Here is a 57671-nt window from a genome sequence, read left to right as displayed (position 1 = left end):
GGATCTCCTTGCGAGGGTCCTGGAGGAACGCGGCAACCACGATTCCCAGCGCTCGACCTTTGGTGAGTATTCGCGACAACGAGGCGGCGGCTTCTTTACGAAGGGTCGGGTCGCTCATGTACGCGGTCACTCCAGCCAGCTCGTCGATGAGCAGCACCACAAGGGGTGACGCCTTGGTCGGACGGTGATCACGCGAGTGGCCTGCCATCGCTTGGCCGCGTTTATTCATCAGCTTTTCGAGCCCAGCAAGGGTTTCCACGGCGTCGGCCTCTGTGGTGGCGATCTTGGTGAACAATCGGGCGCCTACGGACAACTCAATGCCGTACTTCAGGTCGATTCCGATCAGGTGAACCACACCGGCGGCTACAGCAGGAGCGAGCCCACCGGCGATTCCCCAGAAGATGGAACCTTTGCCTGCGTCCGAGCATCCGACGGTGAGAGTGTGTCGTCCGCGCAAGGGGAGGATCCAAGCGGAACCGTCCTCCCGCCGCCCGAGCGTGACTCTTGTTGTTGCGACTGCTGTTGGTGGTGTTGCGTGACCTATCGTCGACAACTGCTCCCGCATGACCAACTCGATGCGCAGCGTTCCGGGCGAGACGACAACCGCCCGCGCCGAGTGTGCACCAGCAGCATCGCGGATCGCCGGGACCGCACGCTCCAAGTCTTCGACGGTCTGTCCCATCCGTGCTCGTACTGTGAGGTGCAAAGTGGTATGAGACACGTCTGTTCCCAACAGCTTTGGATAAAGCCAGCGGGTGGAGGTGACCTGCTGGCCTTCTTTGTTACGGCGAGTGACCTGCTCGGAGGCAGCCAAGCCGCAGCGCTTGCAGAGCCTGTGCCAAGAGGCGTAAGCCCACAGTCGCCAGCGCAGAAGTCGGGCCGGCGCCGCGAAACGTTCCTCGTAGGTCTCGGGTGAATGCAGTCGCCAAAAGAAGAGGGCGACGCCGATGACTCCCACGACGATCATCACCCACAGGCCAAGAGTCGTGAAGAAATTCAAGACGTGGTCGATTCGGAACGGGGTATCGGGATCGAGCGATGCGCTCGGATCGGGACTCATGCTGATTCCCGGGTGGCCGCTGCGCCGGCGGAGGGCTTGCCCGGTGCTCTCATGTCGGAGGCTCGAAACGACCAGGCGATCCGGGAGAAGTCGCCGGACTTCTCGACGTACGGCAGTGCCATTAGCCCGTCGAAAACCACTGGTGTAAAGGGTGTCCCGCTGGAATTGGCGGGTGCAGTGGGCTGCGTCGGTGAGGCGAACTTGACCGTCACCGTTCGGCTGCGCTTCGGTGCGGCCGGATCACCGTCAAGCACTTCAACCTGCCACATCGGCAAACCAGTGTCGCGGTCCCTCGCTTGGACGCGGTTCTCGCCGGAGGACTTGTCGAAGTCGATCATGGGCGTTACTTCGGATACCAGGAACGCGCCGAGGGCGAACACCTGGTCGTGACCGAGATGGAGCCATTTTGGGATGGACATTGCGAAACCTTTCAACGGGTGTACTGGATATTTAGCAACCTAGTCGTCTAGAGGAGTTGCCAGCAACGCCCGTAGAAAATTTTTTTGGGGAGGCTTCAGCGGGCGGGAAAGTCGTATTCGAGCAGGTAGGCAGACGCCACCTTTACGGTGTCGCACACTTCGACTGCTACGTCTTTCTTGTCATACGCCGTGCGAACTACGGTCAGGACCGGAGTGCCTGCTGAAAGCAGGAGAGCGCGGCGTTCCTCTGGAGTAGGCATCCGTGCGCCGACTTCTTCGGAGAACCGGGCGAGGGTGTGGCCGGCCTCTTCAAGGCGAGCGTAGATGCCCCCTGGCCCGCTGTCAGGTTGTTCGATCTTCGTACCCTTCGCGAACGCGGCGGGAATGTACGAAGTTGCGATCTCAACCGGCCGCCCATCGGCGAGGTAGCGGCGCGACCGCACAATGACGTGGTCCTTTGGCGTTAGCCGAAGTCGTTTGGCAACAGCAGAATTCGCTCTCTCGCGGGTGACTTTGATGTTATCGACTTGAGGTATGTAGCCAGCTTGCTCAGCCTCGACGGTGAACGCCGCCTTGCCTTGAGCGCGATGTCGCCGGGCGAATCGGTCGGATGCGAGTCGCCGAATTGGAGGTGCGGGACGCACGAACACCCCGCGACCGTGCTCGGAGATGACCAGGCCTTCGGCCCTCAGTTCCTGTACTGCCTGGCGGACTGTCATCCGCGCGACCCCGAAATGGTGGATCAACTCGGCCTCGGAGGGCAGACGTTCACCAGATTCGAGCTGGCCCCGACGAATGGCTTCGCGCAACATGCTGGATATCTGCCGGTATGGCGGCTTATCGTCCGCCCGGTCGATGTGGCCCAGTTGCAGCACCGATGTACCTTCCGCTACATGCCTAGACGACTAGTCTAGGAAACCCAGCAGACTGATGTCACTTATCAGCCCAAGAACGGAGTCTTGCATGGCAGCCACACCGAAGCACTCCGTCAGCGTGTCGGGCATCGTGATCCGCGACGACGGCCGCGTCCTAGTGATCAAGCGAGACGACAATGGTCACTGGGAGGCTCCAGGCGGCGTGCTCGAACTCGATGAATCGTTCGAAGCCGGCGTACAGCGCGAGGTCTTGGAGGAGACAGGCATTGAGGTCACCGTCGAGCGGCTCACCGGCGTCTATAAGAACCTGACTCACGGAATCGTCGCGCTGGTATATCGCTGTCGGCCAGCGGGGGGCGAGCCGAAAGCGACCGACGAGGCACGTGAAATTCTTTGGATGACAAGAGAAGAAGTGCAGGCGGCGATGGTGCCAGCCTTCGGGGTGCGTGTGCTGGATGCGTTCGAGGAAGTGCCTCAGTCGCGGGCGCATGACGGCGTCAATCTCGTGCTCGATTAAGTGTCATCACCGGGACGATTTTCGTGGCGACCGTTCTTTAGGCCTACGCGTGCATGCTGAGCAATTCTGTTAGTGGTCGACTTCCCGCCCGCAGTTCGTTCTGCGCCCGATCAACGTCTCGCTCGGTAATTGCGCCGTCGAGCACCAGCCGCGCTTTGAATCCGACTTCCGCACCGGCGAGCGCAAGAGCACGGTTTAGGTTGGTAATTCCTGCATCTCGAATCGAAATCTTAAAACGTTGAAATTCGAGGTGTCGCCATACGATGTAGGGCGAGGTCATTTGCTCGTCGAAAAGCCACCGTGCGTGCCATCCTAGATCTCTTGTGGCGGACAGAACCTCACGCGCCTGTTTGTTCTTGAACTGAGTCAGGTTGAACTCTTGCACTCTTGCGCGAAGCATGACAGAGGGTGTGGATTGTTGGGCGCTTGCCTCCGCGAGCGTTGAAGCTGCTCGGCGCAATGTGCTGCGCATCGAGCGCGGCAGCCGCGGCCAGATGAGCATATTTTCGTTTAACTCAACGTAGTAGCAGCCCTTGTGCTTTCGCCCATCCCCAAGTTCCTCGGGCACGTATTGGATATATCGTCCTTTGCGTTTGTCGATGGTGCCCTGGGGGATCCAGCCGGTCCGGAAGGCTACTTTCTTGCCGTCAGCATCGGAGAGTAGGTCGATTTCGTAGACTGCCTGACCGCGCAACATCATGTCCGCGACCCAGCTCAGGTGATACCGAAGGGCGGTCTCAAGTGTTGACGATGGGCCGGTCGGTGAAATCAGTCCATCTGTGATTAGCTCCTCGACGTCGCTGTTGTAGGGCTCTATCGCAACGGAGAAACCACTATCAGGGTCGTCCCCCCAGGGCAGAATCTGCTCAGCGTCTTCAGTGAACATGTGGCCATAGAAGTTGCCCCATCGGAGCTGATCGCGTTGGAGACGATTGAGCCGGTCGACGAGGTTAGCGTCGTTTTCGGCCGCCTCCCGGATGTAAAACTGCGTGCGGCGGTGGCTGCGAAGACCTTGATGGGGATCACGCATTTGCATCAGTCTCTATCGGCATCGTCGGCGGATGGAACGGTGTCGTCCGGCTGGGCTACTTGTTCGGCAGCAGCTGTTTGGTCTTCCTCGAATTGCGCGAGCGTTTGTATCAGTGCGCTGAGGTTAGGAGGAACTTTGGTCTCGTCGCCGAGTTGGGGCAAGACGTAGTGAACGAGGAACAAATCGGTTGGCTTCCAAGTGATTCCGAAGGCACCAGGCGCGAAGGCGGCAACGATCGACGAAAGCTGGGTGGTCGGCCGGGCACCGGGATTGTCGAAGTCGAACGAGTCGAAGGGATCGGTGATGCCACGCTCTTCAAGGAACCGGACCAGCTTCTGTTCGCGGGTACTGCGCAGAACGTAGAGGTCGTTGAGGGAGAACGCAGAGTCGACACCCGCCATGATCTCGAGCAGGTTCGGTAGGAATCCCTCGCCGAGCTGGTCACGCCGAGAATCCCACATCGGCCGGATCGAGTCCCAGATCCCTTCGCCGTTGAGCTCCTGAAGAAGGATGGCGTAGCCGCTGAGCTCCATTAGCGCCACCAGGGGCTCTGCGGTGTAAATGAATTGGAGGAGGGGCAACTGTCCCGCTACATCCGCGGCCATTCGTCGGCCCGCGGATTGGCCCTGATTGAAGAGGGTCGTGAACCAGGCTGCGGCCCGTTCGTGATCGCCATCGAGGATTGCGTCGAATGTTGCGTTGAAGACGAAGACGTACGCTTGTCCGTAGAGATCTGGTTGTCGAAGATCGTGTGGGCCGGGAGGCAGATTTGGTAAGCAGTCGGCGATGTAGCCGAGCACCTGTCGACGCAGGCCACTGTCGAGCGGTGACGACTGAGGAGGGCTGGGCCAGTTGGGATCGTCCAGTGCCGCACTCCTCCAGCGGCGCAGAGCTTGGTGGGCGCCCGAAATGAGCTCCTGGTGGGTGTCGACCTTATCGATCATTTCCAGTGCTGAAAAGGCAACCATGGCAGCCAGTTTCCAATCCTTAACAGCTATCGCCGACTTCACCTCGTTGATGGTGCGGCTGGTGAATCGCTGCACAATTGCGTGCTGGGCTGCCTCCAGGCGTTGAGCCAAGATCCGGGCCACCTGGTGGTGTACGAACCACGTCGGGGTGACCTGTCTGCCTTCGACGCCATTTTCGAATGCGATCCGCTCGTTGAGCTGTTCGAGTATTTCAACAGCCGGGCGGGGGAAGTTCAATTCGTACAGGACGTTCCGGTCGGCGATGACACGATCGACTTCTGCGCTGAGGCGCCGATTGGTCAGGTGCTCAGCAGCGTCTACCAGACCTAACCACGCATTCATCAGCAGCACCACTGATCGCTGGGCCGCAATCACCCGATCGCGTTCGTGCTCGTCAGTGAGGTAAGCCGTCGGAGCGGCATCGTCCGCAGCGGGCTCCACGGCTTCCCAAATGGCGGCAACGATGTGATCGTCAAGCAGCAGTGCCTCATCGAACAGCAATCGACCGCTCAGTGCTCGGATGTGGGCGGAAGTTTGGTCCAGGAAACTCGTGAAGGAATCCAGCTGGCCGCGACCGACGATTACTATGAGCTTGGCGATGTCGGCGGCGCACTGTCGTTCTACCCACAGTAAATCCGGTCCTGTTGGGGTGTGCACGCCTGTGGATATCGCTAAGGCGAGGTTGGTCTGGTCGGCGCTGAGAGTAAACCAGTTGGGGTATCTGGCAATCGGCGTCCACCACGCACTGCCGGAGGGGATGCAATTCTTGCGTGATGCGTATACAGCAATGAGGAAAAGTAGTTGGCGGGCAACGTCCAAGGGCGCTGCGGAGTTTCGGATTGGTCGGCTGGCGACGAGATCAGTGATCTGCCGGTAGTACTCAAGCGTTTCCCGCGCATCGTTGTGTGCCTGTTCTTGGCTGCCTTCGTCGAGAGCGGTTGGCAGTGTGGTGGCGCGCGACAGTGCGCGCCCGAACCGCGGCGGGAGATCGCGCGCCAATGAAGCTGGATCGAAGAAGCCGAATGGGGCAATGCCGACGACGGCGAGTCGCAGAACCGCCAGCACAGCCAACGCAATGGCGACGACGACACTGACAACCCGCACGTGGTATCCCAACGAACCGAGCCCGAACAGGACTGTGGTGAATACCAGCGCTCGTACGATTCCGCGCGTGTATACATTGCTAATCCGCTGCTGTACGAACAGCTTCCGGATGTCACCGGGAACGGAGCTGTAGGCCGTCGAAGCCACGACACCGACGGTGGCGTAGTACAACGCCAGGAGCGTCGCCTCGGCACCGATAAGAACTCCGACTAGCGATTCGTAGTCCGTGGACTCTCGGATGCCGGTTATGTGTTGCAGCGGGCTCCACTCAATATGGGACAGCAGTACGCCGAAGACCTCTGTGGCCAACAACAACACGGTGGCAGTGAGTGCAATCCCCGCTGATTTGGTTGCTAACTGCGCAGCAACGGCGAGATTCTTGCGGTGCCCTTCGAACCGACTCGATCTTGCCTGCAACGAGCGGGACCGCCTTACGTTCCATCGGTGCCACCGCGCGCGCCAGCGCCACCATCGCGGCTCAGCGAGCAAGCGAAGCCGCAGGCGTGCCGTCACGGCCAGCCAGAACAACCGAACCACGGCGCTTCCGCAGGGTTGCAAGGGGTTTGGTAGACGAGCTGTACTTCCAGATTGCGTAGCCGACAGCTGCAGAACCGTGCGTTCCCAACCACCGTCTCAGATTTCTGTGCCAGTGCACGCTCCACAGCTCGGCTTTCCGCTACCCCAGCCGCGACTGCCGCGCTTCGTAACTCGTCACTATGCGGACCGGGGGCGACTCCGAGAGCACGGTGGAGTTGCGTGAAGCTCATGTCTCTTCAAACCCAGACTGATCAAACTTCAGCGTCTGCGCATTCTCCGAGACTGTCCGGATCTTGCCCTCGTCGAAACCATCCGTGTCAATGGCTTCGATCTCGACCTTCACGACGAGTGTTGCGCCCGAGTCACGAAGATGGGCAAGGACTTCTTCGGCGATGTTTTTGAAGTCCAGGGCGATCTTGTCGGAGCTGAGAGTCTTGACTCCGTAGAAGCGAGTTTTCGTTGGGGGAAACGCGATGTCGACCGCTGTCTTCGTCGTCTTGTCCGCTACGGCCGGCGTGGTCTCGTCATCCGCATCTGGCGCCGGCTTCACCTCGGTTTCGCGCTGCTTCACCGCGACATCGGGGCGAACCAGCAGCAGTGAATCAGTTGCCACCGGGGCGACGCTGTCGTCGTCGGGTGTCCACAGGCCAATGTAGCGATCGGCCGCCTCGTCGAAGCCGGTGGCCAGTGCGAACGCATCTGTCTGCCAGATCATTGGCATGTCGACGATGCCTTCGTCGAGCACTCGGCGGTCGCGCAACCGAGGCATGTACGGGTACTGGCTGTATAGCTGCCACAACGCTCCGAGGGAGACGTGACCGTCCTTCCAGATCTGGGGAACCTTGCCGATCGCCAGTCGGATGGTGGCCGCAGCTTGGCGGATCGATAGGTCTCCGTCGTTGCCGAGCCGACGCGACACCCGCTCAGCCAACGACTCCGATTGTCCTTCGACTTTCGTCTCACGCACGATGAACGGCGCCCCAGCATCGGGTTGCGACGGCACCAGTGCCCACGTAAACGTCTGTAGCAGACGGGAATTCACTGTCGCATCGGCCTGGGACTGTCGCTGGGTCGCCTGGTTCCTTTGGTTCTGGGTCAGGTCAAGGTCGACTTCGTTATCCAGTACATGTGCCCACCCCAGGTACTCGCGCACGGCGGAGTCGAGCTCGTCTAGGCGCGCCTCGTCGGCGGCGAGATAGACGAGCATGTTGCGATCGGCCCGATGGGACGTTCCGCGATGCTCGGTCGCCTGCTTGGCAAATTCTTTTGCGGGCGAATCAGATCCTCGCTTGTGCGCGACCTTGGGATGCAGTATCACCAGGCGTGCCTCATCAGTGTCAGGGATATCGGCGTTGGATTCCGGGCATACGTGCACCCCGGCGAAATCACCTCGGGTCTTGGCCTGACTTTGCAAGCGACGTGCGATCTCTGCCCACACGTCCTCTTTGTGGAGTCGTTCGGCCTGGTCTTTGGCGGTACGGGTGATGTTGGCGTGAAGGTCATACCAGTACTTGCCGGAACCGGAGTAGAAGTATGTTGCACGATCGCCGAGCTGCGTGAGAGCGGAGTGGAAGTTGCCCGGCACATCACCGGGCATCGCGGTGCCAAGGAAGACCCGCTGTGTCTCCAGGCCTTTGTGGGCTGAGCCGATTGTGGGTGCGGCACCAAAGAACACCGTGCGGGCCAGGCGTTTGGTCAGCGACCGCTGGCCGAACAGTGGTTTATCCTTGTCGATGCGCGCCGGTTCGGAGTTTGGTCCGTCGACGTCAGCGTCGATGATTGCCTTCCATGAATCTTGGAGATACTGCGTGAGTTCTGCGTTCACATTCGCTGTTGCCAGGGGAATTGATCCGGGCATGATCAACGGAGAAGCATCCTCGCCGGTCCACAGTGCGTGGATCACTGTGCTCATCAGCCGCAGGACGCCACGAGTGCGCTGGAAGCGCTCTAGGGATGACCATTCCTCGTAGAGCCGGTCGAACAACTCAGGGTGAATCGGGTAGGTGAGTTTGATCCGGTCCTCATATGCAGCGTCTCGGGAGTCCCGGGGGAAGTCATCGGCGTACTTACGGTACATGTCGACGTAGGCTCGCGCGGTGGCACCGATGGAGGCAAGCGCTGCCGCATCGGGTTGTTTGAATAATCGTTGCCGCACAATCTGATACGCCTCTGCAGACGAGGCGGGGCGCCACTGTTCGGCAACTCGGCGCACTACATTCTGCAGTCGTTTCAGCGCTTCCAAACCGTTAGCGCCGCCGACCTCTTCGGCGTTGCCTGCCACGACGTCGGAATCGTCGCCGGACTCGGATGCTGGAATAGAGATCACCAACAAGACCCCAGATGTGCCTTTTGTGGCCTCGGTCAGCGATTGAGCGAAGGTGAACTGATCGTCGAAAGTGCCGCCGGCGAGGTCGTCACGGCCGAGCAATGACCTTGCATACGCCACCCATTCGTCAACGAGGATGACGGCGGGCGCGTACTTGGCGAGCAGATCGTGCAATGCCTCACCCGGTGTGGTGCGGTCGGCGTCGGCCTTGGCCACGAGCGCGAACGCTTCGGGACCGCCGAGCTGCCAAGCTAGTTCGCCCCAGATGGTGTTGATCTGGGTGCCGTCGTCTTTGGTCACCCCGGCAGGGCTGAAGTGGTTGCCGACGATCGCAACGCGATTGACCTTGCTGCCGGTGTAGCCGTTCTTGGTAAGCAGCTCCTGGGTTTCCTGTGGGAACTCTCCGACCGGCAGCCCGGCTGCGACGTGCCACAGCGCGAGCATCGAGTGCGTCTTGCCCCCACCAAAATTGGTTTGCAGGTTGATGACTGGGGGAGCATTATCGTCGCCCGAGAGGCGGCGTACCGCCCGCCCGACCAGATCGGTCAAGCCCTCGGTAAGGTAGGTGCGGCGGAAAAATTCGACGGCGTCGGCATAGTCGACGTCGTGCTCGCCTCCGAAGGCCACCTTGTAGAGGTCGGCAGCGAATTCGGATGCGGCGAAGTTTCCGGTGGCGACATCATCGTGTGGCGGCAGAACTTCGCGCCACGGTTTGAGTCCGGTGGACTCGGGATTGTCGACAGCGGCTTTGAGGACCTTCTTGTCGTCCTTGTCGGCGGTGACGCGGCGTAGGTTGAGTCGGATGGCCTGCAACTCGGTTGCCTCGTCGGTTGCATTGATCAGTTTGAGCAGCCGCTCGCCGGTGTCGAGGGCTCGGTAAGCATCGTCGTCGGTGAACGTTCCGTTGTGCGCCCAATTGTTTCGGACTTCGCGCAGTTCAATTGCGAACGATTCACCCGCCTTACCCAGCGTCTTGCTGAAGGGATACCAGCCCTTCTTGAACCCCGAAGTGATGTTCGACTCGGTGAGGATGCGAAACTGCAGCTGTGGGTCGTGAGCGCTGTAGGTCTTCGTACTAGACGCGCCGTCTTTCGCCTGCACGAGTTTCGGCCAAGCTGCGCCGACTGCTGGATCGCCCTGGCCAATCACCAAGGAGATGAAGTCGTCGAGCGGTGGGGCGATGATCTCGAACATCTTGTTGATGCGGTCACGGTTACTGAGTGCCATGTCAGTTGAGCTCCCATTCGTCGATAAGGCGCTTCATCAGTAGCTCTTGCCGCTCGTCCAGGACGGCTGGCGTCCACGAGCGATGTGCGAGCACCTGGCTCGTCAATGCGAACGTGGCAACACCGTTTGCGCCAGAGAAGTATCTGCGCTTCTTCTCATCGAAGTCGAAGCGTTGCGCAGCGCTGTTCTTACGACGGTTCAACAGCACCAGATTCGCTAACCGATGGGTCCAGTAGGCCCGCTCGTCATCACTGAAATGTTCGACCCACTTACTGTCGTCCTTCGGTGTTTGGGGCAGCACATGCTCGACGGTTATCAGCTTGTGCTGGTAGCTGACGCCAGGCTGATTGGCGAGCAGTTCGTCGAGGCGCAACAAGACGTAGTTACGCACTGCGCCAACTAGATACAGCTCACCTCCCAACCGCTCTCGGGTCAATTTCCGCTCGGCGTCGTCCAGAACAAACGCGGTGGCACCCAGTCCGTGGCCCGCCTCTAGACCCTTCAATAGGTTGGCGTATCGCTGCGCGCGGGGTGTCGCGTATTGGCGACGGAGTAACATGCTCGCGGCCAACCGTTCTAGCTTGCTAAGGAAGGCTGCGAGGAAAGCCGGGTCGCCGTCGTGGTTGCGTAGAGCCCACAATGCAGGCGGTCGCCAGTCGCTGTTGTCGAGTTGGACGAGTCGGGCCAGCCAAGCATTGACTTGCTGCCATTCCTGGCCGCCGGCGTAATCCTGATTGACGAGACGTTCGTAGGCATCCCCGTAAGGCAGTAGGACATCATCGACGAACTCTGCGGCTCGCGTGGGTAGATAGGGCTTAAGGACCTGATCGGGGAATTCCAGTAACAACTCGCGCCGGGCACGTTCCTTGGCGAATACCATGCGGATGTGCAGGAATAGTTCGGCGAACCGGTCTCTACCCAGGTCTTCCTCGGCGTCCTCCCATTTGTCGGCGTACGCCGATTGCTTACTGTCCTGGATGGTGCCAATGACCTGCGCCTTAAAAATGTCGGGTGGTGTTAGGTCTAAACCGCGCGCGTTCATCACGCTGAAGATCCGGTGCGCACTTACGAGGTCCGGCGTGCTCACGATCACGAGGAAGATGCGCGTGCCAGCCATGGCCGCCAACGCCCGCAGCCTCGCCTCGGTCCACCGCTTCAGTCGAGCGCGAATTACCTTTGCATTGTCGCGAATTGCGCGTTGAGAATCGTTACTCACGGAGTTGTCGTCGAGATCGACGAGCAGCTCTGTTTTGCTAGGTTCCTGGACGTAGGACTGGAAGAACGCCGCGTCCCGAGATCGCAGTGTGAGCCGCGGCTTCGGTTCGGTTCCAGCCATGATCTGCCCAGGCTCCATAACGAGATTGCCGAGTTCTCCGGCCAGCTGAGCGTCGGTCGTGAGATCACGCATGGTGGCGAACAGAATGCTGAGAGTGGTCAAACGCTGCTGGCCGTCGTTGACATCTGCATGGCTGCTGGCGTCGCCACGTACGAGAACGACAGAACCAAGGAAGTAAGGTTCGTCAGAACCTCGATCAAGTGCGCCCTCAAGGTCGTCCAATAGCTGCAGTGCTTGCTCCGTACCCCATGAGTAGGGACGCTGATAGTCCGGAATCGCAAACTCATAATCGCTGGAAAACACCTTCCGCAGCGCCAACTCGGACGCCTCAAGCTTCTTCATCAGTCCACCTCATCGTCAAAGTCGAACGTGCGCTGCGCGACTGAGCGCGGGCCGTCAGCCCGTGCCGCGTCCAAGATTTCTGGCCAGCTGGTGACGAGGCTGTTGAAGTTCAGTGCATCCTGGGTCCAGCCGTTGGCCTCAGCGACCCGGAATAGCAAGTGTGCGAGTTCCTTCACCAGGTCGGTATCGATTGCACCGTCTGGCCGGGAGAGCGCGGTGCGCAAGAAGTCACCGGCCGGAGTGATGCCACCACCTTCAAGAAGCTTGATGAGGTGGTGCAGTGCTTCCCAGTTGCTGGTATGAGGATCGGCGAGGACGTCGTAATCCGCTTCCAGATCCGACGGCTTGATCAAGTGAACCTTGCCGGCTCGGCTGGAGAGAATTCCGCCGCGATCCATCGCATCGACCGTGGTGTTGCGCGCGTTGGCAAGATTGTTTGCGTCTCCGAAAGTGCCAGTGCCATAACCATGTTGGCGATACCAGGCAATCGCGAACCGACTCGTGGCGTCGAAGTCACCTTCCTGCTCGTTGAGCACTTGGTCAAGGATTTCGTTGATCCGCGCCAACGCCGATCGAACCGACATCTTCGATCCGTCCGGTTCCAGCACACCTGAATAGCGCGAGAACACAGCCATACCTGGGCCAATTGCGGCCTGCGGCAGGTCGACTGGCGCGATCGCTCCCTGTTGCAGATCCTTCAGCGCGGCAGGAAGTTCAGCCTTGAGCGCCTCGACGAACTCGCGGCGGTCAGTTTGCGGCGCCCCTGCAGGTCTGGGGCGTAGTGCCAACACGATCGACGACGCGAGTGCATTTTTTCCTGCGCCGATCATTCGATTACCTAACTCGCTCCGAACCGGCCACGTAGCCGTGACCTCCCAGCCAGAGCGGATCATGCCTTCCAACAGTGTTTCCCAGCCGGTAGATGCTTCGCCCGATTCGGTGGTCTCCGACTGCTTGAACGCGTAGTAGACAGTGATTGGGAAATCAGGCAACGCAGACTCGCGTGCGCGGCCGAATACCTCTCGGAATCCTTGTTCGAAGAACTGATGCGCACCCTCTTTGCCGCCGTGGCGATATGGGTTGGCGACAAGCTCCTCTGCCTTCGGCACGAGCATGGTACTCAGTAGCTTTTGGTGCACCGACCGCAGCGAACGGCGCAGCCACACGTAGAAGTAGTCCGACAGGTCTGAGTAGCCGATGTTGTCGTAGTAGGGTGGATCGGTTGAGATCAATAACCCCGACAATCGAGAGTCGTTTGCCGATGCCTGCCGTGCAATGCCGGGTAGGCCGCATGTGCACTTATCCAGCACGCGGCTAACCCACTGAAGATCCTCTGTGAAATCGCCGCCGGAACCACCCCAAGGATTCGACTCGGCGTAGTCCCAAGTCATTGGAAGCGCCTGGCGCGCAAAGACGCTACGAACCGCCTCCATCTTGGTACTCGAATCCCAAGAGCAGATAGTGCTCGACTTATTGGTCATACGACTGATGGCAAAACCCAAGTAGGTCGCAACAGCATCTGCGTAGGCGGCGGCACCGGTTCCTCCGCCTTCGAGGCGGTTCCCTCCGGGTATCCCTGCGGCGACAGCGTCGGCAAGCACGTGTTCGCGCGCTTCGTCTACAAGGTCGCTGAACGTGGTGAGCGCGGTGAGCTGCCGCGCTGTAAAAAGGTCGGCAAATGTTGTCATGCCGTAATTCGGCGTCTTGAAATCGCGTGGATTGTTCGGCAAGTCGCCACCCGGAACGCTATCAGGGCGCGGAACCTTGCCGGCTGCAACGTGTTCGGGCGTTGGTTCGAGATAGATGCGGGCGCGGTTGCCTTCGGCCACGGTGGTCATGAGTTGCGAGCCCATGCGCCCTGCCCGGCCCTCAGTCCGGATATATTTCAGCTCGACTGCTGATCCGCAGCCGATGCAAGTAGCGCCTGTGCGGCCCACGGTGCCGTCGGTCTCATCCGTTGGTACGCGCCCGGGGTCGTGTCGGATTGCGAAGTGTACTTCGCCATCAACGACGGACGGCACGACATAGGCCTCTTTGCCCTTCTTCTTGCCGAGCCACCAGGAGCGCACCAGAGGCATGGCTATGCCGCAGGCTGGGTTGGGGCAGATGACGGTGCGTGCCCAGATCCAGGCGATCACAGTGGCCTGCGACCCGTCGGACAGAATGGCCTTGGGGTAGAGATGCCCGATGCGTTTCTCGGCTTCGTCGCGCATCCATTGTCCGTAGCGGCGGACATCTTCAGCCAGACCGGTAGCGTGCGGCCACGGGTGGGTGAGCTGATCCTTGGCGACATCCGGGAACACAGGGGACTGCCCGGAGAACTTCGGCGGGATCTCGATCAATGCTTTGTTGATGAGCACGGCAACCGGATTCAGGTCTGACGCGTGTGCTTCGAGCCCGAGGCGCTGGGCTTCGAGCGGGATAGTGCCGCCGCCGGCGAAAGGGTCGAGGATAGGTGGGGGATTGCCATTGGTGGACTTCAGTATTTCGGTGTGCGCCTCTGCGAGTAGCTTCTCGTCCTGAACGTTTTCCCAGACGACGAGGCCTTCGATCAGTTTGTGCAAGCGTTCGCGTTCTTTGCGTTGAAGCTCCTCTGTTGGGAACTCTTCGGGATGTGACGACGGATCATCGACGAGCTGGGCGAACAGCACTGCGCGGGCCGCAGCGAGTGGCCGTCGCGCCCACCATAGGTGCAGTGTGGACGGGTGGCCGTGGCGGATCGACTTCTCGCGGGCAGACTCCCGGTTGATCGCCTCCAAGGGTAGGGCTACTTCGATCAACTTGCGCTTTTGAACCACATCGACCCCTCTGCCCAGGTCTCGGGCATGACTATGCGGCGCCGCGGCGCCACTTCCTGCTGAGCAAACTTATCGGCACCGTGGAACGAAACCTGGCTCATCGCGCAGGTTCGCGCTGTTGCGCATGCGAATATCTGCACGTGGCGGCGGTCGAGAAGGCGTTCAGGCGGGCTCGGGTGCATTCCGTGCAACACATGGGGGCGTGCGAGCGAGCACAGCTGCGGTGGGGCGAAACAGCGGTCACCGAGATCGTGATGTCCCGGGCCGCCGCAGCGGTGAGCGTTGTGCCGTTTACCCAGCACGCCGAAGCTGTTAGTGGTGCTGATTGGGTTTGGTGGTGGGTGGACTCCACGTCGGCTTACGGCATGCTTGTGCAAGCGAAGCGGCTGACCATGAACCAGGGCCGGTGGCGCTTCGATTTCGGATACCCCAGCGGGACGGGCAGTCAGCGGGCGAATCTGAGGTCGACGGCAGCAAGCCTCGATCTGATACCGGTCTACGCGCTCTACCTGGGCACTGGCGAATACCGTAATTGGGAGCCGTGCCCTGACGATCATCGAGGCAGACGATGTCCATCGTGTGCGAAACGGTCCATATCCCTGATGCCGGCGCTGTTGGCTGACCCGGCGATCGTCCACGACTCCGCCACCACTTACGAACGTTCGGTTGCGCTTGAAGATTTGTGGACCCCAACTCCGAGGCGGGCGTTGCTCATACCGACGCTGCTGGAGCAGATGGACCCGGACCTCGTGAGTTTTCTCCTGAGCCCACAGAAAGGTGCTCGGGCAGTAGCAAAGTCGGTGATCGACCGAGTCCTCAGAGTACGTGCGGGACAGTTCAGCGCAGTTTCGCCTTCCGCTTCGAGCATGATGGACGAAGGCGGCCATGACCAACTTGGCCCGGTCTTCCCCGAGGTGCCCTCCGACGCCGGCCACTGGGGTGTTCCCTACTTCAAGCACGTTCTCGATCCTCTGCGCCACGTCCCACCCGACTATGTGCTCGAAATCGAGGCGCTGGAGCTCGACGCCAATGATTTGGCGTCGAACATGCCCGACGATGTGGCAGGGGTCGTCATTGTGCGGCTGTCTCAGAATGGTTGAGTCCCCTTCGCCCACATTTTCGCCCAATCGCCGCGGATACCGGTCGAGTCAAAGTCGCCGAGTTCGGTTGTCGCGAATGGATTGTCGAGGTACCGCACCTCGTCGTGCTGCGTCCCACGCGGATCGACCGTCACTAGGGCGAGCCGGTAGTGCGGTACCGCGTTCTTACCGACCATCACCTCGTTGTGGGTGACGAAGAAGTCTTTTGCGCCGTCGATACGTGCCTTGACTTCGATGCGGTAGGTGCCTCCATTTGGCGCGTACGAAAGGACGTCAAATCCCTTGTTGTTGAAGGCCTGTTCCACGGGGGCGCGGCCGAGCTGGCGTTCGTGGGCCAGCACAAGGTCCACTCCGCGGCGTTCGACTTCTTTGGTTTCCTTCGCGTGGATCGGCGCGGTCGCCGGCAGATCTGCTTCGAGCATCCTGACCGGCAGAACGAGCGCTGCGGTGAGGATGCGTGGCGGCTTCGTCGACATCAGCGCCTGCTGATCTACGGTCGCCAACCGCCTGCGCAACCGGGCGTCCAGCTCGACGGCTTTGCGGTTTAGGCTCTCTGCGGACTCCTTGGCCTTCTCACCGGCCTGTTCCCTCTCGGCGGCAACCGTCGCATCAAGTAGCAGTCGATCCCGTTCGTGTTCAAGGCGTTTCGTGACTAGCTCGCGAGTTTTGTCCAATTCGGCGGCACGCCGGGGCTGCACCTCGGTCAGGTATTCCGGGAGCTGGTTGGCGATGATCCAGCTAATTGCCCGGTCTTCTGCTTCGGCTAGCCACGGGAGCTGTCGCGCGGCCATCACCACCGACACGTCGGGGGCGGCTACGCAGTCAAGATAGGGCGCTGGGCCGGCGGGACTCACCGTGCCCATCCTGTCGACATAGGCGTATCCGAACCGTCGCGACACTGTCGCCCCAGTCGCGTCGACGACCTCCTCGACCACACCAACTAGCAGGTGCGGTTCCTCCAGCGTGGAGGACACCAACACGGTGCCGCTGTTCAAGACAGCCCCGTGACGGCGGATCGCCTCATCCATCACCGCGTCGTGCAGCGGGTGACCGGGCGAAAGCAGGTCAGCGCGGACCAGGCCGTCGGGTTGGACTTGCCCGAGGTCGAAGGTGACTCGGTCGTACCTGGTGGCGATCGGCCCGAACTTGCCGGACCGGATCTGTGCAGGGACGTTCGCGATCTCGTAGCGACCCTGCTCACGCTTGGCGATGCGGCCGCCCAGCCGAGTAAACGCCGCCTTGAATGCTAACTCGATGTAGTGCGGCTGCAGCCTGCGTGCCCGGGCCTCATCCATCGCCGCGCGCAACTTCTCCAGGTCGGCCTCGGCTAGATGCTCAGAAGCCAGGGAACGTTCTTCGAGAAGTTCTTTCAACCCTTCGGACACCTGCTCGTCGATCACCTCATGCATCTTGGCCTTAACCTCGGGCTGATCGCCGTAGCGGATCGCTTGCAGCAGCAGATCTCGTAACGAAGTTTCGGCGAACGCCTCACCCAGTACGTCGAACACCTTGCCGCCGTATGCTTTTCGCTGTTCTTCGATCTTCACCAGCAACCGCACAAACACGTCACCTTCGCGGGTGTTGCTCGCGACCAGGTTCCACAGTCGGCACACTTCCTCTTGGCCGATTCGGTGGATGCGGCCGAAGCGCTGCTCGATGCGATTCGGATTCCACGGCAGGTCGTAGTTGACCATCAGGTGCGCTGCCTGCAGGTTGAGACCCTCTCCTGCTGCGTCTGTGGCGAGCAGGATTTGGCAGTCGCGATTCTTGGTGAATTCCTCGGTGATCACGCGCCGTTCCAGACGGCGCACGCCGCCGTGAATTGCTTGTACGGCGTCGGGTTTGCCTAGTAGTGATCGAATCCTTGTTGCCAGATAGTCCAGAGTGTCGCGGTGCTCGGTAAAGATGATGAACTTGCGAGGCACGCCGTTCTTGTCGGTGGTCAGCGCGTTGTCCTGCAGAATCGTGCTCAGCTCGGTCCATTTGCGGTCTGTGCCCGCGTCGCGGACTTGCTTGGCGACCTCGGTCAGGTCGGCAAGTTCGAGTAGCTCGGCGTCGAGTTCTTCGACGGTCTGGGCGGCGGTGGCGGCGTCGAGCAGCTCCTCCTCTATGGTCTCGATTTCCTCGGCGTTGTAGTCCTCAACATCCAGTCCGCTGACGTCGATGCCGGGCTCTTTCTCTACGTAGGTGCCGTTAAGGATCGCTTGCTTCTTGCGTTCCAGCCGCTCGCTGCGGCGGACCAGGCTGCGGTAGATGGCCTCTGGGCTCGACGCCAAGCGTCGTTGCAGCACGGTCAGGGCGAACCCGACGGTGTTCTTGCGTTTGCCGCCGATCTTGTCGGCGCGGTTCATGCCCTCACGCACGTAGGCGGTTACCTGCTCGTATAGGTCGTACTCCAGCGCCGTCAGCTCGTAGGGCACGGTCTCGGCGATCCGCTCCGGGAACAGTTTCTTGCCCTCGAAGGTGAGCAAGTCTTCCTTGACCATGCGGCGCATGATGTCTTTGGTGTAGGCCGTCGTCTTCTGCTTGCCCTCGAAGCGGTCGCGATCGAGCAGGGTCAGGAATAGTTGGAAGTCTTCTTCCTTGCCGGAGTGCGGCGTGGCCGTCATCAACAGCAGGTGGCGGGTGATGGAACCGAGTAATTCGCCGAGCAGAAAGCGCTTCGTCTTTTCCAATTTGGCGCCGAAGTAATGCGCGCCCATGCGGTGCGCCTCGTCCACGATCACCAGGTCCCATTCGGTTTCCTTGAGCTGCTTCTGCAGCTCCTCGTTGCGGGACAGCTGGTCCATGCGGGCGATCAGCAGCGGGCTGGTCTCGAAGACGTTGAGGTTCACGTTGGTGTCGATGAGCTGATTAGTCAGCAGGTCGAAGCGCAGTCCGAATTTGAAGAAGAGTTCGTCCTGCCACTGCTCGACCAGTCCCCCCGGGGCGACGATGAGGCACTGCTTGACGTCGTCGCGGAGAATCAGCTCCTTGATATAGAGACCGGCCATGATGGTCTTGCCCGCACCTGGGTCGTCGGCCAGCAGGAACCGCAGTGGCGTCCGGGGGAGTAGCTCGCCGTACACCGCGCGAATCTGGTGAGGGAGCGGGCGCACGTCGCTAGTGGCCACGGCGAGCATCGGGTCGAATAGGCCCGCCAGCTGGATCCGCTGGGCCTCCGCGACGAGTTTGAAGTCAGTTGCCGGAGCATCGAAGGCTCGACTGCCTGTCGCGGCGACGCTCAATTGGTCTTGATCTCTGCGGAACACGACCTGCTGGCCGAGGTGACCCGCCGATGTCTTGTAGGTCAGCTCAAGGGCATCGGAGCCGTGCCATTGCGCGGCTACTACCGTGATCACTGCGGAGGGGATCAACCCGTCGACACGCAACCCTGGCTTCAGGTCCTCAAGCAGCACATTTTCCTCCCCTCTCGACAGCCAAATTACGTTAGTCGAGGTGGCCGACAAGTGGGATGACGTCGCTGGGATTGCGCACGCCGTCTCATCGGCCGCAGTTAGGGCTGGTCAATCATCGACCGCAAAATGATTGCTGAGCGCTTACCTCGCTTGGTCAGGTGGGTCGCCGGTATCCGTCAGCAGCGGCACCAGGATCTCGGCGACCTCGGTCATGTTGTGCCGTCTCACTAGCAGCTCAAGGATCTGTTCCGGCGTCTGCGGCGGGTTGGTTCGGCGATTCGACATCTCTCGAAGCGCGCGGATTCCCGCATGCGGGTGCGCCGACACTGTGTTGGCTGCGAACTGATGTGGGTGCACGGTCTCGATATCGGCCTCCACGAGAACACGTGCTGAGCTGAACCCGGCACGTCGATCGTCGGTGACGATGGCGTCGGCTTTGCCGATGATCGCGGCATGGGCGACGTGGCCGTCATTGGGATCATCAAGTCCGTAGCTGTATTCGCGATTTTTCGGTGCGTGAACCTCCGAGCCTGGAAACGCCTGCGTCAGTTGATCGAAAAGGTGCTGTCGGCGACCGGCGCTATCGCTGATCCTGCGCTTGTCGTGCAGGCCGGCCAGTACGTAGTCCAGCTCGAAGAGAATCCCAGACCCCCACAACGGCGCGTACGCCTCCTCAGTGGCCAGCTGCAACAGGAAGTCGCGCTGAAGGCTCGGGACAAGGGCGCAGGTGTCGAGGACAGCGCGATACACGCGGGCGAGTCTTTAGACGCCGCGGACGGTTAACGCTTGCGCTTCGCCGCGGCGAGCAGCTCCGCGACCTCGTCGGCGTCAGCGTCCGCGAACTCCGCCGAGCTCTCGGCGATGAACCGGTTGCGCCGAGAGTGAAGCTCCTCGCGGTAGGCAAGGACATCGGCAAGCCGCAGCTTGCGTCGGACCGCGCCGGGCACGTGCGCGTCTAACTCGCCGTCCTGAATGAGGCGAACCACTGTGGGGCGGCTCAGACCGAGGATCTCGGCGGCCTGCTGGGTGGAGATTTCCTGGTCGCGGGTCAGGATGCTGATCGACTGGCCGTGGCTGAGGGCGTGGGCGGCACGCTTAAGGACTTCGTGAAGCTGTTCGGTCAGTTCGACGCGGTCGTGTTCGCTCGCACCGGACAAGAAGAAGGCAGGCTCAGGAGAGGTCCCGTGCCGGGCCTCGTGCGCCTCGATGAAACTGAGGACATCGGCAAGCCCATCGGCATCGGCCGGAACCGGGTTAACAATCTCCGCAGAGGCGCTGCTCATGGGTCTCACTTCTTTTCATCTCACCGCTGGAGGCTCGACCAAGATTAGCATAGTTACGAAAGTTACGAAAACGGGTGAAGGGGGCCACGCGCATCTGATGCCGCAGACGTCATCAAAGACCACTCGCTTTAGCCTCGTCCAGCAGGCACGTCATCACGGTGCGAATCTGCTTCGCCACACACGGACAGTTGCCCACCGTCAGTCGTAAGTAACGCGGTCGGAGCCAGCGGCTTTGAGCAGCTCGTCGCGTGCTTCATGAAGCCTGTCGAGAGCGGACCTCAAGTCAAGAGCGGCATCGGCCAGTTGGTAGCGAGCCGCAGGATTCCCTTGTGCGGCAAGGATTGCGGTCGCACGCCTGAGACTCTGCGCGTAGCGCAGTGTGTCGACGGTATAGCGAGCAGTCTGCATTGGGGTAGCGCCTCCGGATCGTTCGAGGTGGGCTGTCATCACCGCCGTCCAGTCGTCGATCGTGTGTAAGTCGAAATTGTGCAGCGCGTTGAGCACCCATCGCTGCCACGCCGGCGGCCGTCGTGCCGGTGAACGAAATTGCGCGGAGGGAATAGTCATGTTCGGGACCTTAGAACCCGGATCCGTTGAGTAGCGACGCCCCAACGGATCAAGGTTTTGCGGCGCTGTGCTGATACCGGGCTCGGCGAGTTGTACCCCTTGATCGCGAATGCTGTACAGCGACGACGGGCCAGCTTCAATCGTTCGCGTGGTGTCGGTGCCCACGGGTAGCGTTTGGCCTCGGGGCAAACCTAGAGACCAGCCAATGGCTTCCACTCAGGGGAGAGAGATGAGTAACGAGATCGAACTGGTCACCGACGGCGACTGTTTGGCCGTGATCGGTGACTCATCCGATGTCGAGCGCTTCCTACTCGACCAAGGCCTCAGCACGGCGCCCTCGAAGGAGCTGGATGTCCGCCGCCTTTCGTCATTCGCCGGTACCGGCGGGACGGCATTACGCGTCGGCTCGGAGGTTGCCGCGAACTCGGGCCGCTGGGTCAAGCTGACGGCGGAGTCTGCCCAGGCCGTCAAGCAGTACGGCCTGATGGCGACCAAAACCCCGGGCGTTAGTCACGCGATGATCGGGAAGCCTGGTGAGGTCAAGCAGTGGCTTCAGATCGCTCAGGCGCCGACGGCACTGCTTAGCGGACCCATGGCGCTGTGCGCTCTGTCGACGATGATGCAGCAGCAGGCGATGCAGCAGCAGATGGACCAAATCGTGGAGTATCTCCAGGAGATCAACGAGAAGGTCGATGAAATTCTGCGCGCCCAGAAGGATGCGGTGCTCGCGGACATGATCGGCGTCGACCTGGCTGTCGAGGACGCGCTAACAGTCCGCGATCAGGTTGGGCGGGTCTCCGACATCACCTGGTCCAAGATTCAGTCGAGTTCCTTGGTGCTCGCACAGACACAGGCGTACGCAATACGTCAACTTGAGGCCATCGCCGAGAACTTGGAGAAGAAGGCTGACCTGGGCAAGATCGCCAAGGCTTGTAAGGGCGCCGAGCCCAAGGTGCGAGAGTGGCTAGCGGTGCTGGCGCGCTGTTTTCAACTTCAGGACGGGGTAGCCATTCTGGAACTCGACCGTGTGCTCGACTCCGCTCCCGAGGATCTCGACAACCACCGACTGGGCTTGCTCAACGCCCGGCGGAAACGGCTGGACCTCATCTCGACCATCACCGCCCGGTTGGTGGCCCAGATGAACGAGACGGTTTGCAACGCGAATTCCAGAGTGTTGTTCAATCCGTACGACGCCCCGGCGGCCGTTCGGTCGAGCAACGAGATCAGGACAGATGTGGTGGCTTTTCGCGACCGCCTGGGTATCGAGTCCGGCGACGCACCCAGCGATGCGAAGCGATGGCGCCAGGCTGCGGGCGAGGCGGTGGACAAAGCGCTGGCAGCTGGGTCAGATGGTGCGACCGTGGCCAAAGATAAGGCCACGGATCTTGCCGACGTGGCCAAGGCCAGAGCAATTGGTTTGACCGATGTAGCCAAGGACAAGACGGCCGACCTTCGAGAGTCTGCCCGAACACTGTTGCGGCGCAAGTAAATCAGTTCAAGCGCAACGCGCGCAGACTGCTCGAAGATCGAACTTCGTCAAACTGTGAAGGCCACAGTCAAAGGCGGCAACTCACTGCTTCTGAGAGTCGCGTATCGCGCGTGCAAGTTGGACGGCGAACGCTGGACCGTCATTCACCAACGCGTAGCCGCCGGCCAGACCGCCTTGGTTGCAGATGGTTCGTCGTCGCCGAACCCGCCGATTCGCCACGACGCCGGTATCGCGGTCGATGCGAGTGACGAGGCGCGTGGCCGTGCGCGGCACCACGGCAGTGGGGAAGCGGTTGCCCGAATCGCCGTACACCGCTTGGCTCCGCGACCACCGCCGCACGATCCGGCGAGCTGCCAGATACGTATCCTGAGCAACCTCCACCACGGCATTGGCCTTCTCGAGTCCGTACACGCCCCAGAACCGACCAGGTCCACGGCCAGGCTGCCGCCACAGCTCGGGAACCACGTGCTGATACTCCTTGTCGCCATGCAGGTTCGGCGACGAGTGCTTGGTGAAGTAGATGGCCAACCTCTTGGGGTCGCAGGCCTTCAGCCCGTTCCGCACATCGATGGCTGTGCCGGCGAGCCGGTGCCGCGCCTTCTGCGCGGGGTCAGGATGGTCGACAACCTGGGCCCAGGTCTCGGACAACCACTGAGCGAAGCCGCGACCTGACCGACCCGGCGAGATTGGGGGCGCCATCCACAGGTGAATATGCGGTGCACCGCGCCGTTGAAATTCGAGTTTCCAGATGTACCGAGCCGGTTCGCAGTACTCGCGGTGAAAGCGCTTGCGCCACAACGCCATATGCCGCTTCACGCTGGCACCGTCGGGAGCGACCGCTTCCCAGTCGCCTGGGTAGGTGAGTGTGACCATCGCCGGGACGCGACCGGATTCCACCAGGGGGCTGTAGTCGAGCTCGGCGAAGGTGCGGCACATCGACGACCGTGACTTTCGGGACCATTCGGTGATGACACCGCCGGTACCAGACTGGTCATTTCCCGTAAGACTCCGTCGTGTCGAAGACACGACGGCCCGATCACCGTGCCCGGCCTCGCCGCCGAGGTCATTTCGGACGTGGAACTTCGCGTCGTCAACATCCCGTTGGTGATGGCTGACCGACCGCTCGGCGGTCTTTTCTGCCCGGACAGGATTCGTCCAACCGAGCCGTACGACACCGGGGCCGATCGAGATGCGGAACCGCCCGGATTCCGGTTCGACTCCGCGACGATCCGGACCAGATGCCCACGGTGGTGCCGGTTCGAATAGTGCCGCGGCTGCGGTGACCATCTCGGGGCTCGGGAACCGCAGCCCCAATGCGTCGATCGCCCGCAGCTCGCCGGTCGAGATCCCGTCGCGAACCGACCCGCGGACATTTTCGGCACATATAACAAGCCCGCCGGCCGCGGCCAGATCGAGGCCTGGTCGCGAGGTCGACGTCCGGCCGACCGCTGTCGCTCTCCCGCCCTGCGGCCTGGCGGCCTCGGGCGCTCGCGACCTCCCGTCAACCGAGGCGCCCGCAGAACCGGGACCGAATGGCGGTCCATCAGGTGCCGATGAGCCGCCCGCCGATGGTGTCCTGATTGCGGCTGATGATTCGATACTGGGCATCGGGGTGCCTGCTCCCCGGAACCCCGACGCTGCTCACCGGGCAAGTGGCAGCACGAAGCCCCTGGTCGGGAGTGCAAGCACCGTGTCCGGTTTATGTCCGTTCGCCGGACAGCCTGAATACGTCAGCGCAGCTCAATGCGGCGCATACGACGCACAGACGCAGATAAACCGCAGGTCAGTGGCTATCTAATCCGCCTGAAAAGCGGAAGGTCGCCGGTTCGATCCCGGCCCTGGCCACTTCAGTATCAGTCGGCGGGCGGCCCGATGGCTTTTCAGCCTCGGGTATTCCAGACCAGCGGTGCCTGGTGGATCCAGCTGCCGTTCTCGACGGTATCGACGAGGAAAGCAGCTAAGTCGGCGCGGTTGATCCGCGAGCCTGGCTTTTCGGTGCCGGCCTCCTCGGCCCGTACAGGACCGCCGGCCGGCTTGTCGGTGAGCGCGACTGCCCTGGCGAGAGTCCAGTCGGTATCGGAGGCGCGCACGATCTCGTCGACGCCGTTGTGGTCGACGAAGCCGGCCTTGATGTTGGAAATATTGATGAACCACCGGGCCACCCGGCTGATACGAGCCCAGTCGTCGCCCGCGCCCATGGTGGAATTGACGACGATCCGGCGGATGTCCCGCTCGCCCATCACGGTCAGGACGTTGCGGATCGCGTCGGTCATGAACATCGGCGGGCTGACGGGTCTGGCCCAAGGATTGTCCGAGGCGCGCGAGTTGTTGAGCGTGCTGATCACCGCCTCGACACCCTGGGCGGCCTCGCGGATGTCGTCGATATTGGACGGCGTACCCGCGACGAGTTCCACGCCGGGCGGGGCCTGGACGACGTCAGGGTTGCGTACCAGAGCACGGACGCGGTGACCCCGTGTGGCGGCGTGCGCAAGTACGTGGACCCCGGTGCGACCGCTGCCTCCGAGGACAAGCAGATTGGTCATTGTGTCTCCTTCAGAGGATGCGCGCCGGTGGTTGCCTGCGCCAGCAGTGCGGCGTTCGCATTGAGTCGTTGGATGATCGGCCCGGCGACGTGCATGGCAAGCCGTAGCGCCTCTTGATCGCTTGCCGAGAGCGTCGCCAGGAGGGCGGCAAGCTTCTCGTTGTCGTCATTGCGCAGGCGGTGCAACAGGTCTCGGGCATTTTCAGTGAGGCTGACGATGGTCGCGCGGCCGTCTTCTGGATCGGCCACGCGAGCCACCAACGTGCGGCGCTCTAGGCGCTGGATCAACTGGGTCATCGCCGGCTGGCTCACGTGAATGGCCTCGCAAAGGGTGGTGATCCGAGTTGGGCCTTCGACGCTCAATGTGTGCAACACCTCCATCGCGGACACGCTGAGCTCTTCGCGATTGAGCAGGCTACGCATGGCCAGGAGCGCAGCCTGTCGGATGGCTTCGGCAATCCCGCCCATGTTGTCTTCCGACTTGGCCATGACCGCAATATACATCATGTGGCTATGTAGTTTCTTCGGACGGATATGGCGGCCGTTTCGTCGTCGGGTAAGTCCTAGCGGCTCCTCGACGAAGACGACGAAGGTCAATAGCGGCTTTTTAGCGTGAAATTGGAGCATTAGCCAAGACGTCGCCTGTTTCAGGGCTGAGGGGGGATAGCATCGTGGGCGACCCTCTGGGGACCTAACTACTTCCAGTAGTTATATATTGTGGACGGCTTCGATATCCGTGCCACGGCGGCCTGCTCGAATCCCCCGGTAGCCCGGCCTACCACGGGCCTTGCCGTATGACTTACAGTAGACGCGACTTGAGCGGACCTGCGCGAGCGTTCACAGGAGGCGGTATGTCGGGGAAAGCAGCGCAGCGAGCCGTTGTTATCGGTGGCGCGTCGGGGATCGGCTGGGCGGTGGCACAGGGATTGGCCGCCCGTGGACGGCAGGTCACCATCGCCGACCGCAACGCCGACGGTGCCGCCGAGCGGGCCGCCGACTTGGGTGCACCGTACGACGCGGCCGGCGTGGACGTCACCGACGAAGCCAGTGTCGCAGCACTGTTCGACGCCGTCGGAGACGTCGACATCGTGGTGAACACCGCCGGCTTCGGCGGCTTCGGCCGCATCACCGAGCTTGCGGTCGAGGACTTCCGGGCGATCGTCGACTGCTGCCTCACCGGCGGATTCATCGTGATGAAGCACGCCGGGCGCCATCTGCGCGACGGCGGCTCGCTCGTCTCGATCACCTCGCTCAACGCCCGCCTCGCCGCACCCGGCATGAGTGCCTACTGCTCGGCGAAGGCGGGGCTGGCGATGCTGACCCAGGTCGCCGCACTTGAGCTCGGCCCGCGCGGCATCCGGGTCAACGCCGTCTCGCCCGGCTTCGTCCACACCCCGCTGACCGAACTGGTCACCATGGCCGACGGTGTCCTCGAGGACTACATCGAGAACACACCCCTCGGCCGGGTCGGCGTGCCCGAGGACGTCGCCGAGGCGGTGCTGTTCCTCTGTTCCGACGAAGCATCCTGGCTCACCGGCGAGGTCCTCGACCTCAACGGCGGCGCGCACCTCAAGCGCTATCCCGACGTGCTCGCCCACGTCGACCGGATGGCCTCGGCGTGACACGGTTCGCCGGACGGCACGCCCTCGTCACCGGGGCGGGTTCGCGAATCGGTGCGGCGCTGTGCCGGGCGCTGGCCGACGCCGGGGCCGACGTGTTGTGCACCGACATCGACGGCGCGGCCGCCGAACGCACCGCAGCCTCGTTGGGTAAGCGGGGCAGGGCGCTGCAACTCGACGTCACCGACGCCACCGCCGTCCAGCTCGCCGTCGACGGTGTCGTGGAGCGGGCCGGCCGCATCGATCTGTTGTTCAACAACGCCGGGATCACCTGGGGCGGTGACACCGAACTCCTCACCCTCGATCAGTGGAACAGCATCATCGACGTGAACATCCGTGGTGTCGTGCACGGCGTGCATGCCGCCTACCCGCACATGGTTCGGCAGGGTAGCGGCCACATCGTCAACACCGCATCGATGGCCGGTCTCGCGGCCGCCGGCCGGATCACCAGCTATGTCATGACCAAGCACGCCGTCGTCGGTCTGTCGCTGGCGTTGCGCACCGAGGCCCTCGGCCATGGCGTCGGCGTGCTGGCCATCTGTCCCACCGCGGTGGACACCCCGATCCTGGACAAGGGCTGGCTGGGCGACTTCAACGGCCGCGAGTTCTACCAAATGGGCCAGCGTAATGAGACTTTCTATAGCCCCGACCGGTTGGCCGCCGATACGCTGCGGGCCATCGAACGCAACAAGGCCCTCCTGGTCGCACCTCGTCAGGCCCGCGCGGCATGGCTTTTCGCGCGTCTGGCACCTGGCTTGCTCAACCGGATGGCTGTGCGGTTCGTCGACCGACAACGCTCCGACAGAAGGCAACCGACAGCATGAGCGCCGCCACCGCGATCCCTCGCTATCCCTCGGACGTCACCGGCACCTGGTTGGCCGGGGTCCTCAGCGCCGCCGGTGCGCCGGTCGAGGTCGAGAGCGTCGAGGTGACGCCGGTGGGCACCGGCCAGACCGGCGCCACCTTCCGGGTCGCCGCCACTTACGCGGGCAACCCTGACAACCTGCCCGCCAGCTTCATCCTCAAACTGCCCGCCGGTGACGACGCGGTGCGGGACCGGGTGACGCTGGGCTATCGCAGCGAGTGCGCGTTCTATCAGTCCGTCGCCGACCTGGTGACGATCCCGATCCCGCAGTGCTACCACGTCGAAATCGCCGATGAGGGAGCCAGTTACGCACTGCTGCTAGCCGACCAGGCGCCGGCCGTCCAAGGCGATCAGATCGCCGGGTGTGATCTCCCCGAGGCGCGCTTGGCGGTGCGCGCCCTGGCCGGCCTGCACGGGCCGACCTGGTGTGACGAGCGATGGCAGACCTTCCCCGGCCTGGCCATGTCGGTCGTCGGCGAAGACGCGATCCGCGGTCTCGGTGACATCTCGAAGATGGCCGCGGGTATCACGATCGAGAAGCTCGGGACCCGGCTCGGCGCCGAGGATGCCGAAACCCTGGTGGCGGCAATGGATCTGGTGACACCGTGGCTACTGAATGCGCCACCTCGCTTCGCCCTGCTGCACGGTGACTACCGGCTGGACAATCTGCTCTTCGACGGCGAGCGAGTCAGCGTGGTCGACTGGCAGACCCTCGGCGTTGGCTTGGCGGGCCGCGACCTGGCCTACTTCACCGGCACCAGCCTGGAACCCGCGCTGCGGGCCGAGGCGGAGAAGGACCTGGTCGCGGAATACCATCGGGCCCTGCTCGATACCGGCGTGAACGACTACGACGACGCGGCCTGCTGGTACGACTATGTGCTGGGAATGGTTCAGGTGCCGCTGATCTCCGCACTGGGCTGCGCGTTCGCGGTGGAGACCGAACGCGGCGACGACATGATGGCCGCCATGCTGCGCCGGGGATGTGCGGCCATCCGCGATCTCGGCACCCTCGAGTTGATCACGAGCTAGGAGCACACGTGGGCCAATCCTTGCCGCGCACCGCCATCATCGGCGCGGGCATCAGCGGGCTGACATCGGGCAAGATGCTCAAGGACTACGGCGTGCCCTACACCACGTTCGAGTTGTCCGACCGCATCGGTGGCAACTGGGCCTTCGCGAACCCAAACGGGTTGAGTAGCGCCTACCGGTCCTTACACATCGACACCTCGAAACAACGGTTGTCGTTCAAGGACTTTCCGATCCCGGAACACTTCCCGTCGTTCCCGCACCACAGTGACATCAAGGCCTACCTGGACTCCTATGCGGAGACCTTCGGACTGCTGGAGAACATCGAGTTCAACAACGGCGTCCAGCACGCCGCGCTGAACGCCGACGGCAACTGGGACATCACCGACCAGAACGGGTCCACCCGCGAATTCGATCTGCTGGTTGTGGGCAATGGCCACCACTGGGATGCCCGCTACCCGGACTTCCCGGGTGAATTCACCGGCGAGACAATTCATTCGCATCACTACATCGATCCCCAGACCCCGCTGAACCTCACCGGCAAGCGGATCCTGGTGGCCGGCATCGGTAACAGTGCCGCCGACATCACCGTCGAGCTGTCGTCGCGTACCCTGCAGAACAGGGTGACCCTGTCGACGCGCTCGAGCGCCTGGATCGTGCCCAAGTACATCGCCGGCCGCCCCGGCGACAGCGTGTGGCAGACGTCGCCGCACATCCCACTGTCCTGGCAGCGCAAGGCAGTTCAGCTGTTGGCGCCCGCGATGGGTATCAATCCGCAGCTGTACGGGCTGCCGGCGCCCAATCACAAGCTCTTCGAGGCGCATCCGACCCAGTCGGTGGAGCTTCCGCTGCGGCTGGGTTCGGGTGACGTCATCCCCAAGCCGAACGTGAGTCGCCTCGATGGCCGCACCGTCCACTTCGACGACGGCACCAGCGACGAATTCGACGCCATTGTCTATGCCACCGGCTACAACATCACGTTCCCGTTCTTCGACCCCGACTTCATCAATGCCCCCGACAACGCCATCCGGCTGTACAAGCGAATGTTCAAGCCGGGCACGGACAATCTGGTGTTCATCGGCTTCGCGCAGGCCGTGCCGACACTGTTCCCGTTCATCGAATGCCAGGCCAAACTGCTCGCAGCGTATGCAGTCGGTCGGTACGCGCTGCCGCCGTCCGCGGAGATGGAACGAATCATCGATGCCGACCAGCGGCTCTATGTCGGGCACTGCACCGACCGGCCGCGGCACACCCAGCAGGTCGACTACTTCCACTACGACCACGACATCCGCACCCGCGAATTGCCTGCCGGAATGAAGCGGGCCGAGCTGCGCCGCCGGAGGGTCGCCGTATGAGCCGCACCGATCTCACGTTCGACTCCGGCGGAGTACGGTGCAGCGCTTGGCATTTCCCCGGCGCGGGTGACGCCTTCGCCGGACCGGAAGGACGGCCGGTCGTGGTGATGGGCCACGGCTTCGGCGGCACCAAGGACTCCGGTTTGGAGCCATTCGCCGAGCGGATCAGCGCGGCCGGGGTCGACGTGCTGGCCTTCGACTACCGCGGCTTCGGCGCATCGGAAGGCGCGCCGCGGCAGACGGTTTCGGTGGCCGGCCAGATCGCCGACTTCGAGGCCGCGATCGCGGCGGCGAGACGGCTTCCCGGTGTCGACCCGAATCGCATTGTGCTGTGGGGATCGTCGATGTCCGGTGGCCATGTCATCCGGGTGGCCGCTGACCATCCCGACGTCGCCGGTGTCATCGCGATGACTCCGCTGACCAGCGGGGTGGCCGTGAGCCGCGCGGCCGTCGAGCACCGGGATGTCGGGCAGGCGCTGAAGTGGACGTTGGTCGGGCTCAAGAGCCGTGTCGACGTAGCCCGCGGTGGCAACCCGACGCTGATGCCGCTGGTCGCCCGTCCCGGTGAGCCCGGAGCACTGGCGCTGGACGGCGCCTACGAGAGCTACACGGCGATGGCCGGACCGACCTGGCGCAACGAGGTCGACTCCGCGGTCGGTCTGCAGATCGCCTCGATCCGAACGGCGGACGCCGCCAAGCGGTTACGGTGCGCGCTGCTGGTCCAGATCGCCGACTTCGACCGTTACGTGCCGGCCGAGTCGGTGGTCAAGACGGCGGTGCTGGGCAGGGGAGTGGTGCACCACTACCCGTGTGACCACTTCGACGTCTGGCCGGGCCACGACTGGTTCGAGCGGGCCGCCGCGGACCAGGTCGCCTTCCTGGCCCGGACGTTCAGTACTTCGTCGAGCCCTGATCGACTGAAATCGCCTCAGCGGTAATCAGTTTCGCGTCATCGCTGGCCAGGAAGCACACGGTGTCGGCGACATCCTCCGGCTCGGCGATGTAGATCGGCAGGAACGGCAGCATCATGTTCTGCAGCGCCGGGTTGGTCTCCATCGCCTTACCCAGTTCGGCCACCATGTCACCGGTACCCATGTCGGTGTTCACCGGCCCGGGGTGAACGCTGTTCACCCGGATGTTGTGCTTGCCGAGTTCCGCCGCGAACGCCCTGGCCATGCCGGTGACCGCGTGCTTGCTCGCGGTGTAGTGCACCATGAACGGTTGCAGCTTGATCCCGGCCGCCGAGCTGATCAGGATCACCGACCCACCGCGGCCGGCCTCGACCATGATCGGCGCACCGGCCATCACGGTGTTCCAGGTCCCGGTTACGTTGACGTCCATGACATCCCGGAATGCCTCGGGCGTGATCTGATCCCACGCCGCCGGTGAGGTGATGCCCGCGTTCGCGACGATGATGTCGAGACGACCCAGCGTGGTCACGCCGTCCTGCACCGCCTCCTTGAGCCCCTCGAAGTCGCGGGTGTCGACGATCGTGGACACGATCCGTCGGCCCGTCGCCTCGACCAAGCGCACGGTCTCGGCCAGATCCTCCGGCGAAGCCGGGTTGTAGGGAACGCATTCCGGCAACTTGCCTGCGATGTCGACGGCGATGATGTCGGCGCCTTCGCCGGCCGTCTTCACCGCGTGTGCGCGGCCCTGCCCGCGTGCGGCTCCGGTGATGAATGCGACCTTGCCGCTGAGCTTTCCTGTCATGCCTTGCGCTGCGCTTCCTTGACTAGTCCGCCGCCCACGATGAGGCGCTGAATTTCACTGGTGCCTTCGTACAGGCGTAACAGCCGGACCTCGCGATAGATTCGCTCGACCGGCACACCGCGCATGTACCCGGCGCCGCCGTGCACCTGAACCGCGAGATCGGCGACGTTGCCTGCCATTTCGGTGCAGAACAGCTTGGCCACCGACGGCGCGATCCTGCGGTCTTCGTCGTCCACCCACTTGCGAGCGGCGTCGCGCACCAGCGCGCGCCCGGCCATCACCCTGGTCTGCTGATCGGCCAGCATCGCCTGCACCAGTTGGAAATTGCCGATCGGTGTGCCGCCCTGCGTCGCCGTTGCCGCATAGGCGACCGACTCGTCGAGCGCCCGTTGAGCGGAGCCGACGGCCAGTGCGGCGATGTGAATACGGCCGCGGGCCAACGAGGTCATCGCCGCCCGGTACCCGATGTCCTCACTGCCGCCGATCAGGGTGTCGTCGCCGACCCGCACATCGGTGAAGTTCACATCCGAGGTCCAGGCACCCTCCTGGCCCATCTTGGCGTCCTTGACGCCGATCTCGACGCCGGGGGTGTCGGCCGGGACCAGGAACACCGCGATCCCGGCACCGTTGGAGTCGGCCGGCCGGGTGCGGGCGAACACGATGAACAGGTTCGCCACCGGGGCGTTGGTGATGTACTGCTTGCTGCCGTTGATCACCCAGCTGTCGCCGTCCCGAACGGCTTTCGTCTTCAAGCCCGACGGGTTCGACCCGGCGCCCGGTTCGGTCAGTGCGAACGACGCGACCACCTCGCCGGAGGCGATCTTCTCCAGCCAGCGGGCCTTCTGCTCGTCGGTGCCGAACCCGACGAGGACCTGTCCGGCGATGCCGTTGTTGGTGCCGAACATCGACCGCAGCGCCAGGCTCGTGTAGCCCAGTTCCATTGCCAGCTCGACGTCCTGGGCGATGTTCAGTCCGAGACCACCCCACTCCTGCGGGATCGCATAGCCGAACAGGCCCATCGCCTTGGCCTGGTCGCGAAGGTCGTCGGGCACCTTGTCCTCGGCGAGGATCTCGGCCTCCCTCGGGACCACGGCCGTCCGGACGAACTGGCGCGTCTGGGCCAGGATCTCGCGGAAGTCGTCGTCGCTGACGTCGGACATCGGGCCGGTCATCAGGCTCCTTGGGTCGGGGGCGCTGGCTCCGGCGATCATATATGAAATATGATGTTGCGAATTCGGGGGTCCGTTCGAGGAACTAGGAGTTCACATGTCGTTGCTGGCCGGCCAGACCGCGGTCATCACCGGTGGAGCGCAGGGCCTCGGCTTTGCGATCGCGGAGCAGTTCATCGCCGAGGGCGCCCGCGTGGTACTCGGTGACCTCAATCTCGACGCCACGGAGGAGGCCGTCAACAAACTCGGCGGCGCCGACGTCGCCCGCGCCGTGCAGTGCAACGTCACCAAGTACGCGGACGTCGATGCGTTGGTCGACTCCGCGATCGAGCAGTTCGGCCGCTTCGACATCATGGTGAACAACGCCGGCATCACCCGCGACGCGACTCTGCGCAAGATGACCGAGGACGAGTTCGACCAGGTGATCCAGGTGCATCTGAAGGGCACCTGGAACGGGTTGAAGAAGGCGTCGTCGATCATGCGCGAACAGAAGAGCGGTGCGATCGTCAACATGTCCTCGATCTCCGGCAAGGTCGGCATGATCGGGCAGACGAACTACTCGGCGGCCAAGGCCGGCATCGTCGGTATGACCAAAGCCGCCTCCAAGGAACTCGCGCACCTGGGGGTTCGGGTCAACGCCATCCAGCCCGGCCTGATCCGCTCGGCGATGACCGAGGCCATGCCGCAACGCATTTGGGACTCGAAGGTGGCCGAGGTGCCGCTGGGTCGCGCGGGTGAGCCGTCCGAGGTTGCCAAGGTGGCGCTGTTCCTGGCCTCCGACCTGTCGTCGTACATGACCGGAACGGTGCTCGAGGTCACCGGCGGACGGCACCTGTGACCCGCACGGCCGTCGTCTGCGAACCGGTCCGCACGCCGATCGGGCGCTACGGCGGCATGTTCGCCTCGCTGACGGCCGTCGATCTCGGCGTGGCCGCGCTCAAGGGTCTGCTGGAGCGGACCGGGGTGGCACCGGACGCCGTCGAAGACGTGATCCTCGGGCACTGCTATCCCAACAGCGAGGCGCCGGCGATCGGCCGGGTCGTCGCGCTCGACGCCGGTCTACCGGTCACGGTGCCCGGCATGCAGGTGGACCGGCGCTGCGGTTCGGGTCTGCAGGCCGTCATCCAAGCGTGCCTCCAAGTCGCCTCGGGTGACAACGATCTCGTGGTCGCCGGTGGTGCGGAGAGCATGAGCAATGTTGCGTTCTACTCGACCGACATGCGCTGGGGCGGTAGCCGGACCGGGGTGCAGGTGCACGACGGTCTGGCCCGCGGGCGTACGACGGCCGGCGGCAAGCATTACCCCGTGCCCGGCGGCATGCTCGAGACCGCCGAGAACCTGCGCCGCGAGTATCAGATCTCCCGCCAGGAGCAGGACGAGCTGGCGGTGGCCTCGCATCAGCGGGCGGTCGCCGCGCAGAAGGACGGGATCCTGGCCGAGGAGATCATCCCCGTCACCGTCACCAGCCGCCGCGGTGAGGACGTGATCGACACCGACGAACATCCCCGCGCCGACACGACCGTCGAGGCGCTGAGCAAGCTCAAACCCGTTCTGCTCAAGCAGGATCCGGACGCCACCGTCACTGCTGGCAATTCCAGCGGTCAGAACGACGCCGCTTCGATGTGCATCGTGACGACACCGGAGAAGGCGGCCGAACTCGGCCTCACGCCGCTGGTGCGGCTGGTGTCGTGGGGTTCGGCGGGGGTCGGGCCCGAGGTGATGGGCATCGGGCCGGTGCCGGCCACCGACGTCGCATTGGCCAAAGCCGGTCTGACGCTGGCGGATATCGACCTCATCGAACTCAACGAGGCGTTCGCCGCCCAGGCGCTCGCCTGCATGCGGGCGTGGAACTTCACCGACGCCGACCATGAGCGCACCAACGTCCACGGCTCGGGGATTTCGCTCGGCCATCCGGTGGGCGCCACCGGGGGACGGATGCTGGCCACCCTGGCCCGTGAACTGGTGCGCCGCGACGCCCGCTACGGACTGGAGACGATGTGCATCGGCGGCGGGCAAGGCCTGGCCGCGGTGTTCGAAAGGCTTGACGCATGACCCGCATCGCACAGACTTTGGGCCTGACCGAGGTTCAAAGCGAAATCATCTCCACGGTCCGGCAATTCGTCGACAAGGAGATCATCCCCAACGCCCAGGAACTCGAGCACGCCGACACCTACCCGCAGGCCATCGTCGACCAGATGCGGGAAATGGGCCTGTTCGGGCTGATGATTCCCGAGGAGTACGGCGGCCTGGGGGAGTCACTGCTCACCTATGCGCTGTGCGTCGAGGAACTCGCACGCGGCTGGATGAGCATCTCCGGGGTGATCAACACCCACTTCATCGTGGCGTACATGATCCGCCAGCACGGCACCGACGAGCAGAAGCAGCGCTTCCTGCCCCGGATGGCGACCGGCGAGATGAGGGGCGCATTCTCGATGTCGGAGCCCGAGTTGGGATCCGATGTCGCCGCCATCCGCACCAGGGCCAGGAACAACGGCGACGGCACCTACACCATCGACGGCCAGAAGATGTGGCTGACCAACGGTGGCAGTTCGACCCTGGTGGCCGCACTGGTGCGCACCGACGAGGGTGCCGACAAGCCGCACCGCAACCTGACCGCATTCCTGATCGAAAAGCCCTCGGGCTTCGGCGAAGTCGCCCCGGGACTGACGATTCCCGGGAAGATCGACAAACTCGGCTACAAGGGCATCGACACCACCGAGCTGATCTTCGACGGTTACGTCGCGAGCGCCGACGACGTCCTCGGTGCCAAGCCGGGGCAGGGCTTCTTCCAGATGATGGACGGTGTCGAGGTCGGCCGGGTCAACGTATCGGCCCGTGCCTGCGGTGTCGGTATCCGCGCCTTCGAACTGGCCGTGCGATATGCCCAGCAGCGCAACACCTTCGGTAAACCGATCGCCGAGCATCAGGCCATCGCCTTCCAACTGGCCGAGATGGCCACCAAAGTCGAGGCCGCACATCTGATGATGGTGAACGCCGCACGGCTGAAGGACTCCGGTGAACGCAACGACGTCGCCGCCGGCATGGCGAAGTACCTGGCGAGTGAGTTCTGCGCGGAGGTCACCCAGCAGAGCTTCCGCATCCACGGCGGCTACGGGTACTCCAAGGAGTACGAGATCGAGCGGCTGATGCGCGACGCGCCGTTCCTGCTCATCGGCGAGGGCACCAGCGAGATCCAGAAGAACATCATCAGCAAGCGGCTGCTGGCCGACTATCGGATCTGACATGAGCGCACCGGATTTCGCGCCGCGCCCACAGCTGGCCGAGGATGTCGCCCGGTTCGTCCGGACGCGGATCTTCAACGGCACCTACCCGGCCGGTGAGTACATCCGGCTGGATCAGCTGGCTGCCGAGCTGGGCATCAGCGTCACACCGGTCCGGGAAGCGTTGTTCGAGCTGCGGGGCGAAGGCCTGTTGGACCAGTTGCCGCGACGTGGCTTCGTGGTGCTGCCGTTCACGGACCGGGACATCACCGACGTCTCGAACCTGCAGGCCTATGTCGGCGGTGAGCTGGCCGCCCGGGCGGCGGTGAACATCACCGACGACCAGCTGGCGGTCCTGTCGTCGATCCACGAGGAACTGGTCGCGGCCTACGCGGCTGATGACGCGCGCGCGGTGCGGCTCAACCACGAGTTCCACCGCGCCATCAACGTCGCGGCCGATTCACCGAAGCTCGCTCAGCTGATGTCTCAGATCACCCGGTACGCACCGGAATCGGTGTTTCCCACCATCGAGGGCTGGCCGGCCAAGTCGGTGGCCGACCACAAGCGGATTCTGGCCGCGCTGAAGGCGCACGATGAGGAGCGCGCCCGGGCCGCGATGTCGCAACACCTGGCCGCGGGCGCCGCTCCGCTGATCGAGCACCTGGTGAAACAGGGTGTGGCGCAGCGGTTTCAGACGATGGAGTAGCCAGGCGTAAGGGCACCCCGGCCGGTGAGGGCGCACAGCAGCGCCTGACTGTCGCCGCGGCGGCGCGCAACGTCTACCGATAGGGTCAGGATGCTGTCGGCGACATCGGGTGGCAGGGCCTCGGGTACACCGATGGCGCGGGCCAGATCGATGCTGTGCAGGCCGAGTTCGAAGATGCGGGTGGGCAAATAGTCCGACAGCCGCATGCCGCCGGCGATCGTCTTGATGGTCCGATCCTCGGTGTCCAGCGCGGCGGCCGCGCGCGCCTGCTGTTCGCGCAGTGTGTCCAGCGGACGCTCACCCAGCGTCAGCCCGGCCTGGACGGCGCGCGCATCGATCTGGGTCGGGTCGGTGAGCATCGGGGCGATCACCACGTAGTACTGAGCGGAATCGGGGACATCCACCCGGTCGGCCGGTTGCGCCGAGTAGTCGACGACGGTGGTGAACGATCGACCGATGTGGCCGACCAGTGTGCGAACAGTCCACGTCCCGAGCGCGGGGGCGTCCCACTGATCCGGTCCTACCTGCGCGGCCAGCGTCACGGCGTGGTCACCTGCCCGGCGGAACGTCTCGACATGCGCGTGCAGTGTCATGGACCTAGAAGTTACGCCTGCCCGCCCAGCAGCTCACGCAGGCGTCGGACATCGACCTTGCCGGTGGCCCCGCGCGCGATGTCATCCTCGGAGCCGAGCAGCAGCCAGACCGTCGGCACCTTGAACGCGCTCAGCCGTGCGCGGGCCTCCGCCCGTAGCTCCTCAGATGTGTAACCGTCACACACCACCGCGGCGCCGACCCGGCCGTCCACACCGGTGACGAACGCGGCCCGTACACCCTCGATCTCGCGCAACGCCGCCGCCACCTCACTCGGGTACACGGTCGCGCCGCTGACCTTGAACATGTCGTCGGATCTGCCGTGGTAGAACAGGAATCCGTCGTCGTCGAGGTGGCCGAGGTCGCCGGTGGGATAGAACCCGTCGACGGTGAACAGGTCCTCGCGGCTGCGCCGGCACATGCCGCGCAGGGTGTGCGGACCACGCAGCGCGATCATGCCGACGGCGCCCGGCGGCAATGGCTTTCCGGAGTCGACGTCGGCGATGCGAACCTCCATGCCGTCGAACGGTTTTCCACAACTGCCCCATGCGGATCGCGGCATGTCGGTGTCGGCGGGATAGCCACAGTACGGCCCGAAGGATTCCGTCATGCCGAACAGCTTCGCCCGCGCACCGGGCTCTGCCCGCTGGTCGGCGGGCAGCAACGCATCCAGGCTGCCCGGGCGCAGCGCGGACAGGTCGGCGCCTGCGGCCCGGCGGGCCAAGGCCTCGGCCTGGTCGGGCCACCCCCGAAACAGCGTGACCTTCTCCCGTTCCAGCAGGCGCAGCGTCGCTTCGGGTTCCGGGATCTGCTCGGTCACGAGGGTGGCGCCGGCGATCAGCGCGGACAGGATCCCGCTGCCGAAGCCGCCGACCCAGAAGAACGGCATCGGCAGGTACAGCCGGGTCTCGGCGTCGATGCAGCGGGCTCGCAGGCCCGATCGCACAGCACCCAGCGCGCTTGCGTGGGAGTGCACCACACCCTTCGGCGGCCCGCTGCTTCCGGAGGTGAACATGACCACCATCGGGTCGGCCGGCACCACGGTATCGGTGAGGTCGCCGATCTGCCCTGCGCCGGTGGGTAGTTCGTCGGCCCGCCATACCTGTCGCAGCGCGGGAAGTTCCGGCAGGTCATCGAGATACCGGTGCCCGCGAAACTCCTCGACCGCGATCAGGTATTGCACGGACGCGGTGCGTAGTTGTGCGGCGAGTTCACGCGCGGTCAACAGTGTGCTCAGCGGAACCAGCACCGCGCCGACGCGAGTGAGCGCGAGTGCCAGCTGCACCCAACGCACGCTGTTCGGCATGATCAGCCCGACGCGGGTGCCTTTGCCGATTCCCGCGCCAACGAAACCGTCGGCGAGACTGCTTGTCACGCTGTCGAGCTCGGCGTAGCTCATGCGGCTCGACGTGTCGATGACGAACGGCTTGTCTCCGAGTTTCGCCTGAGCGCGGATCAGCGCATCGACGGTGTCAGGCATCGAGCACCGCGATCAGACGGGGCAGATCGACTTTGCCGCTGGACATCAGCGGCAGCTGCTCAGGGGTCAGTGCGACGAATCGCCGAGGAATCTTGTACGCCGACAGCTCGGCTGTGAGTTTCTCGCGCACGACGCGTTCGTCGAATGCGCGGCCCTCCGGAACAACGACCGCTGCGGCCACGAGCTGTCCCCGGACAGGGTCGGGCAGACCGACCACATGGGCGAGGAGTCCGCCGGTGACTGCGGCGATCGCCTTCTCCACCTCGGCCGGAAACACATTGGCGCCCCCGGTTTTGATCATCGATCCGCGCCTGCCGAGGAAGTAGAAGAACCCGTCGGCGTCGGTGCGCACCAGATCACCGGTGTGAAACCAGCCGTCGGCGTCGAAACACTCCTCGCGGCTGCGCTTGTAGTAACCCTGCATCAGGTAGCGGCCCCGGATGCACAGCTCGTCGTCGACGATCTTCGTTTCAAAGCCCGGCGCGGGTTTGCCGAACGAACCGCGGCGATGCTCCGGTTGGTCGGTCTCGTCGTCACTGAGCAATAGCACGCTGCCGGCCTCGGTCAACCCCAGCATGTTGTGACGCAGCTCCGGATCGGCCGGCCGGACATCGGCAGCCATGAGCGGATAGAGGTTGCCGCGGCACATCGACGTCAGATCTCGGCGCGCGAAGCTCTCATGACGGGCCAAATGCGCGATGCCCGCAGCGAATCCGTTGGTCATCGTCGGCCGGACCGTTTCGAGCAGATCGAGAACGTCACCGGCGTCGGTGGCATTGGAGCACACCAGCGTCGAGCCAGCGACCATCGTCGCCAGCAGCCCGAAGGCCAGGCCACCGATCCAGAAGAACGGTGAGTTGCAGAACAGCCGGTCCTGCGCGGTCAGGCCGCGGATCGCGTTGAGGTTGCGTTGATGTCCGAGCAGCGACTCATGCGTGTGCACCACACCCTTCGACGCTCCGGTCGATCCCGAGGTGTACACGATGACCAGCGGGTCGCAGCCGTCGACGTCGTCCTCGATGGCGGGTGACAGCTCGGCCCTTGCGGGGAGGTGATCGTCGAACACGACATGGCGCAACCAGGGCGCCGACACCTCGTTGAGCCGGGCAACATAGTCGTGGCCGCGGAACGACGGTGTGGCGAGCAGGATCTCGGTGTCGCTGTGGACGAGTTGGTGGTGCAGCTCGGGTCCCGTTGAGAAGGTGGAGAACGGGACGACGACGGCGCCGATGCGCGCGGCAGCGAGCATCGCGACCACGAACGCCGCGCCGTTGGGGTAGAGCAGTCCGACGTGAGTGCCCTTGCCTGCGCCGAGTTCGATCAGCGCCCGCGCGACCGACGCGGAGCGCTCCTGCGCCTCGCGGTAGGTGAGCCGCTCGGCATCGCACACCACCAGCGGGTGGTCGCCGCGTGCGGCAGCCTGTTCACGCAGTAGGCGGCCGACCGTGTCAGCGTTCACGGCCGGTGAAGTGTTGGCGCACCGCGGTCAGATCCGCCTTGCCGGACGGGGTGCGCGGAATCGACTTCACGATCGCGATCTCCGAGGGAATCTCGTACGGCGCCAGCCGGTTCCGCAGGTAGTCGGTCAACTCGGCATCGGTGACCGTTTCACCCTCGCGCAGCTCGACCATCGCGACGGGGGTTTCGCCCAGGCGTTCGTCGGGCCTGCCGACCACCGCTGCGCCCAGCACGGCGGGGTGGCTCTCCACCGCCGCGCGCACGTCGTCGGGCAGCACCTTGAACCCGCCTCTGATGATCGCCTGGTCGGCCCGGCCGAGGATCCACACGAACCCGTCGGCGTCGATGCGCGCCAGGTCGGTGGTGCGCACCCACTGGGCGTCGGGACCCAGCTGACCCGGCTTCACCTCCAGCAGGCCCTGCTGATCCGGCCCCAGTGGTGTTCCGTCGTCGGATACCACCCGCAGCTCGGCGCCGAGGGTGGCCCGGCCGACGCTGCCGCGCTTGGACTGCCAATAGCGCCGATGATCCGCCAGCGTCCACCCGGCGACGCCGCCACCGAATTCTGTTGCGGCGTAGGAGGTCAGCACGGGGATGCCGAACTTCTCGGTGAACGCGTCGGCGTCCTCGGCCGACAGCGGCGCGGTGCCGGAGGTGACGGCCCGGACTCCGGCGAGGTCGTCGGGGCCCAGCTCGGAATGCAGCACCATCCGTAGCGCAGCGGGCACCAGCGACACCGCCTTGGGGGAGTAGCGGCGTACCGCCTCTGCCCACGAACCCAGCTCGAAACGCGGCAGGAGCACGAACGGTCTTGCCTCGCAGATACATTGCAGCACCCGGTAGACACCGCCGATGTGCACCAGTGGTGCGTTGACGATCGCGACGCTGCCGGAGACCGCTGCCGGTGCGGGCGCGGCGGTGAAGTCGGTGCCGATCACCGACACCGCAAGCATGTCGTAGGTGAGGTCCACCCGCTTGGGTGGTCCGGTGGTGCCGCTGGTCAGCATCCGGACAGCGACCGTCACCGAGCCGGGAACACTCGGCGCGCCGGGCCGCACCTGGACGGAGTCGTCCCCGATCGTCACCACGGTGGTGCACTCACCCGGTTGGGCCAGCTGCGTGATGTCATCAGAGGTCCCGACGATGACAGGTAAGTCCAACGCGGCGATATCGGCCTTGATCCGCTCGTCGCCGCGCGACGGGTTGATCACCACGACGCATCCGCCGGCCGACAGCACACCCAGCAGTGAGGCCACGTGGGCTGGCGTGTTGCGCAACAGGATTCCCACATGCGCACCCGGTTGCACGGCCTTGGCAATCTGACGGCTCATTTTCGCGAGCTGCCCCCAGGTGTGCCAGTGGCCGTTGTATTCGATGGCGCGGCCGCTGGGATCCAGGTCCAACACGTCGCCGATCCGCCGGCTCAACGGGTGCACGCTACCGAACCTTCGGCACGGTCCGGATTCCGTTGCGCTCCTGCTCGGCCAGTTCCGCCTGACCCAGCGGATTCCCCAGCCGGGTGTAGATCAGGTTCTGCTCCATCGCCGCCCGGTACGGTTTGTCCAGTGACTCCCAGATCGCCTTGACGGTGCCCTGGGTGGCCGACGGTGGCTTGGCCGCGATGGTGGCGGCGATCTCGTGCGCACGGGACCAGAGGTCGTCGGGCCTGACGACCTCCGACACCAGTCCGATGCGCAGCGCGGTGTCCGCGCTGACCCGTTCGTCGTTGCCCATCAACGCGATTCGTAGTGACTCACCCAAGCCGATCTTGCGCATCAGCCCGATCGGCTCGAGTGCGCAGACCAGCCCGGCGCTGACATGGGAGTCGAAGAACGTCGCGTCGGAGGAGCAGATCACGACGTCGGACTCGTTGACGAAGTAGAACGCTCCGGCAGTGCACATGCCGTGCACCGCGCACACGACGGGTTTCCACATCTTCTGCCACTTGGGGCTGAGTAGTTCGCCGGGGTCCTCGTGGTTCCACACGTTCTGCGGCTGCCCGTACGGGGTCTTGATGTCCAGGCCCGCGCTGAACGCCCGGTCCCCGGCGGCGCGCAGCACCACCGCGTTGATGGCATTGTCGTTCTTCACGATTCGCCAGGCCGCCGCGACCTCTTCACACATGGTGCGGTTGAACGCGTTGAGCTGGTCCGGGCGGTTCAGCGTGATGGTCGCGACGTGGTCGGTCCGGTCGAAGTCGAGCAGGATGGTCTCGAAGGCGGCGGTCATCGGCACTGCCATTCGGGTGCGCGCTTCTCGACGAAGGCCTTCGGCCCTTCCAGTGAGTCGACGGTGTGCAGGTTTCGTTCGCGGAAGGCCTCGGCGAGCATCTCGGCCTCGTGCATTGGGATCTCGCGGCCCTTGATGATCGCCAGGCGGGTGCCGCGCACCGCCAGCGGCGCGTTGCGGGTGACGATCTCGGCGATCTCATGTGCTCGTTCGAGTAGCCGGTCGTGCTCGACGATCTCGGTGATCAGGCCGAGCTCATAGGCGCGGGCGGCGTCCATCCGCTCGTGCTTGCCCATCATCGCCATCCGCAGCGCCACCGTACGCGGCAGCACCCGGGCCAGCCGCACCATCTCCCGGCCCGCCACCAGACCGATCGACACGTGCGGGTCGAAGAACGTTGCCCTCTCCGAGGCGATCACGATGTCGCCGGTGGTCACCCAGTCCAGGCCTGCACCGCAACAGATTCCGTTGATCGCGACGATCACCGGCTTGGCCATCCGCCGAAACGGCGGGGTGCCTTCCTGCGGTGCCTCCCACTGCTCGTAGGTGGACAGGAAGGGGCGTTCGTTGATCACCTTGCCGTCTTCGGGAATTTCCTTGACGTCGGCACCGGTGCAGAACGCTCGGCCCGTCGCGGTAACGATCAGCAGCCAGATGTTGTCGTCATTCTCCGCTGCGTCGTACGCCGCGCGCAGCTCGGTGATCATGTGCGGGCTCAGCGCGTTGAGCGCCTCGGGCCGATTCAGCGTGATCGTGGCCGTATGGCCCTCGACCTCGTAGCCGATGGTGTCGTACGACATGTGGGTCCCTTCTCATCGCCCGGTGAAGCCGGGTGTTCGCTTCTCCCGAAATGCCGCCAGCCCCTCTTTGAAGTCTGATGTCCGGCAGGACAGTTCGAGGTTGAACAATTCCTGGGTCATGGCCTGGTTCAGGGTGGCGTGCTGACCGTAATTGATGGCCTGCTTGGCCAGGCCGATCGCGACGGTCGGTCCGGAGGCCAGCCGGTCCAGCAGCGTGGCAACCGTGGCATCGAGGTCGGTGTCGTCGACGCTGCGGTGGATCAGACCCCACTGCGCGGCCGTTGCGGCATCGACTTTCTCTGCGAGCAGCAGCATCTCCTTGGCCCGGGCGATGCCGACCAGCCGGGGCAGCAGCCAGGTCGAGCCGGAGTCCGGGCTGAAGCCGCGATCCAGGAACGGCTCCCAGAACACGGCGTCGGCGGCGGCCACCGTGAAGTCGGCGGCCAGCGCCAGGTTGGCGCCCATGCCGGCGGCCCAACCGCGGACCGAGCACACGACGGGCAGGTGCAGGGTATGGATCAGCTCGATGACCCGGTGCGCGGTGTGTGGGATGCGGCGGACCAGATCACCAGTGCGCGGACGTTGCCGGCCAGCGTTGGATCCGACCCAGTCCATACCCGCGCAGAAGTCCGATCCGGCTCCGCTCAGGTGGACGGCGCGCAGGCTGTCGTCGCTTGCTGCGGCAGCGAGGGTGTTGATGAGTGTGTCGATCATGCTGTAGCTCAAGGAGTTACGTCGACCGACTCGGTCGAGCACGATGTGCAGTACCGCGCCGTCGCGTGAGGTCGTCACGATTCCGTCGGCCGACCGGGCCTCGTCACCCACCGAACATTCCGCCCTTCGCGACTTTACGGATAGCCCAACAGTAGTGCTATCTTGTACAAGATAGCAAGGATAGTGGATCGAAGGGACCGATGGCAGCACCACGCATTCGCCAGCCACGCGTCGCCGAGATCGTCGCGTCGCGGTTGCGTGACGACATCCTGTCCGGCCGACTGCGCGAGGGTGACGTGCTGCCCTCGCAGGAGAGCATGTTCACCGAGTTCGGGGTCAGCCCGCCCGCGTTGCGGGAGGCGATCCACATCCTCGAGATCGACGGCCTGGTCTCGGTCCGTCGCGGCAATATGGGTGGTGCCGTCGTGCACCTGCCGTCGGCCGAGCGCACCGCGCACATGATCAGCATGGTGCTGCAGTCGCGGTCGTCGACCCCGGCCGACGTCAGCGGGGCGCTGCTGCATCTGGAGCCGATCTGCGCAGGCATGTGCGCCGCCCGCGAAGACCGCATGACGGCGGTCGTGCCGTACCTACAGGCCGAAGTCGACCGGCAGGAACAACAATTCGACGACACCGCGCAGTATGTGCCCAATGCCCGGCGATTTCACGAGGCGCTGGTGTCCCGGTGCGGCAACGAGCCAATGATCCTGTTGATCGGGTCGCTGGAGCTGATCTGGTCGGCGCACGAATCCTCGGTGTGGAGCGACGAGCCGGACCCGATGCGGCAGGCGACCATGCGGGCCGCGCTGCGTGACCACCACAAGATGCTCGACGCGATCCGCGATGGTAACGCCGACCGTGCCGTGCGGCTGGCTCAGGATCACCTCGCCGCCGCACGCCGCAACACCCTGGCCTTCGGACGAGACAGAACCATTGAGGCCAAACTCATTTCGAACCCAGACCCCAGGTGAGGAACCAACCATGACCGACGACGACCGCGTCCTCTACGAGGTGGACCGTGACACGCGCATCGCGACTATCACGTTGAACAATCCCGCCCAGCGCAACTCCTATGACGCGGCGATGCGCGAAACCGTCGGCCGCTACCTCGATGTCGTCGCCGAGGACGACGACATCACCGTCGTGCTGCTGCGCGGCGCCGAGGGAGTGTTCTCCACCGGCGCGAATATGAACAATGCGTACGGCTGGTATGGCGACCAGTCTGAGGCGCAGGCCAAGCGTCGTCCCAGCCAGCGTCGCCGACTCACAGTGGACCGCAAGTCATTCGGCTTCTACCACAACTTCATGGGCTTCCCGAAGGTCACGGTCGGGGAGATCAGCGGGTATGCGCTGGGCGGCGGTTTTGAGATGGCGCTGATGACCGACATCTCGGTCATCGCCCGCGACACCAAGATCGGCATGCCGGCCACCCGGTTCCTCGGTCCTGCTTTGGGCAGTCTGCACATGTTCTTCCACCGGCTCGGCCCGGTGCTGGCCCGGCGACTGCTGCTGACCGGCGACATCATCACCGCGGGCGACGTCGAACACCTCGGGGTGTTCACCGAGACCTGCGACGCCGAGAAGGTGACGGCCAGGGCCCGGTACTGGGCGGAGAAGGCTGCCAAGATGCCTGCCGATGGCGTGGTCATCGCCAAGGAAGCATTCCGGCTGGTCGAGCAGAGCCAGGCCTACCAGGGTGAGGAAGTCGCCAGCTACCTGTTTCACGCGTATGGCACCAACCTGCAGTTCGCGCCCGGGGAGTTCAACTTCGTCAAGACCCGAGCCCAGGTCGGCGCCAAAGAAGCGTTCCGGCTGCGTGACGAGCATTTCCATGTGCCCGAACCGCAGTGACGTGTACCACTTACCGTCAGCGCTACACTTCCTGCTAGTTTTGTAAAGTTGCCTGAGTGTAACGTCTCAACGTCGAAGTGAGGTCGTCATGCCCGAACCAGTCATTGTCGGTGCCGTCCGGACCGCGATCGGTCGTTCCTTCAAGGGCACACTGGTCAACACCCCGCCCGAGGTCTTGCTGGGCGCGGTGCTTCCCGAGGTGGTCCGCCGTGGCGGCATCGACCCGAACGCTATCGACGACATCATCATCGCTGAATCCCATTACGGCGGCGGCGATCTCGCTCGCTATGCCGCGTTGGTCGCAGGTTTCGAGAATGCGCCCGGCCAGGCGGTCAACCGGCACTGCGCGGGCAGCCTGACGGCCATCGGCAACGCCTCGGCCCAGATCGGCTCCGGCATGGAGCGCGTACTGGTTGCGGGCGGCGTGCAGTCGCTGTCGATGACGCCGCTGATGAACCAGCGCATTCCCGGCCCGGAGCTGAAGTTCGAAGAGCGCTGGCTGCCGCCGATCCACGTCGAGACCCCGGACGCGCCGGCCCGCGATATGTCGATCACCGTCGGCTGGAACACCGCGCAGTCCTACGGCATCAGCCGTGAGCAGCTCGACGAATGGGCCGCGCGCAGCCACCAGCGGGCCGTCGCCGCCCAGGACGCCGGCAAGTTCGCCGACGAGATCATCCCGCTGAAGGTCGAGCAGTTCGACGGCTCGGTCACCGAGTTCTCCGTCGACGAGCACCCGCGCCGCGACACCACCGTCGAGAAACTCGCCGGCCTCAAGGTGCTGCACCCGGAGATCGAGGGCTTCTCGATCACCGCCGGTAACAGCAGCGGCACCAACGACGCCGCGGCCGCCGTCGCCCTGACCGATCGCGACTACGCGAGCGCCAACGGGCTGGACGTCATGGCCACCGTGAAGGCGTGGGGAGCCGCGGGCGTGCCGGCACGCGACACCGGCCTCGGCGCGGTCGCCGTGATCGGCAAGGTGCTCGACCGGGCCGGCCTCAAGCCGTCCGATGTGGCGCTGTGGGAGATCAACGAGGCGTTCGCCTCGGTGCCGATCGCCGCCTGCAAGGAGTACGGCATCGAAGAGGAGCTGGTGAACTTCTCCGGCAGCGGCTGCAGCCTCGGACATCCGATCGCGGCCTCCGGCGCCCGGATGATCACGACTCTGGTCTACGAGCTGCGCCGTCGCGGCGGTGGCATCGGTGTCGCGGCGATGTGCGCGGGCGGCGGCCAGGGCGGCGCCGTCATCGTCGAGGTCTAGCGGAACGCGCCGAACGTCACTCCAGGGTGACGCTCGGCGCCCACCGTGACTCTGGTGTGACGGTCGGCGGAAGTTATGCCTTGCGGCGCGACTTCGACGCCGAGGACTTCTTGTTCTCCTCGATCAGCGCGGCCGCATGGTCGAGGATGCACTCCAGACCGAACTCGAAGTTGCGTTCGTCGGCACCACCGATCCGATGTCCCTCGGCGCTGACCTTCGCGAGCAGCGGGGTGTTCTCGGCAGTGCCGATGATCGAATCCTCGAGCGCGTGCGCCTGCTCGTCGGCGGCCCGGTTTTTCTCGGAAAGCCGGTGCAGCACAACCGAACCGCGAACATGCACGGACACCGCGGAGTAGGTGTCGAAGGCGTCCTCCGCCGACAGGCCCGCTTCGACCAGGCTGGCGATCGCCTTCTCCACCTCCTGCTCACCGGCCCGCACGGCCCGCGGACTCAGGGCCGAGCGGATCAGGATCAGATCACACAGGATCGGGTTGCCCATGAACGTCTTTCGCATCGCGCGCGCGTGGTTCGCCAGGGTCTCGCGCCAGTCGGACGCCTCGACGTAGGGCGTGGCGAACACGTATTGGCCGAGTGCCCGATCGGTCATCGCGTTGAGCAGGTCATCCTTCTTGCGGAAGTACCAGTAGATGCTGGTGACTCCGACGCCGAGGTGCTTGCCCAGCAGCGGCATGCTCAGGTTGTCGATCGACACCTGCTCGGCGAGTTCGAAGGCGCCCGCGATGATGTCATCGGGATTGATCGACCCGCGCTCGCGCCGGGGCCGCTTGGCGGCGGTCGCTGGCTTGGCCACTGCAGGTCCACCTTCCGTTCGACGATCAGCGGGTGGAAACCTTACCCCGTCAGGGGGGTGTGAACTGCGTCTCCGCTCCGGATCTGCCGGTCACGTCCCGTTACTGTAAAGTCTATAGTAGGTTTTACCGATACCAGCGAACCAAACGTGGAGGAGCCGCGGGTGTCGGACGCAGTGCTGCGGGAACGCCAAGGCCGGATACTGGTCATCACGATCAATCGCCCCGAGGCCCGCAATGCGGTGAGTCTTGCTGTGAGCCAAGGGCTTGCCGACGCGGTCGACGAGCTCGACAATGACCCTGACCTGACCGTCGGCGTGGTCACCGGCGCGGGCGGAAATTTCTGCTCCGGAATGGATCTCAAGGCGTTCGCGGCCGGTGAGATCGTGGCCATCCCCGGGCGCGGGATCGGCTTCACCGAACGCCCGCCACGCAAGCCGCTGATCGCCGCCGTCGAGGGCTATGCCGTTGCCGGCGGGACCGAGGTGGTGCTGGGCACCGACCTGGTGGTCGCTTCCACGACCGCCAAGTTCGGCATCCCCGAGGTCAAGCGTGGACTGGTGGCGGCCGGCGGCGGTCTGCTGCGGCTACCGCAACGCATCCCGTATCAGAAGGCGTTCGAGCTCGCGCTGACCGGCGAGACCTTCACCGCAGAGCAGGGTGAGGCGTGGGGCTTCGTCAACGTCCTCACCGAACCTGGCGAGGCGCTGGCCGGCGCGATCGAGCTGGCCAAGAAGATCAGCGCCAACGGCCCGCTGGCCGTCGCGGCCACCAAGGACGTCCTGCTGCAATCCGCCGATTGGAGCCAGGCGGAGATGTGGAAGAAGCAGATGGAACTGATCATTCCGGTGTTCTCCTCCAACGACGCCCGCGAAGGTGCCGTCGCGTTCGCCGAGAAGCGCGCGCCGAACTGGACCGGGACGTAAAGCCCGCCCGGCCGTGGATCTAGGGCTCGGTGACGCCACCGCCGTCGTGGTCGGCGGCGGACGCGGGATGGGACTGGCCGCCGCGCGCTGCCTGGCCGACGACGGCGCCCGCATCGCGCTGATCGGCCGCACCGCTTCGGTTCTCGACGCCGCGGCCGATGAGCTGACTGGGCGGGGTAGCCCGGATGCCGTCGGCTTGGTGGCCGACACCGGCGACGACACCCAGGTTCAGCGCGTGTTCGGCGAGATCGGTGAGCGCTGGGGCGGCCGGCTCAATATCCTCATCAATGCCGTCGGGCCAAGTGTGCAAGGCACTTTCGACGAACTGACCGACGACCAGTGGCGCACGGCGATCGACGAGGGCGCGCTGGGCATGGTCCGCTGCATCCGTGCGGCGCTACCGCTGCTGCGCGCCGCGGAGTGGGCCCGCGTCGTGAACTTCGCCGCGCAGTCCACCCAACGGCAGAGCCCGCGGCTGGCGGCGTACACCGCGGCCAAGGCAATGGTCACCAGCGTCTCCAAGAATCTGTCGCTGCATCTCGCGCCCGACGAGATACTCGTCAACGTCGTCTCACCGGGCAGCATCGCCTCCGAGGCGCTCACCGGCTGGGCCGAGTCGGTCGGTGTCGACGGCAGCGATCCCTATGCACTGATGGCTGCGATCGACGAGCACTTCGGTCACCCGGCCCATCTGCCACGCGCGGGGCTGCCCGACGAGATCGGCCCCGTCGTCGCCTTTCTGGCGTCGAAGCGCAACTCGTATATGACCGGCGCCAATATCAATGTCGACGGCGGGTCCGACTTCACCTAAGGAGCAGTGGTGGCCACAGCGCTGGAAGCCCGGGACTGGGCGCGAACCTCGTTGCGCGGCATCGGCAACAGCCTCTATACGCCGTTTTCCGGAACCGACGGTGACGATATCGACTGGGACGCCTATCGGACACTCGTGCGGTACTGCGTCGGAGAGCTGAAGCACCCGATGCTGTGGTGCACCAGCGGTATCGCCGAATTCTGGGCGTTGACCATTGCCGAGCGAAAACGGTTGCTGGAGACAGCAATCGAGGAAGGGCGACGGGCCAACCCGGGAGTCATCATCCAAGCCTGCACCGCGGCCACGGCAGCCAAAGACTGTTTGGAGCTCACCCGGCACGCCCAGGAAGCCGGCGCCGATATCGTCTACATCCAGACACCGATGATGGAGACTCACGGCGGTGAGGGCGTGCTGCGTTTCTTTCGGTACATCGCCGATCGCACCGATATCGCGCTCGGCATGTTCAACTCGCCATCGTCGGGCTATGTGCTGACTCCTGCAGAGGGAGCACGCATCTACGCCGAGATTCCCGCCGTGTGCGCGACGAAGGAAGGCGCGTTCCGGCCGGGCAGCAGTCGAATGCTGCACGAGCTGGCACCCGGGTTGGTGATCTGGGAGTGCGATCTCACCGTGTACCGCGCGGGCTGGTTGCGCGCGGGCATTGTCGGTCCGGCACAGCTGGGCACCGCAGGGTATCTGCACGAGACTCCGCAGCGGCCGATCATCTCCGAGTACTGGGAGCTGGTCTGGGCCGGCGAACTCATCGAGGCGATGGACTATGCCGAGAGGTCCGGACTGGATCAGTTCGGCATCGACATGGGTAATTGGTTCACCTGCTATCCGGGCCGTCCCGACTACTTCACCCACTGGGGGAGCGCGTTCAAGTACGCCGCGTCACTGCTCGGACTGCCGATCGGCGACTATCCGCATTCGCGCCCGCCGCAAACCGAATTGCCCGAGTCTGGAAAGACCCAGATCGAGAAGGCCTACCAGCGGCTGGGCCTCATCGAACGCTGATTGCGGAAGGTGATACCGATAGGTGTACAGTATGGACATTCCCGCATGTTGGCGCACCATTCCCGGAGGTTCCCCTAGGTGACCGACACCGACGCAGACGTCACCGCGAAGTCCACTGCGGCCGAGCCCGTCCTCTACGAGGTGCTCGACAGCGGGGTCGCGGTGCTGACGTTCAACCGTCCCGACCGGATGAACGGCTGGGGCGGTGGCTTGGCCGCCGGCTTCTACGCGGGCATGGACGCCGCAGAGGCCGACCCGGATGTCCGCGCGATCGTGGTGACCGGCAGCGGGCGGGCCTTCTGCGCGGGGGCCGATATGGGCGACCTGTCGTCGATCAGCTCGGCCAGCGTCGACAGTGCCGGCGAGGCGGACCTGACCAAGATGGTGGGCGAGCGGCATCCGCTGTTCGTCACCACCGTGAGTAAGCCGGTGATCGCCGCGATCAACGGCGCCTGCGCTGGCATCGGGCTGACCCAGGCGTTGTTCTGCGACGTCCGGTTCGCCGCGGCCGGCGCCAAGTTCACCACCTCATTCGTCCGCCGCGGCCTGATCGCCGAATACGGCATCTCCTGGATCCTGCCCAAGGTCGTCGGGTGGGGTGCGGCGCTCGATCTGCTGATGAGCGGCCGGGTGTTCTACGCCGAAGAAGCCTTCGAACTCGGCATGGTCAAGGAAGTCGTGCCGCCCGCCGAGTTGCTCAGCCGGGCAATCGAATACGCCGCGGACATCGCGGCCAACTGTGCGCCGAGCTCACTGGCCGTCATCAAACGACAGGTCTACGGCGATGCCCTGCGCGAGGCGGACGACGCCAGTCGCAGAGCCGAGACCCTCATGCACGAATCCATGCAGCGCCCCGACTTCATCGAGGGCATCACCGCGTTCTTCGAGAAGCGGCCCCCGAACTTCCCGCCCCTGACGTGAGAGGACGACACTGATGACCCTGGACTACAAGGCGATTGACGTCGACAACCACTACTACGAGCCCATCGACTCGTTCACCCGGCATCTTCCCAAGGAGTTCAAACGCCGCGGCGTGCAGATGCTCACCGAGGGCAAGCGCACCTTCGCCGTGATGGGTGGTGTCGTCAACCACTTCATCCCGAACCCGACGTTCGACCCGATCATCGAGCCGGGTTGCCTGGACCTGTTGTTCCGTGGCGAGATCCCCGACGGCGTCGACCCGGCTTCCTTGATGAAGGTCGACCGATTGGCCGATCACCCGGAGTATCAGAACCGCGATGCCCGGGTGAAGATCCTGGACAAGCAAAATCTCGAAACCGTGTTCATGCTACCGACTTTCGCGTGTGGGGTCGAAGAGGCACTCAAACACGACATCGAAGCGACGATGGCCTCGGTCCACGCCTTCAACCTGTGGCTCGACGAGGACTGGGGCTTCGACCGGCCCGACCACCGGTTCCTCTCGGCGCCGATCATCTCGCTGGCTGATCCCGACGCGGCCGTGGCCGAAGTCGAGTTCGTGCTGAGTCGCGGCGCGAAGATCGTCTGCGTGCGACCGGCCCCGGTGCCCGGCCGCGTCAAGCCGCGCTCACTGGGCGATCCGTCGCACGACCCGGTGTGGGCGCGGCTCGCCGAGGCCGGCGTGCCAGTGGTGTTCCACCTGTCCGACAGTGGCTACCTTGCGATTTCAGCACTGTGGGGCGGCACCGGAACCTTCGAGGGTTTTGGCAAGCGGGATCCGCTCGACACCGTCCTGCTCGACGATCGAGCCATCCACGACTCGATGGCGTCGATGATCGTGCACCAGGTTTTCACCCGCCATCCCACGCTGAAGGTGGCCAGCATCGAGAACGGCTCCTACTTCGTGTACCGCTTGATCAAGCGGCTGAAGAAGGCCGCCAACAACGCGCCGTACCACTTCAAGGAGGATCCGGTCGCGCAGCTGAAGAACAACGTCTGGATCGCCCCGTACTACGAGGACGACGTCAAGCTGCTGGCCGACACCATCGGCGTGGACAAGATCCTGTTCGGGTCCGACTGGCCGCACGGTGAGGGCCTGGCCGACCCGATGAGCTTCACCGCCGACATCCCGCAGTTCCCCGAGTTCAGCGCCACCGACACCCGGAAGGTGATGCGGGACAACGCATTGGACCTGCTCGGTGTATCGGTGTCGTCGGCGGCCTGACCCGTGCCCGAATGGACGATCGGCGCGGTGCTCGACGCCATCGCCGAGGTCATTCCCGACCGGCCGATGACGATCTGCGGCGAGCGCACCAGCACGTTCGCCGATGCGGCTGACCGGACACGCCGGCTGGCGAACTTCTTGGCGAGCAAAGGCTTCGGTGCGCACCGTGAACGGGCCGAGCTCGAGAACTGGGAGTGCGGCCAGGATCGGGTTGCGCTGATCATGCACAACGACCTCTACCCCGACATGGTGATCGGGTGTCTCAAGGGCCGGGTCGTGCCGGTCAATGTCAACCACCACTACACGCCGCGCGAAGTGGCCGAGCTGCTCGCCTACGTCAAGCCCCGCGCCGTGATCTACCACCGTTCGCTGGGCGCCAAGTTCGCCGACGTGCTGCCGCCGGACAGCGCCGAGCTGCTGATCTCGATCGACGACGGCAGCGGTGCCCCCGATCTTCCCGGCGCGATCGATTTGGAAGATGCCCTGGCACAGGGGGATCAGGACCAGGACATCGAGCCATCACCCGACGACGTGTTGATGATCTGCACCGGCGGCACCACGGGACGGCCCAAAGGGGTGATGTGGCGCCAGGCCGACACCTACGCCGTCTCGATGAACGGGGCCGACCACGAGTCGGTCACCGAGATCCACGACAAGCTCGGCACGCCGGGGGCGCCGTGGTTCGCGGTGTCCCCGCTGATGCACGCTGCCGGGATGTGGACGGCGTTCGCCGCGGTGCTCAACGGTCAGACCGTGGTGCTCTACGACTCACCGAAATTCGATCCGCAGCATGTGCTGTCGACGGCGCAGCGGCACAGGGTCGGCATGATGACGATGGTCGGCGACGCCTACGCCGCCCCGCTGGTCGAGGAGCTGCGGCGCGGCGACTACGACCTGTCCTCGTTGTTCGCCCTGGCGACCGGGGGAGCGGCGACCAACCTCAAACACCAGCACGCACTGCTGGAGTTGTTGCCCAACATCATCCTGATCAACGGTTACGGTTCGTCGGAGACGGGCAACGTCGGGTTCGGCCGCAGCATGCGTGGCGACCATAAGGACACCTTCGAATTGCGCGAGGGTGCACTGGTTCTCGCCGAGGACTACAGCCGCTTCCTGGACGCCGGTGAGGACGAGGTCGGCTGGGTCGCCCGCGCGGGCCGGATCCCGTTGGGGTACTTCGACGACGCCGATGCCACCCGGAAGACCTTCCCGGAGGTCGACGGCGCCCGCGTCGTGATATCCGGTGACCGCGGCTCGCTGGCGCCGGACGGGACGTTGCGGCTTTTCGGCCGGGACTCGCTGGTGGTGAACACCGGTGGGGAGAAGGTCTTCGTCGAGGAGGTCGAAGAGGTGCTGCGCGCGCACCCCGCGGTCGCCGACGCATTGGTGGTGGGCAGGGCCAGTGAGCGGTGGGGGCAAGAGATCGTGGCGCTGGTCGCGCTGCACGATGATGTGGCGCCCGACGTTCTGTATGAGCACTGCACCGCGCAGCTCGCCCGCTACAAGGCGCCGAAGGAGTTCATCGTCGTCGACCAGGTCAAGCGACTCGGTAACGGTAAGGCCGACTACCGCTGGGCCAAAGAAGCTGCCAGGATCGAGGTTTCGTTGTCATGACGCACAGGGTCATCGATTGTCTGGCCAACGTTCACTTCGGCGAGACGGAGAACCAGCCCACCTTCATGAAGAAGGTGCGCGACGATTACTTCAAGGGGCCGGCGTCGATGTACGACCCGATCGACCTGGCTGCGCTCCTCGACGAGATGGACACCCACGGGGTCCAGAGGGCCATTTTGATGGACTCACTGGTGAAGCCGTCGGTGACGGCGCGCAAGTTCGTGGACGCGCACCCCGACCGCTTCGCCCTGGCGATGGGTGGCGTGAACCTGCTGCGGCCAATTCCGGCGCTGCGTGAACTGGCCGCGATCGCCGCCGACCTGCCGGTCGTCTATGCCGTTGTAGGACCGAGCTTTTGGGGTGACGGTCAATATCCGCCGAGTGACGCGGTGTACTACCCGCTCTACACCAAGTGTGCGGAGCTGGAACTGCCGCTGTGCGTCAACACCGGATTGCCGGGGCCGCCGATCCCGGGTGAGGTGCAGAACCCGATCCATCTCGACCGGGTCTGCGTACGGTTCCCCGAACTCAAGCTGTGCATGATCCACGGTGCCGACCCGTGGTGGGATGTCGCGATCCGGCTGTTGATCAAGTACGAGAATCTGCGCCTGATGACCTCGGCATGGTCGCCGAAACGCCTGCCGGAGAGCCTGTTGCACTTCATGCGCACCCGGGGCAAGAACAAGATCATCTTCGCATCTGACTTCCCGGTGCTGCGGATGCAGCGGGTGGTGCCCGAGGCCCTGGCCCTGGACCTGCCTGCCGACGTGATGGACAACTATCTCTACAACAACGCCAACGATTTCTTCTTCAGGGAGCGCTGAATGGACCGCTACGAACTGCGCAGGCTGGACTACAGCCTCTCGGAGGACCACACCGATCTGCAGACCGCCTACCGGCAGTTCTTCAAAACTCACAGCACGATCGAGACCGTGCGGGCCGCCGAGGCCACCGGGTTCGACAAGAGCCTGTGGGAACGACTGTGCGCCATGGGCGCAACCACGATGGCCGTCCCTGAGTCGGCGGGTGGTGACGGCGCCACCCTGGTGGATCTGACACTGGTGGCCGAGGAGCTCGGGCGCTCGCTCGCGCCGGTGCCGTGGATCGACCACGTGTGCGCTGCGCGGCTGCTGGCGGGCCTGGGCGCGCTCACCGACGAGGTGATGAGCGGCAACCAGATCGCCGGGCTGGATGCCTCCCTGGACAGCGTCTCGGGCACAAGGCTGATCCCAACCGGCTCGATCGCCGACCACATCATCGTGCGCGACTCCGACGATGTCGTGCTTCTGTCGTTCGGCACCCGCCCGGCCAAGGTCGACAACATCGGCCGGCTGCCGATGGCCTGGGTCGACCCAGCCGCCGCCGACAGCCGCACGGTGCTGGGCAGCGGGCCGGACGCGCTCGCCGCCTACGCTCGGGCGCTGGATGAATGGCGGCTGCTGACCGCATCGGCGCTCGTCGGCCTGGTCGAGGAGACCATGACCATTGCTGCCGAGTTCGCCAAGTCTCGCTACACCCTGGGTGTGCCCATCTCCACGCTGCAGGCGATCTCGCACCCGCTGGCCAATATGGTGATCACCGTCGAAGGCGGTCGCAACCTGGCCCGGCGGGCCGCGTGGTTCCTCGACAATGAGCCGGACGCGCGGCCCGAACTGGCTCCCTCGGCGTTCGTGTTCATGGCCGAAGAAGCGTCCAAGGCGGCCACCATGGCCGTGCACATCCAGGGTGGTCTCGGGGTGTCCTCGGAAGCGGCGGCGACCGCCTACCTGGTGCGGGCCCGGGGCTGGCCGCTGGCCGGCGGCGATCCCGGTGCCAGTGCCAAGCAGATCGCGCACATCCTCGCCGACCGCGAAACGGCATAGGGGCACAATGGATTTCTCACACGTGGCGCTGTCCGACGAGGACCAGGACTTCCTCGAGGAGGTGCGGGGCTTCCTGACGACACACATCACCGATGAGGTGATCAAGCATGACCGGGAGACCGGTGACAACTTCCACGAGGGTGTGCATCTGGCACTGGGCGCGGCCGGCTACCTCGAGGCCGAGTGGAAGCCGGAATCCGACGGTGGCTTCACCCGAGTTCGCCGGCGGATCTGGGAGTTGGAGAAGCGACGGTTTCATGTCCCGTGGGTGACCTGGGGCACCACCTCAATGGTGGCGCGTTCGGTCGACACCTTCGGTTCCGAGGAGCTCAAAGCCGAAGTGCTGCCAGGAGTGTTCACCGGGCAGGTCCGGCTGTGCCTCGGTTATACCGAACCCGAAGGCGGCTCGGATGTGGCCACCTGCAAGACCCGTGGCGTGCGCGATGGCGACCAGTGGGTGATCAACGGCTCCAAGATGTTCACCACCGGGGCGCACAACTGCCAGTACGTCTTCCTGATCACCAACACCGATCCGGACGCGCAGAAGCACAAGAGCCTCACCATGTTTCTGGTCCCGTTGGATCTGCCGGGTATCGAGATCCAGGGCCTGCGCACGGTCGACGGTGACCGGACGAACATCGTCTATTACAGCGATGTCCGTGTCGACGACAAGTACCGCCTCGGTGAGGTCAACGGTGGCTGGACGGTGCTGCGGGAACCACTCAATGTCGAGCACGGTGCGGTGGCGGCCGCCGCCGACGGGTTGGCCGACGTGTCGATCATGATGCACCAGGCCAACTTCATGGCCACCGCCGTCGACAAGGTGGCCGCCAACGTTGGCCGTACCGGCCCGAACGGCCGGCGTGCGGTCGACGACGGCGCGGTGGCCTACCGGCTCGGCCGCAGCGCCGCCCGGATGGAAGTCGCGCTGAGCTCGCAGAGTCTGTACGGCCGGGTGGCCATCGCCCAGACGATGCGCGACATCTCGCCGGATCTGATGGATGTATTGGGCGCGGCGGCAACGCTTCCGGTGGAGACCGAGGGAGCCGCCGACGACGGGGCATCGGAATACGTGTACCGGTTCGCGCCGCTGTCGGGAATCTACGGCGGAACGCTGGAGGTGTTCCGCAACATGATCGGGCAGTACGTGCTGGGGCTGGGCAAGCCCGCGTACGCACCGCAAGCGAAGAAGGTGTCATGACCGACGCACAGTTGCGCGACGTCCCGATTTTTGACGCCGATCAGCACATGTACGAGACACCCGAAGCGCTCACCCGGTACCTGCCCGAGCGCTACCGGTATGCGGTGCAGTACGCGCAGATAGGCAGGCAGACCCGGCTCGTCATCAATAACCGGGTCAGCGATTTCATCCCGAACCCCACATTCGAACGGGTCGCCGCGCCGGGTGCGCACGAGAAGTTCTTCGCCGGGGAAAACACCGAAGGCTTGACACTTCGCGAAATGCAGGGCGCCGCAATCGAAGCGCCAGCCGCCACCAAGAACCCGGCGG

Annotated in this window: 50 protein-coding genes and 1 tRNA gene (2 of these 51 running past the window's edge); 26 read left to right on the top strand and 25 right to left on the bottom strand. The window is 64.2% G+C overall.

Annotated elements, in window-relative coordinates:
- The 3 genes from K0O64_RS24945 to K0O64_RS24935 all read right to left on the bottom strand — a co-directional run.
- Positions 1-1060, bottom strand: the 5' portion of a protein-coding gene (locus K0O64_RS24945) for an FtsK/SpoIIIE domain-containing protein (protein ID WP_096312291.1). 263 nt of this gene lie to the left of the window's left edge; the window shows 1060 of its 1323 coding nt (coding positions 1-1060); its start codon is at positions 1058-1060; its stop codon lies beyond the left edge, outside the window.
- A complete protein-coding gene (locus K0O64_RS24940; RefSeq protein WP_096312290.1) occupies positions 1057-1479 on the bottom strand; it encodes a plasmid replication, integration and excision activator in 423 nt (140 codons plus the stop codon). The genes K0O64_RS24945 and K0O64_RS24940 overlap by 4 nt, the downstream gene beginning before the upstream one ends.
- A 95-nt stretch (positions 1480-1574) precedes the next feature.
- Entirely contained in the window at positions 1575-2354 is a 780-nt protein-coding gene (locus K0O64_RS24935) for a GntR family transcriptional regulator (protein ID WP_096312289.1), read from the bottom strand.
- A gap of 88 nt (positions 2355-2442) precedes the next feature.
- On the opposite strand from K0O64_RS24935, the gene K0O64_RS24930 reads away from it, so the two are divergent.
- Positions 2443-2871 (top strand): NUDIX hydrolase, encoded by a 429-nt coding sequence (locus tag K0O64_RS24930; RefSeq protein WP_096312288.1) that lies wholly within the window; start codon positions 2443-2445, stop codon positions 2869-2871.
- Between the two features lie 43 nt (positions 2872-2914).
- Here the strand turns inward: K0O64_RS24930 and K0O64_RS24925 are convergent, their stop codons facing one another.
- From K0O64_RS24925 to K0O64_RS24905, 5 genes are all read right to left on the bottom strand, one after another.
- Positions 2915-3901 carry a hypothetical protein gene (locus K0O64_RS24925; RefSeq protein ID WP_125477497.1) on the bottom strand — a complete coding sequence of 329 codons (987 nt, stop codon included), beginning with the start codon at positions 3899-3901 and terminating at the stop codon, positions 2915-2917.
- Between the two features lie 5 nt (positions 3902-3906).
- Positions 3907-6282 carry a hypothetical protein gene (locus K0O64_RS24920; RefSeq protein WP_125477496.1) on the bottom strand — a complete coding sequence of 792 codons (2376 nt, stop codon included), beginning with the start codon at positions 6280-6282 and terminating at the stop codon, positions 3907-3909.
- A gap of 454 nt (positions 6283-6736) precedes the next feature.
- Positions 6737-10063, bottom strand: a complete 3327-nt coding sequence (locus K0O64_RS24915) for a DUF499 family protein (protein WP_174714145.1) — start codon at positions 10061-10063, stop codon at positions 6737-6739.
- 1 nt (position 10064) lies between these two features.
- Positions 10065-11741, bottom strand: coding sequence for a DUF262 domain-containing protein (locus K0O64_RS24910; RefSeq protein ID WP_096312284.1), 1677 nt, complete (start codon positions 11739-11741; stop codon positions 10065-10067).
- The gene (locus K0O64_RS24905) at positions 11741-14539 is read right to left on the bottom strand and encodes a DUF1156 domain-containing protein (RefSeq protein ID WP_217353543.1); all 2799 of its coding nucleotides are present in this window, start codon (positions 14537-14539) and stop codon (positions 11741-11743) included. The genes K0O64_RS24910 and K0O64_RS24905 overlap by 1 nt, the downstream gene beginning before the upstream one ends.
- Before the next feature lie 140 nt (positions 14540-14679).
- Between K0O64_RS24905 and K0O64_RS24900 the strand changes: the two genes are divergently transcribed.
- The gene (locus tag K0O64_RS24900) at positions 14680-15639 is read left to right on the top strand and encodes a DUF6615 family protein (protein ID WP_225933542.1); all 960 of its coding nucleotides are present in this window, start codon (positions 14680-14682) and stop codon (positions 15637-15639) included.
- On the opposite strand, the gene K0O64_RS24895 is transcribed toward K0O64_RS24900, so the two are convergent.
- The 4 genes from K0O64_RS24895 to K0O64_RS24880 form a co-directional block, all read right to left on the bottom strand.
- Complete coding sequence (locus K0O64_RS24895; RefSeq protein ID WP_096312282.1) at positions 15627-19037, bottom strand: DUF8742 domain-containing protein; 3411 nt, start codon at positions 19035-19037, stop codon at positions 15627-15629. The genes K0O64_RS24900 and K0O64_RS24895 overlap by 13 nt on opposite strands.
- 141 nt (positions 19038-19178) lie before the next feature.
- Complete coding sequence (locus K0O64_RS24890) at positions 19179-19787, bottom strand: PIN domain-containing protein (protein ID WP_096312281.1); 609 nt, start codon at positions 19785-19787, stop codon at positions 19179-19181.
- Positions 19788-19816: 29 nt separating this feature from the next.
- Positions 19817-20320, bottom strand: a complete 504-nt coding sequence (locus tag K0O64_RS24885; protein WP_096312280.1) for a helix-turn-helix domain-containing protein — start codon at positions 20318-20320, stop codon at positions 19817-19819.
- A 198-nt stretch (positions 20321-20518) separates the two neighbouring features.
- Positions 20519-21052, bottom strand: coding sequence for a hypothetical protein (locus tag K0O64_RS24880; RefSeq protein ID WP_225933541.1), 534 nt, complete (start codon positions 21050-21052; stop codon positions 20519-20521).
- Between the two features lie 109 nt (positions 21053-21161).
- Here K0O64_RS24880 and K0O64_RS24875 point away from each other — a divergent pair, with 109 nt between their 5' ends.
- A complete protein-coding gene (locus K0O64_RS24875) occupies positions 21162-22376 on the top strand; it encodes a hypothetical protein (protein ID WP_225933785.1) in 1215 nt (404 codons plus the stop codon).
- An 81-nt stretch (positions 22377-22457) separates the two neighbouring features.
- Here K0O64_RS24875 and K0O64_RS24870 read toward each other — a convergent pair whose 3' ends face one another.
- Positions 22458-23984 carry a rolling circle replication-associated protein gene (locus K0O64_RS24870; RefSeq protein ID WP_099973842.1) on the bottom strand — a complete coding sequence of 509 codons (1527 nt, stop codon included), beginning with the start codon at positions 23982-23984 and terminating at the stop codon, positions 22458-22460.
- Positions 23985-24156: 172 nt separating this feature from the next.
- Here K0O64_RS24870 and K0O64_RS24865 point away from each other — a divergent pair.
- Positions 24157-24221 (top strand) — tRNA-OTHER (locus K0O64_RS24865).
- Positions 24222-24256: 35 nt separating this feature from the next.
- Here the strand turns inward: K0O64_RS24865 and K0O64_RS24860 are convergent.
- Positions 24257-24919, bottom strand: a complete 663-nt coding sequence (locus K0O64_RS24860) for an NAD(P)-dependent oxidoreductase (RefSeq protein WP_071949153.1) — start codon at positions 24917-24919, stop codon at positions 24257-24259.
- Positions 24916-25515, bottom strand: coding sequence for a MarR family winged helix-turn-helix transcriptional regulator (locus K0O64_RS24855; RefSeq protein WP_225933539.1), 600 nt, complete (start codon positions 25513-25515; stop codon positions 24916-24918). The genes K0O64_RS24860 and K0O64_RS24855 overlap by 4 nt, the downstream gene beginning before the upstream one ends.
- A gap of 254 nt (positions 25516-25769) precedes the next feature.
- Between K0O64_RS24855 and K0O64_RS24850 the strand changes: the two genes are divergently transcribed.
- Genes K0O64_RS24850 through K0O64_RS24830 form a run of 5 tightly spaced genes read left to right on the top strand, consistent with a single transcriptional unit; the run spans position 25770 to position 30721 of the window.
- Positions 25770-26540: an SDR family NAD(P)-dependent oxidoreductase gene (locus tag K0O64_RS24850; protein ID WP_071949154.1), complete on the top strand. Its 771-nt coding sequence runs from the start codon at positions 25770-25772 to the stop codon at positions 26538-26540.
- Positions 26537-27361 carry an SDR family NAD(P)-dependent oxidoreductase gene (locus tag K0O64_RS24845; RefSeq protein ID WP_220045824.1) on the top strand — a complete coding sequence of 275 codons (825 nt, stop codon included), beginning with the start codon at positions 26537-26539 and terminating at the stop codon, positions 27359-27361. The genes K0O64_RS24850 and K0O64_RS24845 overlap by 4 nt, the downstream gene beginning before the upstream one ends.
- Positions 27358-28431 (top strand): phosphotransferase family protein, encoded by a 1074-nt coding sequence (locus tag K0O64_RS24840; RefSeq protein WP_071949156.1) that lies wholly within the window; start codon positions 27358-27360, stop codon positions 28429-28431. Before K0O64_RS24845 ends, K0O64_RS24840 begins: the two co-directional genes overlap by 4 nt.
- Positions 28432-28439: 8 nt before the next feature.
- Positions 28440-29783, top strand: a complete 1344-nt coding sequence (locus K0O64_RS24835; protein WP_071949157.1) for a flavin-containing monooxygenase — start codon at positions 28440-28442, stop codon at positions 29781-29783.
- Complete coding sequence (locus K0O64_RS24830) at positions 29780-30721, top strand: alpha/beta hydrolase (RefSeq protein ID WP_071949158.1); 942 nt, start codon at positions 29780-29782, stop codon at positions 30719-30721. The genes K0O64_RS24835 and K0O64_RS24830 overlap by 4 nt, the downstream gene beginning before the upstream one ends.
- On the opposite strand, the gene K0O64_RS24825 is transcribed toward K0O64_RS24830, so the two are convergent.
- Together K0O64_RS24825 and K0O64_RS24820 are read right to left on the bottom strand one after the other, a co-directional pair.
- Positions 30675-31496, bottom strand: coding sequence for a mycofactocin-coupled SDR family oxidoreductase (locus K0O64_RS24825; protein ID WP_096312278.1), 822 nt, complete (start codon positions 31494-31496; stop codon positions 30675-30677). The genes K0O64_RS24830 and K0O64_RS24825 overlap by 47 nt on opposite strands.
- Positions 31493-32656 (bottom strand): acyl-CoA dehydrogenase family protein, encoded by a 1164-nt coding sequence (locus K0O64_RS24820; protein ID WP_071950301.1) that lies wholly within the window; start codon positions 32654-32656, stop codon positions 31493-31495. Before K0O64_RS24820 ends, K0O64_RS24825 begins: the two co-directional genes overlap by 4 nt.
- A gap of 106 nt (positions 32657-32762) precedes the next feature.
- Here K0O64_RS24820 and fabG point away from each other — a divergent pair, with 106 nt between their 5' ends.
- From fabG to K0O64_RS24800, 4 genes are read left to right on the top strand one after another with little or no spacing between them, the layout of a single operon-like run.
- Positions 32763-33503 (top strand): 3-oxoacyl-ACP reductase FabG, encoded by a 741-nt coding sequence (gene fabG / locus K0O64_RS24815; RefSeq protein ID WP_071949160.1) that lies wholly within the window; start codon positions 32763-32765, stop codon positions 33501-33503.
- Positions 33500-34717 carry an acetyl-CoA C-acetyltransferase gene (locus K0O64_RS24810; protein ID WP_071949161.1) on the top strand — a complete coding sequence of 406 codons (1218 nt, stop codon included), beginning with the start codon at positions 33500-33502 and terminating at the stop codon, positions 34715-34717. The genes fabG and K0O64_RS24810 overlap by 4 nt, the downstream gene beginning before the upstream one ends.
- A complete protein-coding gene (locus K0O64_RS24805) occupies positions 34714-35907 on the top strand; it encodes an acyl-CoA dehydrogenase family protein (protein WP_071949162.1) in 1194 nt (397 codons plus the stop codon). The genes K0O64_RS24810 and K0O64_RS24805 overlap by 4 nt, the downstream gene beginning before the upstream one ends.
- A 1-nt stretch (position 35908) precedes the next feature.
- A complete protein-coding gene (locus tag K0O64_RS24800) occupies positions 35909-36592 on the top strand; it encodes a GntR family transcriptional regulator (protein ID WP_071949163.1) in 684 nt (227 codons plus the stop codon).
- Here the strand turns inward: K0O64_RS24800 and K0O64_RS24795 are convergent.
- From K0O64_RS24795 to K0O64_RS24765, 7 genes are read right to left on the bottom strand one after another with little or no spacing between them, the layout of a single operon-like run.
- On the bottom strand, positions 36577-37185 hold the full coding sequence (locus K0O64_RS24795) for a maleylpyruvate isomerase family mycothiol-dependent enzyme (protein WP_083542832.1): 609 nt from the start codon (positions 37183-37185) through the stop codon (positions 36577-36579). The two genes, K0O64_RS24800 and K0O64_RS24795, sit on opposite strands and share 16 nt — an antisense overlap.
- Positions 37186-37196: 11 nt before the next feature.
- Positions 37197-38663 (bottom strand): class I adenylate-forming enzyme family protein, encoded by a 1467-nt coding sequence (locus K0O64_RS24790; RefSeq protein WP_071949164.1) that lies wholly within the window; start codon positions 38661-38663, stop codon positions 37197-37199.
- Complete coding sequence (locus tag K0O64_RS24785; protein WP_071949165.1) at positions 38656-40122, bottom strand: class I adenylate-forming enzyme family protein; 1467 nt, start codon at positions 40120-40122, stop codon at positions 38656-38658. The genes K0O64_RS24790 and K0O64_RS24785 overlap by 8 nt, the downstream gene beginning before the upstream one ends.
- The gene (locus K0O64_RS24780; RefSeq protein WP_071949166.1) at positions 40112-41557 is read right to left on the bottom strand and encodes a class I adenylate-forming enzyme family protein; all 1446 of its coding nucleotides are present in this window, start codon (positions 41555-41557) and stop codon (positions 40112-40114) included. Before K0O64_RS24780 ends, K0O64_RS24785 begins: the two co-directional genes overlap by 11 nt.
- 1 nt (position 41558) lies before the next feature.
- Positions 41559-42362, bottom strand: a complete 804-nt coding sequence (locus K0O64_RS24775) for an enoyl-CoA hydratase/isomerase family protein (RefSeq protein ID WP_425574844.1) — start codon at positions 42360-42362, stop codon at positions 41559-41561.
- Complete coding sequence (locus K0O64_RS24770) at positions 42347-43150, bottom strand: enoyl-CoA hydratase/isomerase family protein (protein WP_071949167.1); 804 nt, start codon at positions 43148-43150, stop codon at positions 42347-42349. Before K0O64_RS24770 ends, K0O64_RS24775 begins: the two co-directional genes overlap by 16 nt.
- A gap of 12 nt (positions 43151-43162) precedes the next feature.
- Positions 43163-43975, bottom strand: coding sequence for an enoyl-CoA hydratase/isomerase family protein (locus K0O64_RS24765; protein ID WP_071949168.1), 813 nt, complete (start codon positions 43973-43975; stop codon positions 43163-43165).
- An 89-nt stretch (positions 43976-44064) separates the two neighbouring features.
- Here K0O64_RS24765 and K0O64_RS24760 point away from each other — a divergent pair, with 89 nt between their 5' ends.
- The 3 genes from K0O64_RS24760 (at position 44065) to K0O64_RS24750 (ending at position 46979) form a co-directional block, all read left to right on the top strand.
- On the top strand, positions 44065-44835 hold the full coding sequence (locus tag K0O64_RS24760) for a FadR/GntR family transcriptional regulator (RefSeq protein ID WP_071949169.1): 771 nt from the start codon (positions 44065-44067) through the stop codon (positions 44833-44835).
- A 10-nt stretch (positions 44836-44845) separates the two neighbouring features.
- On the top strand, positions 44846-45715 hold the full coding sequence (locus tag K0O64_RS24755) for an enoyl-CoA hydratase/isomerase family protein (protein WP_071949170.1): 870 nt from the start codon (positions 44846-44848) through the stop codon (positions 45713-45715).
- An 88-nt stretch (positions 45716-45803) separates the two neighbouring features.
- Entirely contained in the window at positions 45804-46979 is a 1176-nt protein-coding gene (locus K0O64_RS24750; protein ID WP_071949171.1) for a thiolase family protein, read from the top strand.
- A gap of 73 nt (positions 46980-47052) precedes the next feature.
- Here the strand turns inward: K0O64_RS24750 and K0O64_RS24745 are convergent, their stop codons facing one another.
- The gene (locus K0O64_RS24745) at positions 47053-47790 is read right to left on the bottom strand and encodes a TetR/AcrR family transcriptional regulator (protein WP_096312276.1); all 738 of its coding nucleotides are present in this window, start codon (positions 47788-47790) and stop codon (positions 47053-47055) included.
- 162 nt (positions 47791-47952) lie between these two features.
- Here K0O64_RS24745 and K0O64_RS24740 point away from each other — a divergent pair, with 162 nt between their 5' ends.
- From K0O64_RS24740 to K0O64_RS24695, 10 genes are all read left to right on the top strand, one after another.
- On the top strand, positions 47953-48714 hold the full coding sequence (locus K0O64_RS24740; RefSeq protein ID WP_096313010.1) for a crotonase/enoyl-CoA hydratase family protein: 762 nt from the start codon (positions 47953-47955) through the stop codon (positions 48712-48714).
- A 13-nt stretch (positions 48715-48727) separates the two neighbouring features.
- Positions 48728-49525 carry an SDR family NAD(P)-dependent oxidoreductase gene (locus K0O64_RS24735; protein WP_096312275.1) on the top strand — a complete coding sequence of 266 codons (798 nt, stop codon included), beginning with the start codon at positions 48728-48730 and terminating at the stop codon, positions 49523-49525.
- Between the two features lie 9 nt (positions 49526-49534).
- Positions 49535-50542, top strand: coding sequence for a dihydrodipicolinate synthase family protein (locus K0O64_RS24730; protein ID WP_071950305.1), 1008 nt, complete (start codon positions 49535-49537; stop codon positions 50540-50542).
- Between the two features lie 78 nt (positions 50543-50620).
- Positions 50621-51463: an enoyl-CoA hydratase gene (locus K0O64_RS24725; RefSeq protein WP_071949174.1), complete on the top strand. Its 843-nt coding sequence runs from the start codon at positions 50621-50623 to the stop codon at positions 51461-51463.
- A gap of 13 nt (positions 51464-51476) precedes the next feature.
- The gene (locus K0O64_RS24720; RefSeq protein ID WP_071949175.1) at positions 51477-52685 is read left to right on the top strand and encodes an amidohydrolase family protein; all 1209 of its coding nucleotides are present in this window, start codon (positions 51477-51479) and stop codon (positions 52683-52685) included.
- 3 nt (positions 52686-52688) lie between these two features.
- Positions 52689-54299 carry an acyl-CoA synthetase gene (locus tag K0O64_RS24715; RefSeq protein WP_096312274.1) on the top strand — a complete coding sequence of 537 codons (1611 nt, stop codon included), beginning with the start codon at positions 52689-52691 and terminating at the stop codon, positions 54297-54299.
- Complete coding sequence (locus K0O64_RS24710; protein ID WP_071949177.1) at positions 54296-55123, top strand: amidohydrolase family protein; 828 nt, start codon at positions 54296-54298, stop codon at positions 55121-55123. The genes K0O64_RS24715 and K0O64_RS24710 overlap by 4 nt, the downstream gene beginning before the upstream one ends.
- Complete coding sequence (locus K0O64_RS24705; protein WP_071949178.1) at positions 55124-56161, top strand: acyl-CoA dehydrogenase family protein; 1038 nt, start codon at positions 55124-55126, stop codon at positions 56159-56161.
- Positions 56162-56168: 7 nt separating this feature from the next.
- Positions 56169-57362 (top strand): acyl-CoA dehydrogenase family protein, encoded by a 1194-nt coding sequence (locus tag K0O64_RS24700; protein ID WP_096312273.1) that lies wholly within the window; start codon positions 56169-56171, stop codon positions 57360-57362.
- Positions 57359-57671, top strand: partial view of an amidohydrolase family protein gene (locus K0O64_RS24695; RefSeq protein ID WP_071949180.1) — the start only. The gene runs 926 nt beyond the window's last position; 313 of the gene's 1239 nt are visible here — the first part of the coding sequence; it begins with the start codon at positions 57359-57361; its stop codon lies beyond the right edge, outside the window. Before K0O64_RS24700 ends, K0O64_RS24695 begins: the two co-directional genes overlap by 4 nt.

The organism is Mycolicibacterium pallens (assembly GCF_019456675.1).
Taxonomy (GTDB): Bacteria; Actinomycetota; Actinomycetes; order Mycobacteriales; family Mycobacteriaceae; genus Mycobacterium; species Mycobacterium crocinum.
The sequence above is the reverse complement of the archived record's forward strand: the minus strand, read 5'-3'. Positions and strand labels throughout refer to the sequence as shown.

Bases quoted from the DNA above. Each gene is read 5' to 3' on its own strand.
- K0O64_RS24940 (WP_096312290.1), bottom strand. From the start codon at position 1,479: ATGTCCATCCCAAAATGGCTCCATCTCGGTCACGACCAGGTGTTCGCC.
- K0O64_RS24790 (WP_071949164.1), bottom strand. From the start codon at position 38,663: ATGCCTGACACCGTCGATGCGCTGATCCGCGCTCAGGCGAAACTCGGA.
- K0O64_RS24775 (WP_425574844.1), bottom strand. From the start codon at position 42,362: ATGGCAGTGCCGATGACCGCCGCCTTCGAGACCATCCTGCTCGACTTC.
- K0O64_RS24860 (WP_071949153.1), bottom strand. From the start codon at position 24,919: ATGACCAATCTGCTTGTCCTCGGAGGCAGCGGTCGCACCGGGGTCCAC.
- K0O64_RS24700 (WP_096312273.1), top strand. From the start codon at position 56,169: ATGGATTTCTCACACGTGGCGCTGTCCGACGAGGACCAGGACTTCCTC.
- K0O64_RS24800 (WP_071949163.1), top strand. From the start codon at position 35,909: ATGAGCGCACCGGATTTCGCGCCGCGCCCACAGCTGGCCGAGGATGTC.
- K0O64_RS24850 (WP_071949154.1), top strand. From the start codon at position 25,770: ATGTCGGGGAAAGCAGCGCAGCGAGCCGTTGTTATCGGTGGCGCGTCG.
- K0O64_RS24710 (WP_071949177.1), top strand. From the start codon at position 54,296: ATGACGCACAGGGTCATCGATTGTCTGGCCAACGTTCACTTCGGCGAG.
- K0O64_RS24705 (WP_071949178.1), top strand. From the start codon at position 55,124: ATGGACCGCTACGAACTGCGCAGGCTGGACTACAGCCTCTCGGAGGAC.
- K0O64_RS24770 (WP_071949167.1), bottom strand. From the start codon at position 43,150: ATGTCGTACGACACCATCGGCTACGAGGTCGAGGGCCATACGGCCACG.
- K0O64_RS24885 (WP_096312280.1), bottom strand. From the start codon at position 20,320: ATGAGCAGCGCCTCTGCGGAGATTGTTAACCCGGTTCCGGCCGATGCC.
- K0O64_RS24930 (WP_096312288.1), top strand. From the start codon at position 2,443: ATGGCAGCCACACCGAAGCACTCCGTCAGCGTGTCGGGCATCGTGATC.
- K0O64_RS24825 (WP_096312278.1), bottom strand. From the start codon at position 31,496: ATGACAGGAAAGCTCAGCGGCAAGGTCGCATTCATCACCGGAGCCGCA.
- K0O64_RS24830 (WP_071949158.1), top strand. From the start codon at position 29,780: ATGAGCCGCACCGATCTCACGTTCGACTCCGGCGGAGTACGGTGCAGC.
- K0O64_RS24910 (WP_096312284.1), bottom strand. From the start codon at position 11,741: ATGAAGAAGCTTGAGGCGTCCGAGTTGGCGCTGCGGAAGGTGTTTTCC.
- K0O64_RS24755 (WP_071949170.1), top strand. From the start codon at position 44,846: ATGACCGACGACGACCGCGTCCTCTACGAGGTGGACCGTGACACGCGC.
- K0O64_RS24760 (WP_071949169.1), top strand. From the start codon at position 44,065: ATGGCAGCACCACGCATTCGCCAGCCACGCGTCGCCGAGATCGTCGCG.
- K0O64_RS24805 (WP_071949162.1), top strand. From the start codon at position 34,714: ATGACCCGCATCGCACAGACTTTGGGCCTGACCGAGGTTCAAAGCGAA.
- K0O64_RS24720 (WP_071949175.1), top strand. From the start codon at position 51,477: ATGACCCTGGACTACAAGGCGATTGACGTCGACAACCACTACTACGAG.
- fabG (WP_071949160.1), top strand. From the start codon at position 32,763: ATGTCGTTGCTGGCCGGCCAGACCGCGGTCATCACCGGTGGAGCGCAG.
- K0O64_RS24915 (WP_174714145.1), bottom strand. From the start codon at position 10,063: ATGGCACTCAGTAACCGTGACCGCATCAACAAGATGTTCGAGATCATC.
- K0O64_RS24820 (WP_071950301.1), bottom strand. From the start codon at position 32,656: ATGTCCGACGTCAGCGACGACGACTTCCGCGAGATCCTGGCCCAGACG.
- K0O64_RS24795 (WP_083542832.1), bottom strand. From the start codon at position 37,185: ATGACACTGCACGCGCATGTCGAGACGTTCCGCCGGGCAGGTGACCAC.
- K0O64_RS24750 (WP_071949171.1), top strand. From the start codon at position 45,804: ATGCCCGAACCAGTCATTGTCGGTGCCGTCCGGACCGCGATCGGTCGT.
- K0O64_RS24925 (WP_125477497.1), bottom strand. From the start codon at position 3,901: ATGCGTGATCCCCATCAAGGTCTTCGCAGCCACCGCCGCACGCAGTTT.
- K0O64_RS24840 (WP_071949156.1), top strand. From the start codon at position 27,358: ATGAGCGCCGCCACCGCGATCCCTCGCTATCCCTCGGACGTCACCGGC.
- K0O64_RS24870 (WP_099973842.1), bottom strand. From the start codon at position 23,984: ATGCCCAGTATCGAATCATCAGCCGCAATCAGGACACCATCGGCGGGC.